This is a genomic window from Paraburkholderia sp. BL6669N2 (genome assembly GCF_003387275.1).
Taxonomy (GTDB): domain Bacteria; phylum Pseudomonadota; class Gammaproteobacteria; order Burkholderiales; family Burkholderiaceae; genus Paraburkholderia.
Map to the genome: position 1 here is coordinate 1,381,576 of NZ_QUNA01000002.1, position 57,671 is coordinate 1,439,246.

General features: G+C 56.4%; 42 protein-coding genes and 5 pseudogenes (1 of these 47 running past the window's edge). 19 read left to right on the plus strand and 28 right to left on the minus strand.

From position 1 onward, the window contains the following. The 3 genes from B0G80_RS28740 to B0G80_RS28755 form a co-directional block, all read right to left on the minus strand. A protein-coding gene (locus tag B0G80_RS28740; RefSeq protein WP_116121386.1) for a hypothetical protein crosses the window boundary here: on the minus strand, positions 1-1,499 show its 5' portion. Its footprint begins 145 nt before the window's first position; the window shows 1,499 of its 1,644 coding nt (coding positions 1-1,499); the start codon lies at positions 1,497-1,499; its stop codon lies off the left edge, out of view. After that, a complete protein-coding gene (locus B0G80_RS28745) occupies positions 1,496-2,053 on the minus strand; it encodes a helix-turn-helix domain-containing protein (RefSeq protein WP_116121387.1) in 558 nt (185 codons plus the stop codon). Before B0G80_RS28745 ends, B0G80_RS28740 begins: the two co-directional genes overlap by 4 nt. A 664-nt stretch (positions 2,054-2,717) precedes the next feature. Further along, positions 2,718-3,920 (minus strand): tyrosine-type recombinase/integrase, encoded by a 1,203-nt coding sequence (locus tag B0G80_RS28755; protein ID WP_181920088.1) that lies wholly within the window; start codon positions 3,918-3,920, stop codon positions 2,718-2,720. A 164-nt stretch (positions 3,921-4,084) separates the two neighbouring features. Here B0G80_RS28755 and B0G80_RS28760 point away from each other — a divergent pair, with 164 nt between their 5' ends. After that, positions 4,085-5,143 carry a DNA-binding protein gene (locus B0G80_RS28760; protein ID WP_116121389.1) on the plus strand — a complete coding sequence of 353 codons (1,059 nt, stop codon included), beginning with the start codon at positions 4,085-4,087 and terminating at the stop codon, positions 5,141-5,143. A gap of 10 nt (positions 5,144-5,153) precedes the next feature. On the opposite strand, the gene B0G80_RS28765 is transcribed toward B0G80_RS28760, so the two are convergent. The 4 genes from B0G80_RS28765 to B0G80_RS28780 form a co-directional block, all read right to left on the minus strand. After that, positions 5,154-5,801: a hypothetical protein gene (locus B0G80_RS28765; protein WP_116121390.1), complete on the minus strand. Its 648-nt coding sequence runs from the start codon at positions 5,799-5,801 to the stop codon at positions 5,154-5,156. A 421-nt stretch (positions 5,802-6,222) separates the two neighbouring features. Next, entirely contained in the window at positions 6,223-7,230 is a 1,008-nt protein-coding gene (locus tag B0G80_RS28770; RefSeq protein ID WP_116121391.1) for a hypothetical protein, read from the minus strand. After that, on the minus strand, positions 7,227-8,138 hold the full coding sequence (locus tag B0G80_RS28775; protein ID WP_220377500.1) for a hypothetical protein: 912 nt from the start codon (positions 8,136-8,138) through the stop codon (positions 7,227-7,229). Before B0G80_RS28775 ends, B0G80_RS28770 begins: the two co-directional genes overlap by 4 nt. A gap of 421 nt (positions 8,139-8,559) precedes the next feature. Then, entirely contained in the window at positions 8,560-9,807 is a 1,248-nt protein-coding gene (locus tag B0G80_RS28780) for a hypothetical protein (RefSeq protein WP_116121393.1), read from the minus strand. Between B0G80_RS28780 and B0G80_RS45435 the strand changes: the two genes are divergently transcribed. Next, positions 9,806-10,366, plus strand: a complete 561-nt coding sequence (locus tag B0G80_RS45435) for a hypothetical protein (RefSeq protein ID WP_147309929.1) — start codon at positions 9,806-9,808, stop codon at positions 10,364-10,366. The two genes, B0G80_RS28780 and B0G80_RS45435, sit on opposite strands and share 2 nt — an antisense overlap. Here the strand turns inward: B0G80_RS45435 and B0G80_RS45440 are convergent. From B0G80_RS45440 to B0G80_RS28800, 3 genes are all read right to left on the minus strand, one after another. Then, positions 10,293-10,790, minus strand: coding sequence for a hypothetical protein (locus B0G80_RS45440; RefSeq protein ID WP_147309930.1), 498 nt, complete (start codon positions 10,788-10,790; stop codon positions 10,293-10,295). The genes B0G80_RS45435 and B0G80_RS45440 overlap by 74 nt on opposite strands. Before the next feature lie 184 nt (positions 10,791-10,974). Then, positions 10,975-12,810: a hypothetical protein gene (locus B0G80_RS28795; RefSeq protein WP_220377501.1), complete on the minus strand. Its 1,836-nt coding sequence runs from the start codon at positions 12,808-12,810 to the stop codon at positions 10,975-10,977. A gap of 761 nt (positions 12,811-13,571) precedes the next feature. Next, positions 13,572-14,342: a hypothetical protein gene (locus tag B0G80_RS28800; RefSeq protein WP_116121397.1), complete on the minus strand. Its 771-nt coding sequence runs from the start codon at positions 14,340-14,342 to the stop codon at positions 13,572-13,574. Between the two features lie 162 nt (positions 14,343-14,504). Between B0G80_RS28800 and B0G80_RS28805 the strand changes: the two genes are divergently transcribed. Continuing rightward, entirely contained in the window at positions 14,505-14,822 is a 318-nt protein-coding gene (locus B0G80_RS28805) for a DUF6471 domain-containing protein (protein ID WP_147309931.1), read from the plus strand. Positions 14,823-16,210: 1,388 nt separating this feature from the next. Here the strand turns inward: B0G80_RS28805 and B0G80_RS28810 are convergent. Further along, positions 16,211-17,266, minus strand: a complete 1,056-nt coding sequence (locus B0G80_RS28810) for a helix-turn-helix domain-containing protein (RefSeq protein ID WP_116121399.1) — start codon at positions 17,264-17,266, stop codon at positions 16,211-16,213. A gap of 205 nt (positions 17,267-17,471) precedes the next feature. On the opposite strand from B0G80_RS28810, the gene B0G80_RS28815 reads away from it, so the two are divergent. Beyond that, positions 17,472-17,885, plus strand: coding sequence for a hypothetical protein (locus B0G80_RS28815; protein WP_116121400.1), 414 nt, complete (start codon positions 17,472-17,474; stop codon positions 17,883-17,885). Positions 17,886-18,110: 225 nt separating this feature from the next. On the opposite strand, the pseudogene B0G80_RS47310 reads toward B0G80_RS28815, so the two are convergent. From B0G80_RS47310 to B0G80_RS28830, 3 genes and pseudogenes are all read right to left on the minus strand, one after another. After that, positions 18,111-18,527, minus strand: a pseudogene (locus tag B0G80_RS47310) (tyrosine-type recombinase/integrase); the annotation flags it as partial. Positions 18,528-19,050: 523 nt separating this feature from the next. Then, a pseudogene (locus B0G80_RS28825) lies at positions 19,051-19,651 on the minus strand (transposase); the annotation flags it as partial. A gap of 152 nt (positions 19,652-19,803) precedes the next feature. Beyond that, positions 19,804-20,904 (minus strand): alkene reductase, encoded by a 1,101-nt coding sequence (locus B0G80_RS28830; protein WP_116121402.1) that lies wholly within the window; start codon positions 20,902-20,904, stop codon positions 19,804-19,806. A gap of 483 nt (positions 20,905-21,387) precedes the next feature. On the opposite strand from B0G80_RS28830, the gene B0G80_RS28835 reads away from it, so the two are divergent. Next, positions 21,388-21,717 carry a helix-turn-helix domain-containing protein gene (locus B0G80_RS28835; RefSeq protein WP_258879062.1) on the plus strand — a complete coding sequence of 110 codons (330 nt, stop codon included), beginning with the start codon at positions 21,388-21,390 and terminating at the stop codon, positions 21,715-21,717. A gap of 267 nt (positions 21,718-21,984) precedes the next feature. Beyond that, on the plus strand, positions 21,985-26,031 hold the full coding sequence (locus B0G80_RS28840) for a hypothetical protein (protein ID WP_116121404.1): 4,047 nt from the start codon (positions 21,985-21,987) through the stop codon (positions 26,029-26,031). Positions 26,032-26,083: 52 nt separating this feature from the next. Here B0G80_RS28840 and B0G80_RS28845 read toward each other — a convergent pair whose 3' ends face one another. Then, on the minus strand, positions 26,084-26,923 hold the full coding sequence (locus B0G80_RS28845) for a DNA adenine methylase (RefSeq protein WP_116121405.1): 840 nt from the start codon (positions 26,921-26,923) through the stop codon (positions 26,084-26,086). Between the two features lie 534 nt (positions 26,924-27,457). Between B0G80_RS28845 and B0G80_RS28850 the strand changes: the two genes are divergently transcribed. The 7 genes from B0G80_RS28850 (at position 27,458) to B0G80_RS28885 (ending at position 34,395) form a co-directional block, all read left to right on the plus strand. Next, positions 27,458-28,141: a hypothetical protein gene (locus B0G80_RS28850; protein ID WP_116121406.1), complete on the plus strand. Its 684-nt coding sequence runs from the start codon at positions 27,458-27,460 to the stop codon at positions 28,139-28,141. Positions 28,142-28,295: 154 nt separating this feature from the next. Further along, a complete protein-coding gene (locus B0G80_RS28855; RefSeq protein WP_116121407.1) occupies positions 28,296-28,889 on the plus strand; it encodes a hypothetical protein in 594 nt (197 codons plus the stop codon). A 268-nt stretch (positions 28,890-29,157) separates the two neighbouring features. Further along, positions 29,158-29,700 carry a hypothetical protein gene (locus B0G80_RS28860; protein WP_116121408.1) on the plus strand — a complete coding sequence of 181 codons (543 nt, stop codon included), beginning with the start codon at positions 29,158-29,160 and terminating at the stop codon, positions 29,698-29,700. A 331-nt stretch (positions 29,701-30,031) separates the two neighbouring features. Beyond that, positions 30,032-31,414, plus strand: a complete 1,383-nt coding sequence (dcm, locus tag B0G80_RS28865) for a DNA (cytosine-5-)-methyltransferase (protein ID WP_116121409.1) — start codon at positions 30,032-30,034, stop codon at positions 31,412-31,414. Positions 31,415-31,422: 8 nt separating this feature from the next. Next, entirely contained in the window at positions 31,423-32,520 is a 1,098-nt protein-coding gene (locus B0G80_RS28870) for a hypothetical protein (protein ID WP_116121410.1), read from the plus strand. Between the two features lie 42 nt (positions 32,521-32,562). Further along, entirely contained in the window at positions 32,563-33,591 is a 1,029-nt protein-coding gene (locus B0G80_RS28875) for a hypothetical protein (protein ID WP_116121411.1), read from the plus strand. A gap of 555 nt (positions 33,592-34,146) precedes the next feature. After that, the gene (locus tag B0G80_RS28885) at positions 34,147-34,395 is read left to right on the plus strand and encodes a type II toxin-antitoxin system Phd/YefM family antitoxin (RefSeq protein WP_116121413.1); all 249 of its coding nucleotides are present in this window, start codon (positions 34,147-34,149) and stop codon (positions 34,393-34,395) included. A 19-nt stretch (positions 34,396-34,414) separates the two neighbouring features. On the opposite strand, the pseudogene B0G80_RS47315 reads toward B0G80_RS28885, so the two are convergent. Together B0G80_RS47315 and B0G80_RS28895 are read right to left on the minus strand one after the other, a co-directional pair. Beyond that, a pseudogene (locus B0G80_RS47315) lies at positions 34,415-34,633 on the minus strand (IS630 family transposase); the annotation flags it as partial. Positions 34,634-35,108: 475 nt separating this feature from the next. Next, positions 35,109-35,585, minus strand: a complete 477-nt coding sequence (locus B0G80_RS28895) for a histidine phosphatase family protein (protein WP_116121414.1) — start codon at positions 35,583-35,585, stop codon at positions 35,109-35,111. A 273-nt stretch (positions 35,586-35,858) separates the two neighbouring features. On the opposite strand from B0G80_RS28895, the gene B0G80_RS28900 reads away from it, so the two are divergent. Next, on the plus strand, positions 35,859-36,662 hold the full coding sequence (locus tag B0G80_RS28900; RefSeq protein ID WP_116121415.1) for a DUF2278 family protein: 804 nt from the start codon (positions 35,859-35,861) through the stop codon (positions 36,660-36,662). A 658-nt stretch (positions 36,663-37,320) separates the two neighbouring features. On the opposite strand, the gene B0G80_RS28910 is transcribed toward B0G80_RS28900, so the two are convergent. From B0G80_RS28910 to B0G80_RS28925, 5 genes are all read right to left on the minus strand, one after another. Further along, positions 37,321-37,593, minus strand: coding sequence for a hypothetical protein (locus tag B0G80_RS28910; RefSeq protein WP_116121417.1), 273 nt, complete (start codon positions 37,591-37,593; stop codon positions 37,321-37,323). 396 nt (positions 37,594-37,989) lie between these two features. Next, on the minus strand, positions 37,990-38,397 hold the full coding sequence (locus B0G80_RS45445; protein WP_147309932.1) for a hypothetical protein: 408 nt from the start codon (positions 38,395-38,397) through the stop codon (positions 37,990-37,992). Between the two features lie 853 nt (positions 38,398-39,250). Continuing rightward, on the minus strand, positions 39,251-41,188 hold the full coding sequence (locus tag B0G80_RS28915; RefSeq protein ID WP_116121418.1) for a helix-hairpin-helix domain-containing protein: 1,938 nt from the start codon (positions 41,186-41,188) through the stop codon (positions 39,251-39,253). Next, positions 41,185-41,955 (minus strand): PP2C family serine/threonine-protein phosphatase, encoded by a 771-nt coding sequence (locus tag B0G80_RS28920; RefSeq protein WP_116121419.1) that lies wholly within the window; start codon positions 41,953-41,955, stop codon positions 41,185-41,187. The genes B0G80_RS28915 and B0G80_RS28920 overlap by 4 nt, the downstream gene beginning before the upstream one ends. Then, the gene (locus B0G80_RS28925; RefSeq protein ID WP_147309933.1) at positions 41,952-42,632 is read right to left on the minus strand and encodes a VWA domain-containing protein; all 681 of its coding nucleotides are present in this window, start codon (positions 42,630-42,632) and stop codon (positions 41,952-41,954) included. Before B0G80_RS28925 ends, B0G80_RS28920 begins: the two co-directional genes overlap by 4 nt. 80 nt (positions 42,633-42,712) lie before the next feature. Here B0G80_RS28925 and B0G80_RS28930 point away from each other — a divergent pair, with 80 nt between their 5' ends. Beyond that, entirely contained in the window at positions 42,713-43,663 is a 951-nt protein-coding gene (locus tag B0G80_RS28930; protein ID WP_147309934.1) for a hypothetical protein, read from the plus strand. Positions 43,664-43,992: 329 nt separating this feature from the next. Here B0G80_RS28930 and B0G80_RS28935 read toward each other — a convergent pair whose 3' ends face one another. Together B0G80_RS28935 and B0G80_RS28940 are read right to left on the minus strand one after the other, a co-directional pair. Next, positions 43,993-45,873, minus strand: coding sequence for an ATP-dependent endonuclease (locus tag B0G80_RS28935; RefSeq protein ID WP_116121421.1), 1,881 nt, complete (start codon positions 45,871-45,873; stop codon positions 43,993-43,995). A gap of 1,161 nt (positions 45,874-47,034) precedes the next feature. After that, a pseudogene (locus tag B0G80_RS28940) lies at positions 47,035-47,121 on the minus strand (transposase domain-containing protein); the annotation flags it as partial. Between the two features lie 959 nt (positions 47,122-48,080). Between B0G80_RS28940 and B0G80_RS28945 the strand changes: the two are divergent. Further along, positions 48,081-48,626 (plus strand): cytochrome P460 family protein, encoded by a 546-nt coding sequence (locus tag B0G80_RS28945; protein ID WP_258879063.1) that lies wholly within the window; start codon positions 48,081-48,083, stop codon positions 48,624-48,626. A 197-nt stretch (positions 48,627-48,823) separates the two neighbouring features. Here the strand turns inward: B0G80_RS28945 and B0G80_RS28950 are convergent, their stop codons facing one another. Both B0G80_RS28950 and rclC read right to left on the minus strand, forming a co-directional pair. Continuing rightward, positions 48,824-49,888, minus strand: a complete 1,065-nt coding sequence (locus tag B0G80_RS28950; protein ID WP_116121423.1) for a Glu/Leu/Phe/Val dehydrogenase dimerization domain-containing protein — start codon at positions 49,886-49,888, stop codon at positions 48,824-48,826. 1,118 nt (positions 49,889-51,006) lie between these two features. Beyond that, positions 51,007-51,576, minus strand: a complete 570-nt coding sequence (gene rclC, locus B0G80_RS28955; protein WP_116123747.1) for a reactive chlorine resistance membrane protein RclC — start codon at positions 51,574-51,576, stop codon at positions 51,007-51,009. Between the two features lie 80 nt (positions 51,577-51,656). Between rclC and B0G80_RS28960 the strand changes: the two genes are divergently transcribed. Then, the gene (locus tag B0G80_RS28960; protein ID WP_309568794.1) at positions 51,657-51,977 is read left to right on the plus strand and encodes a DUF305 domain-containing protein; all 321 of its coding nucleotides are present in this window, start codon (positions 51,657-51,659) and stop codon (positions 51,975-51,977) included. Positions 51,978-52,158: 181 nt separating this feature from the next. Then, positions 52,159-53,331 (plus strand): porin, encoded by a 1,173-nt coding sequence (locus B0G80_RS28965; protein WP_116121424.1) that lies wholly within the window; start codon positions 52,159-52,161, stop codon positions 53,329-53,331. A gap of 818 nt (positions 53,332-54,149) precedes the next feature. Here the strand turns inward: B0G80_RS28965 and B0G80_RS28970 are convergent. Then, complete coding sequence (locus B0G80_RS28970; RefSeq protein WP_258879064.1) at positions 54,150-54,794, minus strand: hypothetical protein; 645 nt, start codon at positions 54,792-54,794, stop codon at positions 54,150-54,152. A 435-nt stretch (positions 54,795-55,229) separates the two neighbouring features. On the opposite strand from B0G80_RS28970, the gene B0G80_RS28975 reads away from it, so the two are divergent. Continuing rightward, positions 55,230-56,621: an FAD-dependent oxidoreductase gene (locus B0G80_RS28975; protein WP_116121425.1), complete on the plus strand. Its 1,392-nt coding sequence runs from the start codon at positions 55,230-55,232 to the stop codon at positions 56,619-56,621. A gap of 113 nt (positions 56,622-56,734) precedes the next feature. Here B0G80_RS28975 and B0G80_RS28980 read toward each other — a convergent pair. Continuing rightward, positions 56,735-57,493, minus strand: a pseudogene (locus B0G80_RS28980) (VacJ family lipoprotein); the annotation flags it as partial. Positions 57,494-57,671: the final 178 nt, after the last annotated feature.

The window sequence follows — 57,671 nt, forward strand, 5'->3', positions numbered from 1 at the left end:
TTGAGCACCCCCGTTTGACCCCGGACGTGCGGTATCCCCTGTTTCATCGCCGCTGCTCGAGTCCGGTACGCTTCGGTGAACACGCCGAGCATGAAGGCTCTCGCTGCAGCGCGTTGGAGCCTGCTCCCTACCTGTCTCTGATCTATCCTCCTGAACTGTGGGCTGCCGGTCGACCATCGCGGTTTCTGTCCCGTTCCACCTTCAAAGACACGCCTGAAGTCATACAGTGCACCGATGACAACTTCCCATTCCTCGGAACTTACGCTGTCCTGTGGCGGCAAAAACCCATGTAGCGACTCTAGCGTTGAGCGATACACCAGTGAAATGCTCTCTGGTTCGATTGGGTGGCAGCCGTCGTGAATCTCAGTATCAGACGTTCCGGGCAGGACGAGTCGTTGTTCCCAACGAAGAATGGTGACATCGGTCGCAGAGCCAAGGGAGCAAGGCGTTGGTGGAGGGTGCAAGCGCTGCACGGTGTCGAGAAGGACAGCTCTCAGATACTCCGTAAGGCCGGCTCTTTGCGACAGAATTTGCTCTAGCGGCCAAAGCTTCTCCTGGGCGCTCTCGAGCCAACGGAGCATTGTAGTGAAGGAATTTTCAAGTGCCTGGCCTTCGTGTCTGAATTGTTTGTATCGGCTGAAAGAGGCCGAATTGCCGTCGACACAAGAGCCACACTTTCGGCAAACAAAGGGGCGACTTGAACCAGTGAGGGTTGCCATCGCCCCTATGGTAGATGTTGGCTCCCCACAGACCTTGCACTCCTGCAGAATTTTCACGTGATGTAACGGGCACTCCGTGACGAATGTTAACTGGTGAGCCACGCTGTGATAACGGGCTGCCATGCAATCCGGGCAAAACGCGAATCTCCTTCGTAAAATGACTTCAGCAAGCATTGGCAATTCGGCGTGGAGTCGCTGATCTGGCAGCAGACGCCAAGCGCTGTTGGCGGGAAGTCTCAGGAAATCAAAACCGACATATGTGGGCTTCGCCCGTCGAACACGCACGGTTAAAGGCGCAACGCCAAGGACACGGGCTGCTGCCCCCACGTTAATGGCGTTAAATTCGGCAAAGCGAAAGAGGATTCCTGTGGAAGATTCCATCTGGAGGGGGCGCTCGTGAAGACCGAGATAGCCTGAAATGCCAGCCGAGTCCGCAGTCGGCTTCACGGAGCTTGCACGCGCGAGGTCGGTGGCCTCCTCGATGCTCACGGGGATTACTCGCGAATTGCCCGTCGCGACCGCGTATCCCTTGGACCGCAGTTCCATTGCCGCTTTCAAAACCAAAAGCTCGTGTTCAGAGAGGGTCAATAACGCTTGCCGCGTGGCCGCGTCGAAGTCGTTTGATTTGACCTTGGTACCGGGTACACCGGGCAAGAGCGTGTCAATAAGATTATGGGGAATGCCACTGCACTGTTCGACCCGTTCTGGCGAGAGGCCAAGTGCGTGCAGTCGTTGTGCTCGTAGTGCATATTCAAACGTGGGGTAGAGGTCGGATTTCACGTCGGTTCATGTGCATCCGTCTCAAAACCGTGCGCCGCTTGGTCAGCCGACCATGACCGACGAGCGAGGCGCCCCACGTACTGCCGGTTCGGAACCGGTTCGAGCAGGTCAACAACCGACACCTCAAGCTGTGCAGCAATTCTTTCTAGGCTTGTAACGGATGGTTCCTTTTTCAGGGTTTCCAAGTCGGTGGCAAACGTCCGGAACAACCGTGCGCCCACAGATAATCGTTCCTGGCTGATGCCTTTTTCTGTCCTTATTCGGTAGACATTGCAGGCAATGCGCACAAGCGCTTGCTGCGTCGAGATGCGATGCCGCTGCGCGTTCGCGGCGCTGAACAAATCCCTGACGTCCAGCCTGAGCGCATGAGCGAGACTGTCGAGCGTGGAAAGCCGTGGGTTTTTCTTGGCATGCTCGCGCTCAAGTAATGCAATCCCACCTCGGGACAGGTCTGTCGCCTTCGCGAGCATTTCTTGGGTTAAGCCAAGCTGCGCGCGGCGGGCGCGCAGAAGCAGGTGCAGTTCGCGTGTCGTATCGGCATTCTTTCTCGGCATGAGCGGGAGGATCGCCGAGGGAACAACTTTTTTCTAGATAGAGTTAAGTTTCACTGTTTTTATTTTCACGTGTTTTAGTTTGCAATTTCGCAAATTCTAGAGTCCACCGTCCTGCCTCGACGTGAGATGTCAACGCGGCATCGTGAAGTGGGGCGAACGTTTTCAATTCAGTGAGATTGGGGCTGCCTGACTACTGGCTCCTGAAATCAGGTGCGGTACGTAAATAGCGCCGCGAAGGCTAACGATGAGTGGGGCAAGACTGCCGGTTGGGACGATTTTCTTGGTCGACGTTCGGTGGGAGCGCAACGATACGTCGGAGTCAGTCCGCTCCGCGCGCCTGGTTGCGACGACGGGCGGGCAGCTCCTTCAAATCCTGCAGACCATAGGCATTACTGGCGCGCAGATTCACGTGCTAAGCAGCCACGATACTGACTGGAGCGCTGGCCTGGTTTCGGTTGCGACGGAAATTTGCGTTCTTCGGGAGGGCGACAAACTTGTTTATTCGTTGGAGTAGGGGGACCGGTTCTTTATCGACCGCGACGGAGAGCCACTGGTCCTTTTCAAGTTATTCCGATTGGAGGAGCTCAACAGTCCTGACGCGTCGCCCGAGTGACGACGCGTAGCCGCAAGGTGAGGGCGCCCGGCCGAACCGGCGGCCGGCAACTCAGTCTTTCTGACCTTCCGTATCCCATCCCATCCTATGCTTGTTAACGGTCTCGCGGTGGCGCTCGTCATCTTCCGTGTGCAGGTACAGACTGGTCGTGTTCAGTGAGACGTGGCCCAGGTTGTCGCGCACGGTGCGCAGATCGACTCCGCCGTCGGCCTGATGTGAGCCGGCGGTATGTCGAAGCCAATGGGCTGAAGCCCGATCCAGTTCATCAGCCCGGTCGGCGAACTCAGTCCCTTTCGATCGCAGCCACGACGCGGTCCCACCAAAAATGCTCTTGATTGCGTCGTGAATGGCCGAGCGCGACAGGCACCGGCTCCTGCCTTTGAGCGGGATCACGAGTGGAGTTTCTTCGGCACGGGTGGGCAGGGCAGGCAGGCCATTTGCCAATCGGTACCGGCGTAACTCCTGGACGAGTTCGGGGGAAGCCGGCACGATTCGCTCCTTGTCGCCCTTTCCCAGCGTCTCGAGCCACCACTGGTCCTGGCCATCTCCGCCGAGCCTTCTGAAAAAGCTGCCCATCTGGCCGCCGGCGACTTCGGAAATCCGCATGCCCTGCAGATAGAACAGCGTGGTGAGCCAGCGGCAACGCGCGTAGTAAGCGCGTTGCGCGTCGGTTTCCTGCGGAAGTTGTTCGACGAACAGCTTCACTTCATCCCAGAGCGACGTCGACAGATAGCGCGTGACCCGGGGTGCAGAGCGCTTGGCCCGCTGTCGCAGCAGCGCCATGGGATTGCCGCGCAGATAGCCAGCGTTGACCAGCCACGTGAACATCGCATTGAGGATGATCAGCGCCTGGCGCTGGCTGGCCGGCGACAGCGGCCCGTTGAACGGCCGCCAGCGTTCGTCGCCGCGCGGGTATTTGCCACCAGTGGCCGACACCCAGCGGTTGGCCGGCTGCGGATCAACGAGAAACGCCTTGAACATCAGCAGATCTTCGTGCGTCAACGACGACAGCGGTTTGCCGAGCTGCACGACGGCCCATAACAGCAGCCGCTCGGCTTCCTTGCGGTAGTTGTCGAACGTCGTTTTCGTGTCCGCGTAGTTCGACAGCCACGCGCGCACGGCATCCAGATCGTTGCGGGCCGACAGTTGCGAGTTTTCGATTGCGCCACGGTTGGTGCCGTCGCGGCCGTCGAGACTTTCCGGCACGGCGAGCGATTCGACGGGCTGCACGGTGGCGAGCTGGGCATTGGACACGGTTCGGGCACTCCAGATTGCGGGAAAACGCTGACTAAGCCAAGTATCGACTATAAACGACATTATACGCCTAATGTCGTGTATTTGGCGAGAAAAATTGGATATACAATGTTATACGTTGTAATATCAACACATTTATTACACTTTAATCGAGGTCGACGGCCATGACGCTAGAAACAGACATTGAAGCGCTGCGGGAACGCGTCTCTGACACGCAGGAGCTTTACCGCGAAGTCTGCGTGCTGCTTTTCTTCCGTTATGGTGAAACGCCGACAGCGAACAAGCTGTATCAGCTGGTTCGCAAAGGCAGCATGAGCGCACCGGCCAAAGCGTTGCGTGAGTTCTGGGTCGGCGTTCGAGAGAAAACGCGCGTCGATGTCGGCCAGCCCGATTTGCCCCCTGAGGTGGCTACGGCCGCCGGCGAACTGGCGTCCAGACTGTGGCAACTCGCCAGTGAAACTGCGCAGCTCGGCCTGCAGTCTTTCCAGCAGGAAGCTCAAGAGGAAGTCGACAACGCTCGACGAACCATTGAAGAAGCAGATCGTGAACGGGAAATGGCGCTTGACGCCGCCCGTGAGGCGGCTGATGCTGCCGCAGCAGAAAAGCAACAAACGGCCGACACCGAAGCGCACCTCGTTCGGGAACACGCAGCAAACACGATGCTTCGAGAGGAACTGGAACGTGCCCGAAACGAAGCTGTTGCCGCCGGATGTGCGCTAGCCGATGCCCGGCGGGACTTCGCGGGAGAACTCGAAAAGCTTCGGATATCGCTTGCGCAGAATGAGCAACGATTGGTGGCCGCTGAAAAGCGGGCGCTGATGGAGATTGAGAACGAGCGGGCGGCGGCGAACCGGGCCAGAAAGGAGTTGCAGCGGGCCACTGACAGGATCAGCCAGCTCGAGTCTGCCCACCGCGTTGAACGCGATGCATTGCGCGACGGCCTGGCAGGTCTGAAGGCGCGGCGGGATGGGCTGGAGCAAGAGCGTGTAGGTCTCGATGCGCAGTTGTCTGCGAAGGACGCCGCTCTTGCCGAACTGAAAAGTGAAGCGGATTCACTGCGGCATCAAGTCGCGGTCGCGGCTGAAAGGGCGGCGTCAGCGCGAACAGGGCCTGTAGCCCGTCGCCCTGCTCCGCTTCCTTCCTTGTCCGGCGCCCACAAACGGCGGCGCGAGCTCAAGCTTTCGGGCGACACCTTTCGCAAGCGTGTACGCGTCCTGGATTGAGGACGTGACATCACCCGATCGCAGTGGTAACTGATAACGAGAGAAGTTCCAACGTCGCCGCTTTTCCTCTGCCAGCCCGGTAACGTTCAGAACGGATACCAGACCACGTCTTGCTCTTGATCAGTTCATCGGAAAACGTCTGAGACCAGTGTCTTGAGAGCGCACGCCCGAGAACGACTGCCGGCGACTTCAATGCCAGGTCGACGAGCCGCTCGAGCTCGTTGGGATGCACCCGAGTGATTCCTTCCCTCGGGATTCGCCGCTCCCACGACGCAATCGTTCGTTCCACCGTTTCCGGGGTTACTCGATGAGAGCCGGAAAACCGATGCACGGCATCTTTCCACGTCGCTCGAGCGCGCGCCCATTCGCCTGCCGGAGTCAGGGCAATCAGCAGGATATGCGGAGGCAGAATTCGCCGTCCAAGCCTCTTTGTCACCTTGATTGTGCTGTCGTGAAGGTTTGACTTGAGCTGCTCGCGCATTCGACTCTGGGCGACTTCAAGTGTACCTGGCAGCCCCTCCTTCAACGGATCAAGTGCGGAAAGAAGAGACGACGGGAAAAACAGCGTGAACACGTCAGGATCTTTCACACCCGCGCTCAGCATAGGGCGCTTCCAGTTGCTATAGCTCGTGCTGTCGCGCTTGTACTTCTCGCGCATCTCGATTACGGCAAAAAAAGCCCGAGGTTCAGGGTAGAACGACGTTCACGCGATAATGCAACCGCCTGACACCGAGCCTCAGACGATGCTGCTCGGTATTGTCCAGGAAAGCCCGGAGTACAGGTCGAACCTCGATGGAGCGACAGAGGATACCTGCAATCGCCAGTTCTTTCAGTGGCTGCCGCGCCCCAGTACGGAACGCGTACGCTCATAAGGAACCGTCATTCTTCACCTCCTCCGCTTGCTGTCATGACCCAGCGCCACGCGCTGCTCGGCTACTCACCAACCTGACTCCACCTCGCGGAGGGGACCCGCCAACGCTTGTAGGCGGATGGCCACTCTCCGGCTATGCGGAAACGTTTAGGAAGGTTCGTTGGAAGATGCGCGCTGCGTTCCAGATATTCCTGACAACGCGCCAGTGCTACCCCGGACCCAACGCCCACCGCCATGCATTCACGGTGCCCTTGAACGACGTGCCATCGAAACCGTGGGCATACACGAGGAAGCGTTTGATTGCAATGAACAGGCGTCGCACCGATACAGGCAACCGGTCAATTCTCGCTTGCTCCTCCATCGCTTCGAAAAGACCTGACGCCTCCCCCTCCAGGCGATAACCAGCGGCGAACAATCGGGGGACGAAGAATTGAGTCCAGGTGCGTCCAGTTTCATCTCTTTGCGAATCAATACACTGAAGTAATGACATGATCTCGTAAACTTCCCCGTATCCACCCAAACGGAGCATGGTGGACGGGAGTTCTGATGCCAACCGCTGGGCGAACAAATTCCTCATGTCTGATTCGTCTGTCGCGGCGCCGAAGAACATCAGGCCAAGCTGCAGGCCCTCCTCCAGGAGTCGGGCACCAAGCAGCGAGAGTTCGTCAACAATGATCGGGGTCAGGTACTGACTCTGGTCCACTAACAGATATATCGGCACATGGTTGCCGCCATATTTATCAAGAAAGGCGTTCGTCAGCCTGAACCGCTTGTCTACAACTGATCCATTCAGCTCCGTCAAGGAGAAACTCGCCAGCAATTCACCAAGGACATCACCCGACCTGCATTTCTGCGCGCCGGAGAAGATCACGCAATGGTGTACGGCAACTTCATGGATATCGGCTTTAAGCCGTTTCCCGATAATGTGGGCGGCGCTACTCAGCCCTCCTTCTGGCATGGTTTCCACATAAATCCACGGTGTGTGTGCAACGACAGCATCAAATATCTGCCGATACAATTCCTTGATCGGCGCACTCGTGAGACGTCGCAGAGGGCTTGCGTCGGCAAGGGGGTGAAGCCGCATGGCGGACACGAAGGCCTCGTCACTAAGCACGCATCTGCATATGTCCTCGAACACATCGAACGGCCCGTCCTGCTCTACCCATCTTCCAGTATTGCGTTGCTGCCCCCGATATTTTCCCGCCTCTTCTCTCATGCTGCGAGCACCTGGTCGATACGACGCGGCGACGGTTTAAACGGCGCCGCAGTGCGCCCTAAAATCATCGGGAAGAAAACGAGACCTACTTCTCTCGAACGATTGCGTTGCACGCGCGCGCCAGGGAGAAACGCAGGTACAGTCCCCTCAATGCCGTCTGCAAGAACACTGACGTCCATGTAACCGTGGATCACGTGTCGGAGAACGACGGCGTGCATCGCACCGTACACCGCCATCAGTCCGCTATAAATCGCAAGGCGCGACCTGTCATCGCTCTGCACGCGAAGAAAGTACCTCGTGTCGAGCGAACGTTCAGCAAGAGCGGCGGGTAGTACGTCGTCGTAGGCTCCCATCAATTCGTTTCTGTGGCGGAACCATGCATAGGCCGCGAATTGAGGGGTGATTCCGCGCAGAACCATCTTTCCCGTACGCCGGATGTCTACCACCAAGCTAGAGATGTCGGCATGCTTTTCTGCCCCCGCCAGCCCCATCTCAATGCGACGCAGAACAACGCGATACACGCTCTGTGCAGTTCTCATCGAATTTGGCTCGCGGAGTGCGCTGCCACGGTGCTCGACGCTCCTTGTTGCGCGCATCTGCAAATCCCAGGCAAGAATATCAATCTCTCTACCGGGGAGAGTGCAATTTCGAGGCAGCGGGTTCAGAACGTGCCCCGCCGCCCGCGCGAGTTGCTCAGCGTCATCCCAAAGCGCCCTGCACTGATGACTGGAGAGAAAATTCCGCAGCGGATTCAGTCTCACCGTAGCCTTGTCAGCCCACAAATTCAGTGAAGCAAACCGTTCGCGAAGCAGCATCTCGTTCGACGGCGAATCCAGATAGTCCCCAAATGAGAGCGGCGCACCGCTGAGCGGTTCATCACAATGAATGCAATAAAATGGCTTGGCCATGAGCGCTTTAGAAAAGCCGGCTGATCCGACTCGGCGCCCACAGTTTTGACACTCAATCCTGAGGACGCAGTCATGAACGGGGCAGACTTCAAGCGGCACGAAACAATGCCAGAACGAGTGATATGCCTCATGGAGGCATATCGGGCAAAAGCGAAAATCCCTCGTGAACCAGATTGGCACAAGGTCGCGCAGCGCACCGAAAGCGGCCTGCTCCTCCACGGGCGCCGACCAGCCAACGCCTCGCATAAGGCAATCAGCGTCGACTCGCGACACTGTCGCCAATGACTGACGGAGGCCAGGCGCCCGGAGCTTAAATTGCCTGCGCATTGCGTCTACCGGCATTGCGTTGAACCAGCTCAGACGCATGATCGCATTCAGCGAGGATTCGTTGGGAAGCGGACGTCTGTCCGCCCCTATCCAACTACTCTGTAACATCATCGGTTGTATTTCGACTCTGGCCGCCTGTTCCAGAGGTCTGGCCGTTGCGGTTGGCGCCTCCAGACTTCGGTCTGAGGTGCTTTCCGGTTTGTGCAAGAGGATGCCTAGCTTTATGACGCATCAGATCCAGCATCGCCTCGGTCTTAACGACTCGATCCCAGTCCTGGTCCGTAAAGCTTACTTTGGCGTTCGTTGTCATGTGATTCAGCACAAACGCTCGGATCGACGAAAACACTGGGCGCGCGGAAAAGCCCAGAACTGTCGCGGATTCGTGAACACGCGCGAGTGCTGCAAAGAACCTTTCCGCTTCATGCGCGAGTCTGAACTTTTGACGACCGTTGAACGCATTGTCAAAGAAAAACTCAGTCCAGTAGACTCCGTCTGAGTCTTGCTGCCTATCAATCTGGTCGAGAATGTTCCAGATGTCATCCTCCGAACTATAACTGCGAAATTTCACTTCCTTTGCTGCGAACCGCGAAGCCTCCCCTTGAGCGGGCTTCGCTTTCAGCTCCATAATCCTCTGTTGAAGCACCGGGTTTTCGCCAAACAGGATGGGGAGAAGAGTCACGCCCAGCCGTCCGACTGCATTCTCCAGGTCCTTTAAATGTTGAAATTCTCTAGGTGATACCACCTGCGCCTCGTCCAGAAAGAGAACGTATGAGCAATCGTTCGCCTTTTTGGCCGCTGAAACAATTGTGTGCACAAGCCGCCTGCTGACATGAAAAGTGCTCCCGGTGGAATTGGAATTTCCAAGTGACTCGAGAAAACCGGCATGGAACGCCACCGGAGCGGGAATATCATTATTGAGCAGATCGTGCACGCCGATTGCACGTGGACCAAAGTCATCCTCAATTTTTTGACAGATAAGTTGAATGGCCGCTGTCTTACCATCGCCCGACGATGCACCAATATATAAACCGGACTCGCGCATGCGCAGTTGATACGCGACAGACTTGTACAATTCATTTACAGGGTTGGTGAAGATCAATCCTTGTTTGGTGCCGATAGGATGCTCCACAATACGGCGGTTTCTCTGTCTACGCAGCTCCTTCTGGTCCTCAGCGGCTCTCCCTTTCCCACGCCCTTGCGTTTCGACGCCCGGACCTGTCGCGCCGGAAGTTGAATCCTTACTCGCGTGTTCCTGATTTGTTGTTCCTCTCTGAGAGGCGTTATTGGTATCGTGTTCTTGATACCGGTCGCTCGACGCTTCCATGTTGCGATCTGCTGTCATGTATTTCCTCAAGAAAAATGAGCTTCGTGCTCGCATTGTGTTTTCGTTACCAACTATCCCGGTCACGGGCTTCCTGCTATTTGCGCCGGCTTTTTCTCAAAGCAACTTTCGACAGACGAGCAATACCGTGCGTCGAGCGCAGCAGCGAACCTCTTCAGGCAAGAACGTCATATCCGGTAACGGTTCAATCGTCTTCTCGCTTGCGACGCCTCGTTGGCGGCGGAAGCTCGAAGTTTTCAACGTCCATGCCAGGCGGTTCGTCAATGACCACAACATCGTCAATGTCGTCGGTCATTCGACGTATTGGCTGCTCCTTGATGCGCGGCGCAACTACAGGAGCGAAAACCTCAATGACCTGATCAGTGTCGATGAGCCGGAACTTCTTGAACGGCAGTGCTGTTACGCCCGTCTCGATTTTCCAGCGCGCGAGAGCAAGCGCTGCCTCGCTAGTTTTGGGCGACGTTTTCTCTCCATCCCTCAGTGCTTCAGCCGCGACAGACTGCAAGTGACTCGAGAAAACCGGCATGGAACGCCACCGGAGCGGGAATATCATTATTGAGCAGATCGTGCACGCCGATTGCACGTGGACCAAAGTCATCCTCAATTTTTTGACAGATAAGTTGAATGGCCGCTGTCTTACCATCGCCCGACGATGCACCAATATATAAACCGGACTCGCGCATGCGCAGTTGATACGCGACAGACTTGTACAATTCATTTACAGGGTTGGTGAAGATCAATCCTTGTTTGGTGCCGATAGGATGCTCCACAATACGGCGGTTTCTCTGTCTACGCAGCTCCTTCTGGTCCTCAGCGGCTCTCCCTTTCCCACGCCCTTGCGTTTCGACGCCCGGACCTGTCGCGCCGGAAGTTGAATCCTTACTCGCGTGTTCCTGATTTGTTGTTCCTCTCTGAGAGGCGTTATTGGTATCGTGTTCTTGATACCGGTCGCTCGACGCTTCCATGTTGCGATCTGCTGTCATGTATTTCCTCAAGAAAAATGAGCTTCGTGCTCGCATTGTGTTTTCGTTACCAACTATCCCGGTCACGGGCTTCCTGCTATTTGCGCCGGCTTTTTCTCAAAGCAACTTTCGACAGACGAGCAATACCGTGCGTCGAGCGCAGCAGCGAACCTCTTCAGGCAAGAACGTCATATCCGGTAACGGTTCAATCGTCTTCTCGCTTGCGACGCCTCGTTGGCGGCGGAAGCTCGAAGTTTTCAACGTCCATGCCAGGCGGTTCGTCAATGACCACAACATCGTCAATGTCGTCGGTCATTCGACGTATTGGCTGCTCCTTGATGCGCGGCGCAACTACAGGGGCGAAAACCTCAATGACCTGATCAGTGTCGATGAGCCGGAACTTCTTGAACGGCAGTGCTGTTACGCCCGTCTCGATTTTCCAGCGCGCGAGAGCAAGCGCTGCCTCGCTAGTTTTGGGCGACGTTTTCTCTCCATCCCTCAGTGCTTCAGCCGCGACAGACTGCATCATGGCCTGTGCAGGATCGAAACTAAGTCGAGCATCCGCCTTTCGGTCTCGATAAAATGAGATTAGTGCCCGGCGAAAACGGATTGAATGTGGCCGTTCGGCCCAGTGGGCCTCAGGAAACAGAAGCCCCAGCACTTCCTGCGTACGCTCGACAACGGCATAAACGTCGTTCGCGTTCTCGCGGTTGATGTACAGCAAGAGCCGTTCCCCCACGTATTTATCGCTCGCCGTAAGCAAAGGGTGGTGATAAACGCAACCGTATTTTTCGACGTACGACGTCCGTTTCACTTTTTTGCCGTTACGCACACGTGCGGCTGTTCGCTCTGCGCAGACGAACCACTCCGGACGGTCGGATTCGGGTGCGCGCATGGGAAACACGCCAGAATTTGGATTAGTCAGCGCCTGCCCGATTGCCTCCACAGGGGTCAGTCCGTCCAGTGCATGAGTCGGGGAAGTATTTATCTTCGCCACTGAGCCGATGACGAGAGCGACGAGGTGCTCCGTATTGCAGCCCGCCTTAATGGCCGCCTTAATAGGATCAAACCGCTTCTCATCTCCTGGCCCGGTGCCGTAAGACATTGGCGTAGCTTTTGCCCCGATTTCTGACACTCGGCGGAAGAAGCCTTCAACCGGGTCACGCTCGTACCAGCAGTACACCGTGCCGAAATTCAGCGCACAGCCAAAGGCATCCATCAAGTTTGTTATGGTGTCCCGCGCCGTGTTTGCCCAGGCTCTGTCAAGTTTGATATAGGCCATGCCGTGACCAACGAGGTCTGGGAAATGGCTATTAACTAATACCTTCCCGTCCTCCGTATATGTGAGTTGCCAATCGTCGGCCTTAAGCCGTATGCTACGAACAACGGAACTAGCAACACCCATGGCGCTGCTCGCCGTCGGGGCCCTTTCAAGGGAGATGTGCAGGCCGACGGCCGCACCCGACGATGAGCAGATAAGCGCTCCCCAATGCCAACGCTTGACGGGAATCCTGACTTCGGTGTTATTCGGCAGAACGATAGTGAATACGTCCGCGCCATCCACAAGGTTGTAATCGAGCTGAAGCCCTTGTAGAAACCTGAACCTCGGCAACAGCCGCTCCTTCGATGGGTCGAACGGCCGGTGTTCGGCCGTGGCCTTTCCGTGTCGCGCCATGTCCGTTGCACGCGGATTGTTCTTGACATATCGGGCGCAATATCTGGCGATTGCGGTATACCCCCTCCCCGATACGCAGAACGGCCACTCGTTGTCACACAGTCTGGGCCGCAATAGTTTGAGTACGCCAGCATGAATCCTCTCGTACCGGATTTTGGCGGGCGACGTCGTTTTCGCTGGCCTCTCAAGCTGCTCATGGATATAGGCGCGCACGTCTGGAAACCGTCTGAGCACTTGCTCCAGGGCTCCGGCGAAACCGGGAACCTCGGTATCTTTTCGCCCATTCGTCCCGGTTCCATCGGTAGGCGCAGTCCGCGTGTATTCTTTCATGCGATAACGAGGAATTAGGCCAAAGAAGCCGGCCATGTTCCCCAACGGATCCCGACGCACGCACCGCTTCACTAATCGCCGCACCTCATCATCCGACAGTCCTCTTTTTTCCCGGATTGTGGTGAACGCAACGCCGTTCGCATAAGAAATGACAGCCTGCTTCCGACACATATATAGGTCTTCGTCGTCACCGAGAGCCTCCTGCAACGGCTCAGCCCAACTACCGTCCTCGGGGTGCCCGTCCTCGGGCTTAATCAGGTCTCGCTCTTTTGGCATCGTCTTAACTCTGCGCTAAAGCCCTGCGCCCACGTGGGTGCGAGCGAAGTACCCAGTTTGCATAAAAGACTATCGCGTAATACCCTCTCCCTGTTGCGCAAAACGGCCACTCGCTATCGCCCAGTCTGGGCCGCAATAGTTTGAGCACGCCAGCACGAATCGTCTCGTACCGGATCTGCTCGGGCAATGTCGTTCTAGCCGGCCTCTTGAGCTGCTGGTAGATGTAGGCGCGTACGACCGGAAACCGTCTGAGTACCTGCTCAAGCGCTCCAGCGCAACCGAGAGCAGCCTTACTCTCTTTTCGCAGATTATGTCCGGGTGAATCGATGGGCGCTGTCGGCGGCGCCGCACCGGTCTCGCTCGTTTCGCGTCGCTCTCCTGCTGCTCCCTCTCCCTTCTGCGCCAGACTCGAGGGGAAAACACCCGACTTTTTGGACGTTACTTCGTCAGTTGTTAAAGCGGAAAAATATGCTATCAATTCGGATGCCTAATTGATAATGTCAAAAAAGCTTGATATTCGTTCAGCCAACGAACGATCCCTGATTTACCTCGCCCTCCTGCTGCTCAATTGCCTCGGATTTGTCCTTCCATTTAAGAACAGAAGCAAGGCACAGCCGCTGTGTCTTGAGGTTGGTCTGTGTGCTCCCCCCTGCGATAGAGAAACCTATCGCCGCGAGCATCTTGCCTTCATCAACTCCAGGAGTGCCGAGCAGGTCGAAAACCGTGACGCGCCCAGCGTCATTGAGCGAATCGGCGATGATCCGCGTTTCAAAATCCAGCATGAACCGGTTGCGGCGCCCACGGTTCATGCAAGCTACGAGCACGGCCCAGTTCTCGATCTCAATATCTTTCCTTGCAATACTTTTCTCCGTGAAGACGCTATACTCCGCGCCTGCTCGCTTTGCAGCGTCTTCAAGCACCTGTCGAGCCAGAGTTGAGGACGCAAGATCGTCGCCATCTGCCGCCATACTGATCCATTCACTGCGCCCATCTGACCTTCCCACCGAAAAGCTTGCAGATGTCTTTCTTGAACGCCCTCGCTCATCCACGTACGCAACTACGAGTTCGCTCGGCCGGTACCAGCTAATTTCCGGATTGCCCTCAGCCAACATCGCCCAGATATACGTGAGGTTGTTCACGACCACGTATTGCGCATGGTTGTGCTTTGGCGAGTAATAGGTCCAGATGTTCCGCCCAGACAAGATCTTGGCCCGAAGCATGTCGTGAATCAACGCCCGCGTTGTTGTGACAATCGGAATCTCCAGCTCGTCATCATTGGCATCAGTTCGCACTTCAACCTCCTTGCATTGACGCTACTTCGCTTTCGCGACGGATCGGGCTAACATATCTACTACGTGGGCCACCACTAGCGGCTTGCGGCTGAATTGAAAACACCATATAGTTATCAATTCAACCACATTAGGTAGTTTTGTACCGTATTCGGAGTGAAGCGTATGGCAGATCGGCGAGAAATGCAAGCGGTTTCTGAACGGGCTAAGGACGAGGAACACTTCTCCTCAGAGTCGAGTCTCGTCTTGAAACGGCTGCTGCTCGAACGTCAGATGACCTATGCCGACCTCGCAGCGAAACTCCAGGCCTGCGGATATGACGAAACCGAGATCTCGGTTTCGCATAAAGTTCGACGCGGAAAGTACCAGCTTGGTTTTTTGTTCGAGGTGATGAACGCGCTTGGTGTCGACGTTCTGTCGCTGTCGGTCCCGGACTGGGCTCGCTCCCATCGGCCGGCGCCAGAGAGCGCGCACGCTAACTAGCATTCAAGGTCGTCCCACCCGTTGGTTTTTCCCGGCGCCGCAAATTAGTCCGTCAGCCGTCTCCACATGCAAGCCGTTTGCTGGGTGGCTCGGCACGGGCGGACCAACCGTATCGCCAACGGCTACTCGCGACCGTCCAAAGCCAACAATTGACCGAGCCGGTTGGCAAACTCCCGTATCTGACTCGCTACGGGCTTCCCACCCGGTTTGTCGCGGTAAATGCCTGTGGGCGTCGGGGCTGCTCGACGAAATCTCAGGCGCACAAAAATCGTTCATAAGGGCGAGCCCGTCGGCGACTGCTCGCTGGATCGCCACGCAGCGTCTTTTTCACGCCACCATTAACGGGCCGGCCAGTTTTCGGTCAATGCGCTCGCCTGAATTTGTCCCTCGCCAATTACCCCAAGGCGCTCTGGTGAACCGGGTTGTAGACGACTGTGTCGATCTGTTTGTATGCGCCGAGATCCCGTTACGACTCCGCAAGCAGGCGTTATGTAGTTCCTGCCAGCGTCGCCAGTTGGCAAAGTAAGGTGCATTCTGTTGCGACTGGCTTTATCAGCGCAGCCGCTTTGGGGATTAGTCCGCTCCGATACGCCACAACATAAAAAGAGAACTGGGGTTGGGCGCCACGGAGCATTGTGGGCTCTGAAGCCACTGAGTCTCTGGCTGGCGCGGCGACAAGTTGCGCCGGCTTCGCGTTCGGTGCGCCGGCAAGACCGCATACGGCATTCGATGCAGCTTTGCATTTGCTCCGGAGACGCCCTAACACAGTCATATTTCGTACGAGCGCAATCGCTAAGATCAGCCCGACTGCTACGAAACCACCACCTCTAGCCTTCGGCCCGGCTCCGCGTTTGTACTCGCAAAATTACGCTCGAACATTCATTTCAAAATCATTTCATTTAATTATGTAAAATTTAATCGCCGTATTTCCAAGGATTCGAACAGAGTCTTTGCGGGTTACCTAGAGTGAGTGTACGGAAACACTACCCGATTGGCGACGCGACCATTACCCGGTGTCATTAAAACATGCGAATAACGACATCGGGTAGCCATTCCGCCTGTCGGCCAAAAAGCTACCCGGAGGCTCCGCAAAATCAGCGAGACGCCCGAGCTTCTGTTCGTCGGGACGAACTTGAATAACTCCGGGTAGCAAATGGGCCGGTTTGCCGAAACTGTATGCGGCGTCTACAAGTCTCCACCCAGTACATGACCTGCAACGAGCGAACCTGGGACTAGCCGTTCGAGTTGCTGCAACGCTCGTCGGCCTGCCTGACGCCCGGCAAAAGGCTGCCACGCGCGCCGCACTGCGAAGTCAATGAACCCGCGTCGTTTGGGCTGGTTTCGTCTTTACTCGTGCAACGCGCTCGGAACTTACTGGACGCGCTGGATTAGCTATTGCTGCGCCGCCCGATTTGGCGGCCGACGTATTCCGCGAGCAGCTTTTTGTAATCAGGTGTCGGCACGGGATTTAGAAGTTCAGAACTGGAAACGCCGAGTCGCTTCGCTATTCGCTTTAGGCTGTCTATTGACGGGTCTGCTCGAACCAGTTCGAGAGCGTTGATATATCTTACGAAGTGACCGGATTGCAGTGAGAGGTCCACCTGACTTAGACCCTTGGCCTTTCGAAGCCGGAATACGTTGAGCGCCACGCGGAGGGCCGGATCTTGCGCATTCGCCTGACGTCGGCTGTCAGTATCAGAATCGATCAGGTCGAGAATCTCAAGCTGCAGGCCGTCAGCGAGGCGCACCAGCGTGGACAGACGTGGATTGTTGACCGTCTTCTGTTCAAGATGCACAAAATTGCTGCGTGACAGCCCGCAGGCTTTCGCGGCCGCTTCTTGGCTAAGACCTAGTTTTTCCCGGCGCCTGCGCAGAGCCGAAGAGAGGTGCTCGATCTCCGCTGATGTGTCGCGCGCTGGGCGCTCTTGGGCCGGGTGTCGCGCCGGCGTAGCCTGCTTGAGGTGATCAAGTTTCCGGGGCCGAAACAGGTCGACGACGGGCACGCCTAGCTGCTTGGCGATTCCCACGAGAGCCGTGACCGTGGGGTCAATCCGGAGTCCCTCCAGCCGACTGATATATGCACGGAAGTGGCCCGAGCCTATCGACAGGTCTTCCTGACTCATGCCCGCCTTTTGGCGGAGATGCACCACGTTGCCCAACACTCGAAGGGCGGGCTCTTGGGCCAATTTCCGATGCGGGCGGACACTGTCGGTATCTACAAGATTGCGAACGTCATATCGCAGACCTTCGGCCAGACGGGCAAGCGTCGAAAGGCGGATATTGTCGGCAAGATTTTGCTCGATTCTGTTAAGACGTGGTCGCGACAGGCAAGAGGCAGCGGCGAGCGCTTCCTGGGAAAGGTTCAACTCAGCTCGCCGACGGCGCAGGGTCGACGCTATGTGAGCAAGCGTCTCGGAGGCATTATCGGAAGCGGGTCTTTGCATTGTGGCCGAAGGATCGCCGACCCTCTGGCTTTTTCCTAGACCCGATAAAAAGATACGCTATTCATTAGATACGCCGGATACTTTACAATTACGGTTTCTGATCGCCCAACGTCATCGGTGGCGAACGGAGCATTGGCCCAGCTGCCCGCGTGAATTCCGACAGACGTTCGCCGGGCGGCCGCGACTATCTTTTCTGGGAATCAAAATGATGAACGAAGTCGACGAACCTGCGGACTTGCATCTGCCTTTGAAAACTTTGTACCTTGTGGACGTTTTCTTTGATTTGAAGGAACCCGGGAGGTGCGGAAATTCGAAACGTGTCTTGGCTTCCGGAGCACGTGCGGTTATCGACGTTCTCAATACCCCAGGCGTTGTCGGCGCTCAGATGCATGTTCTGCGCGGCCACGTTCCCAATACGAAACCGGACGACGAGCTTGTATCCGCTGTGTCGGAAGTCTACGTCGCCGCCTACGGAGTATTTGTCTATTCTCTTGAATCAGGCGAGAAGTATCTGGTCAATGGGCAGGGTGAGCCCACTCCCCTGCACCGGTTGCTTTATACCGGGCCAGCGCCGGGCGATCCTGACAAAATCGCCGTCCCTGCGCAGGCCGCCGAATGACAAACAACTAATAGGCGACGTAGAGTCTCGAGCGGTATCGAATAGACGTTTGATGCCGTCAAGGATAGCCGCTGGGGCCAGTTTGCCCGTGTATCTGCGCGATATCTGCTCATCGTTAGGCAAATACTGAGCAGGCGGAACCGGCTTCGACTAGATGGTCAGGCGCGAAATTGCACAGATAAGCAGCCAGGCTTGGGCGTTTTTCGGGGGGTGTTATTCGTTCGTCTACCCCAGGTTCGAGTGCTCGTCAGCGGTCTGCTCGCCTTCGGCCGGCCTTGGCCCCGCTTGCACTGCTTCCCACTCGACCCGATGGCGGCCGACCGTCTGCCGGTGACGCTCGTCGTCTTCCGCGTGGAGATAGATGCTTGTGGTGTTCAACGACACGTGCCCCAGATTATCCCGAATCGCCCGCAGGTCAACTCCGCCGTCCGCCATCCGGGACCCAGCCGTGTGCCGAAGCCAATGTGCCGACGCCCTTTCAAGCTCGACTGCGCGGTCTGCGTATTCGGTCCCGCGAGCGCGGAGCCATTCAGCAGTTCCCCTGAAAATCTGCTTGACGGCGTCATGCAGTGCCGATCGCGTCAATGCTTGCTTCTGTCCGTTAACCGGAATCAGAAGCGGCGTCCTTGCCGGAACAAAAGCACGGCTTGCCGCCTCGGGCAGCAGATGCGGCGAGCTTGAGCGGCGACTGGAGCAAAAAGACGAAGAACTGGGTCGCGCGGCCGAGACGACCGTCGATCTCCGTCGACGGATTGAGTCGCTCTCCGTCAAGCTCGAGGCAGGTCGGGAGGCGCTCCCTCCGGCAGTTAACCTGCCCAAGCGACGAACGAAGACGGCTCGACCAGTCGCGCGGCCTATCAGGTTTCACGTCATGCCATTGCAGAGGAAGGACTGATAGGTCGCGCGCCGCCGGTTGTGATATGTGCGCAGGCACCGAATCGACAGCCGGCCGGTTTGTCAACAGGTCGCCGGAAAGGCATGCATGGGCTGCGTGGGTGCAGGTGTACCGAATTCCTATCTAACGTTGATGAATGAAGATGCGCCACAGCGGCGGTATGAACTGCGCGAGATGTTCAATGCGTTGCGCTGGATGGAGGCTTCTTCTGCCGTCGTCATTTTCATCTGTTTTCCTTTGCTAGAAGCGAGATCATGAGTGTGCCAGCTAGCGGCCAATCTGCAGCCCCAGACGCGGCGCTTCGCGGTTGTAGTTCTGCCGCAGTTTTCAGGCCGTGCCGCGCGGCGGCCTTCACCAGATGTTCGCGACACCGCTCGAGCAATCGCGAATCGGTTGGATGGGCAATCGCCTTCTCCATGACCGTGGTGTCGACGATCACGCGCTTCACACTCGACGCCTTGATCACGCCGGCACGTTTGGCTGCGTCGATCGTTTCGCCCAGCAGCTCTTCAACGCCGGCTTCCCCGATCCGCTTGCGCCAGCGCGTCAGGCTCGACGGATCAATCGGTGGCTCAGTCTGCAAGTACGTCTCGCCCGTAAAAACCTGCCAGTACGGATTCTCCACCCATTGCCAGACCACCTCCTCGTCGGACAGGTCGAACGCGTGCTGCAGATACAGCAGCCCGGCAATCAGGCGCGGCGACGTTGCGGGTCGCCCTTTGTTCGAGGCGAAGCCCTCGCTCATTGACGCGCCCAACCGATCCCAACTGATCAGGTCGGCCAGTCGCACCAGGGGATGCTTCGGGTTGATCTGCTCGCGCAGCGGTTGCCGGAAGAAATCCCGCTCGGCTACAGGCGTCTTCGGACCCATCCGTACCTCGCGAAAAATGCAGGATTCTCGCGTTAATGTGCCAAGTTCCTGCAAATCTCACAACACCATTTCTTGCTCAAAGCCTCACCCTGCAAGGCTTCGAACATAGTTCAGGTCCGACTATTTAGAAGGCTTATCGACGCAGCTTCTCGTCAAATTGCTCTCGGATAATCCACATATCCATCAGCCCCCCCCTGATAGTACGTATCCGGTTCTCCCGACGATAGCGCGACGCCTCGCCGGAAACGTTCGACAAGGTCAGGGTTTGCGATGTAAGGGGCACCAAATGAAACAAGATCGGCCGCGCCAGAACTGATAACAGCTTGTGCAGATTCCTCCGTCATACCACCGTTCGCGATGACCAGGCCATCGTAGAAATTGCGGAAGTACTGCGCAGTTCCGCCTTTGAGTGCTTCAATCGGGGTGCCGGTCAAGTCACCGGGAGGATGGTAGAACTGCACGTATGCGATCTTGAGCTTAGAGACCTGTGAAACCAGGTATTCGTATGTGGGCAGTGTTTGCCCAGTCGGCTGAAACTTGCCTAAGCGAAACGCCGGGCTCAGCTTGACGCCGATCCGACCCGGTCGCCACTCTGAGATCATTGCTTCGAGAACGTCGAGCGCAAACCTAGCCCGGTTCTCTATACTGCCGCCGTAGCGATCTTCACGCAAGTTGAAGTCGTTGTGCAGAAATTCCGGAAGCAGATAGGAGGCAATTCCGTGCAACTCGACCCCGTCGAAGCCGGCTTCCCGCGCGAGCCGCGTCCCACGCGCGTAGTCGCTGATCGTGCGCGCGATATCCCCGAGAGTCATCGCCTTCGGCGTTGGTGATGTCTGGAAACCGGTGGGCGTGAACACTGGCTGTTCGAGGCCGACTGCCGACGGAGCAAGAGGCAGCGCGCCACCGAGAAGATCCGGATGCGAGGCCGCGCCAAGGTGGCCGAGTTGCACGAAGATTCGGCCGCCAGCATCATGAACGGCATCTGTCACGCGCTTCCAACCTTCGGCCTGCTTTTCGTTGAATAAGCCAGGTACGTGAATGGCACCGATTGCCTCAGCACTGGGCCAGGTGCCTTCGCTCATGATAAGTCCCGCTGATGCACGCTGGCGGTAATACTCAGCCTGCAAAGGAACCGGAACCAGTTCCGGATTTTCCGTCCGAGCTCGCGATAGCGACGCCATGACAATGCGGTTCGGCAACTCGATCTCGCCAAGCTTGATCGGCTGAAACAAAATACTGCTGGATGATTTCATTGCTGCTCCAAATTTAAACTCGGGAAGGACGTACGGAGATGCGTCGCCGCAGGGGAGGAGCCAAGACATGTCGGCGGCGATCCGGATGACCCGCAACCCCCGCAAATTTTGACGGCTGCTAGGAGTTCGATCTTGGCGATCTCGCCGCTGCAATCGACGCGGCATCTCTGCCCTGAAAGACTGGCAACGCAGTCTCGAAGGACCGTTTACCTCGAAGCCAGGGAAGAGCAAGCAGAACAGCTGAATCATCCTGGAATCCGCGCTTGCCAATGGTCCAACCCCGCCCGGAGCGATTCGAGACTGTCTAGGTCATGACCAACTGCGCAGCATCGATAACACCTATATGCAACTCAGGTCCGAAATGCAGTGGACCTCACCTTCCGAAGGATGGTAGCATTGCGATAGCTAATGTTCTAGTACGCACTATTTGGTAAGTGTGAAAAATGCGAGGGTCTGATGCGGGAAGTTTCGTTCAGTTGTGGAATGGAAGCGGTGCTGGACCTGTTTGGCGGCAAGTGGAAGCTTCTGATTCTTTACCACCTAATGCACAGCAAGCAGTTGCGTTTTGGTGAATTGAGGCGGCTGGTTGGCAACGTGAGCGAGAAGATGCTGAGCCAGCAACTCAAGGAAATGACCAGCGACGGCTTGGTTCGTCGTATTGACTTCCGCACGGTCCCGCCCCATGTTGAATACGAACTGACCGCGTTCGGTAGGGATTTCGGGATAAATCTCCAGCCCATGTGTGAATGGGGTAGCCGGAACATGGAAGAGATTAGCGCAATTTCGTCTGCTCGCAACGTTCGCCACGCGTAGTGCATCTACGTGAGCAGCCTTAAAACGGTCCCCGACCGAGAACTTACTTTAAGTATGTACCGTCATTTTGGTTACTGCCGCACTAGATGTCTTCTGGTGTTGTCCTATCCCAATATCTCGAAGATATGCGAGCTGAGCTATCTCAAGCGCTGGGAGAGGCTATGTGGGCGTCTGCGATGGTCGAACGGCTAACCTGCCCTTTTCGAGGCGCAGGTTCTCGAGCACCATCTTTTCGCCAGAAATCCGTCACCTCGTGAACTGCTCGCCATGAATGACCGTCAAGTGTTGCAACTGTATCCGCCTAGGGACCGAGCCTCTGCAGCATCGCTGTTCGGCTTCGCGTCCTTTGGTTTGGCGCGCAACATTGTGCTGCTTGGCGACCCTGGTGCTGGGAAAACCCATCTTTTCAAATCGGCGGCGGCCGCTGCTGGTGGCCGTTACCAGACTGTACGTGCATTCCTGAACGCACCTCCGGACTATAGCGGCGACACAATCTTCATTGACGCGCTCGATGAAAAACGCTCGAGTCGGGGCGACGATGACGTGGTCGACGCGATTGTGCAGAAGCTGTTCTCGAACCCACCAGCGAAGGTGCGCATCTCGTGCCGCGCACAGGACTGGCTTGGCGATTCAGACCTCGAGGCCTTCCGGCAATACTTCGACAGCCATGGCGGAGTGAGTGTGGTCAGCCTGTCGGCCCTGTCACCGCATGAGCAATACGAGGTGCTGGTCGAGCACGGAATGAGCCCGTGGGAGATCGAAGGATTTCTCGCGGATGTCGATGAACACGGTCTCGGCGATTTCAGGAACAATCCGCAGGATCTCAAGATGCTCGCCACATCTGTGACAAGCGGTAAGTGGCCTGCAACGCGTGCGGATTTGTTCGAGGAGTCCACCACCCTGTGGCTAGCCGAACAGAATCGGGAGCACTCCCGCCGCGACGAGCATTCCGCCGAAGTGATTCGCGAGGTAGCGGGCGCGCTCTGTGCTCTGCGCCTGATTAGCGATATTGAGGGGTTTGCACTCGACCGAAGCAGTCGAGACGCTGTGCACCCTGACGCAACGGACATCCCTTTTCTTGACACGCCGGTTGTCCGCGCGACTCTTCAGAGACGCGTCTTTACTTCGATTCCGGGTATCGCAGCGGTTGACTACACGCATCGTACAACGGCCGAATATCTCGCCGCAGGGTGGCTTGCATCCCAGCTCGAAAAAGGCTTGTCCTTCCGGCGGCTGAGCACCCTGCTTGGCCACGATGGCCATCCGGCGTCCGAACTGCGTGGCCTCCATGCCTGGCTGGCGGTCTTTGCTCCGAAGTTTGCCGGGCAACTCATCAATGCGGACGCGTATGGCGTGTTGTCCTACGGCGACCCGGCTTCGCTCCCGCCTACCCTGCGCCTTTGTCTGCTGCGCGCACTTTCGAACCTGGCGACAAAAGACCCGTGGTTCCGGTTTGGGGATCGCGGGCAACGGACCGAACGGCTTGCCGGCATGTCCGGCCCCGAAATGACGGATGAATATCGTTCGATCATGCGCTCACAACCGGCCAACGCACTACGCCCGCTTGTGCTTGAGGCGCTGGCTGTTGGTGCCCCGGACTTCGCGCTGAGGGATGATATTGCGGCTGTCATGACAGACGGCAACGCGCTTCAGGTAGAGCGGGAGAATGCGCTGGCGGCCCTCCTGAAGTCAGGTCGCGATGGCGAGGCCGCCGTTCTGCATGCCTACAGACATGACCTGGGATTGACTGCGCCTGACCTCCAGCTTCGGGCGGAAGCGATTGCACAAGGTTACGGAAACCTGTTCGGCCCCGACGACGTGACTGAGCTGTTTGCAGCAGTTGAGCGTTGCGATGAGAAGTTGAGCAGACGCCTCTATCTGTGGCATCTGTCCGACGCGATTCCGGTATCCGACATACCAGCGGTACTCGACAGCATGTGCGTGGCGGCCGATACGCCCTCCCCTGATTCGCCGGCGCGCAACGAATCAGTTGTGTCACACGCTTTGAGCCTGATGCTCGGCAAGCTTTTCAATAGCGACCAGCAGATTGCGCCTCGGAGCCTCTGGAACTGGCTGGACAGGCTCTGCGGCGACGAGGCTTCGATGACGGCCTACACGGGTCTGAAAAAATCGTTGTCTGGAAGGAAAGCTGACGTCCTGGCTGCAGTTGGAGTGGGCCTGCTTCAGTTGCCCGCCGACACGAACCCGTATCTGTTCTTCCAGCGCCTCCAGGCGATGACGGCGGGCGCGATTGATGTCACAGAGTTTCTAGACACGTTCGCGAGTCTCGTTGAGTCGACTTCGCCAGAGGAACCAGGTCTGCCAGTCGTATATGAGCTAGCCATCTGGCTGTTATATGGGCGGACGGCCGAGCGCCCCGCTCTTTTCGAACGACTCTATAAGTTGGGTGCGCAGGAGAGTCTCAGGACGCGCAGGGATGCGATGCTGGTCTCCGAAATCTCTGAATGGAGGGCGGCAGATGTCAGGCGCAAGCGCGACGAGTGCGCCCAGGCCGAAGCAGCGAAAGTGAATGGTATGTCGTCGTTTTCGCGACACGAGGCCGAAATTCGCGCAGGTACGGCGTCTGGCTGGATTGGCTGGGCCGCCGAGGTGTATCTGGGCAAAAGGGCCGACGTCAACCATGGTCTGACACCTCGTGGTCGCCTTTCGGAATTCCTTGGCGACAATTTTGCTGAATCAGCTCTTGTCGGCTTGATCGCGACAATTGGCCGGCCAGACATTCCCGAGGTCGAGAACATTGCGGCCAGATCCTTGAGCGGATCAATACCACATTGGTGGCTCGCAGTTGTTGCCGGACTCGATGCGCGTTACGAGCAACACCCCGGCATCGAAGGGATTCCAGACACACTGGTTGGGGCGGCGTTGGCGATTGACCTTGTCTGCCCAACCAGCGAGCGCGACGGGAACACGTCGCGACGCAAGACCTTTGACTGGAAAGCGACGGCGTTGTTAGCGAGGCCCGCACTTGCGCTCAATGTCTATCTAAAGGTAGTACGAACGGACCTCCGTGCGCGACCACAAAGCGTTACAGGCATTAGCGAGCTGCTTTCAATGGATGAGTTTGCGTGGTGTCGTGCTTCTGTTGCGATGGAAGTGTTGAACGGTTATCCAAATCTGGCCGAGCACTATCTACGCCGCTTGATGGAAGTCGTGGTAGCCGACGTTTCAATCCGTGACGACTTTCTGGCGCTCGCGCAAAATCGTCTGGCGACAGGCGCACTCGAACCGCACGCTTACCCATATTGGCAGGTATCGGCGTTCCTTTTGCAGCCTGACGAGTTTGAGTCAGGATTCGTCGAGGGCGCCAGGATTCATGTTGCCCTGCTCTGGACTCTGAAAGACTTTGGCATAGCCGGCAGAGGCTCGCGTCGCGTCATTCCGACCTCTACACTTGAGCGCATTGTTGTCGTCGCGGCGAGCCATTTCCCCGATGCTCCGCACCCTGAAGGCGGATGGTCGGGCGACCGCAACCCGTGGGATGGCGCAGAATTCGTGAAGAGGCTTATCAACATGATTGCTCTCGACACCAGCGCAGCCGCGACATCCGCCCTTGACCGTCTGGCGAGCACTAATGCGCTGTCACCCTACAGAGACAATCTACTTCATGCCGCTGCGGAACAACGTGCACGCCGGCGTGATGCAGAATATCAGCAACCTGACTGGACGCAGACTATCGCGACCCTGTCAAGCGGCGCACCTGCGAATATCGCTGACTTCCATGCGTTGGTTGTGGACACTTTTCTTGATGTAAGCGGATGGATTGCAAACTCGAACAGCAACGTCTATAAGCGTTTCTGGAATGAGGATAGTTTTGGCCGAATTAAAGACCCGAAATCCGAGGAGAGCGGTCGAGATGTTCTGATTGACTTCCTTCGCGACCGTCTTCGCATGAAAGGCGTCTCGATTGAACCTGAGGGCCGGATGGTTCACGGCAAGCGCGCAGACATTGTCGTGACAGGGCGTCATTTCAAGATACCGGTTGAGATTAAGCGGAACTACCACGCTGATGTCTGGGCCGCTCCGATGTCGCAACTGGATCGCCTCTACACACGCGACCCCGATGCATCGCGGTACGGTGTGTATATCGTTTTCTGGTTTGGCACCCTGGCGGACAAACAGACGCCTCGGCATCCGGAAGGCGTTGCTTTGCCTGCTTCAGCTTCCGGGATGTCAGCCCAACTTGTAGACCTGCTGCCGGACGAGCGCCGGGCAAACATCGCGGTCGTCGTGATCGACGTGAGTGGACAGCCCAAAGCGCTCGAAGGTGTGACATCGCGCGGGCGGGACGCCTAAACGCATTGGCGGGGCGGCGCCGACCCCGTCAGCAGGCATAGGGATCTCCCAACTAACGAAAGATTGCCAGCAGCTCACCAACATTTCCACGCTTATCCACATCCGCGCTAACCGAACGGCGTGCGCTATATGAATGAATTTCAGCACCGGCGTATAGCTCTCGGGCAAACTCGCAATCGTGATTTGATATGGCCACTGCCACGCCGCGCGATGCGAGCTCCCTTGCGAGCTGGGCAAGTTCCTGTTGACGATCCATACCAAAGCCCACAGCGCCGTAGCCAGTGAAACTGGCCGCACCGTCCCGGTCACAATAGGGAGGATCGGCGTAAACGACGTCGCCTCGCACCGCAGAACGCATCACCGTTACGAAGTCTCCGTCCACGAACGTTGCACGACGCGCCTTGTTCGCAAAGCCGAGGATTTGGCCATGAGGAAAAGTCGGGACGCGCGGTGGGTGCCCATAAGGTACGTTAAACGTTCCCTTCTTGTTATACCTGCATAAGCCGTTAAACCCGTGTTTGTTCAGGTAGAGAAACTGCGCCGCTCGTAGCAGTCCACTGCTGCCGTTGTTAAACGATGCTCGTATCTCCAGATATCGTTCCTGTGACCGATAAGACTCGTCGAAAAGCGGCAGCGCGACTTCGATGAATTCATGAGGTCGTGCAGCGACCTCCCGGTACAGTTCGACGAGGTGCGAATTGCTGTCGCCAAGCAGGTACTCCTCGTAGTCTGTTCCCAAGAAAATAGCACCGCCACCGACGAATGGTTCAATCAGCCGGCGGCCGTGCGGAAGTCGCGGAAGGACGTGTTGAAGAACGCGGGACTTGCCCCCGACCCATTTAAGAAACGGCCGACTGGATGGCGCCGCCTGTGATGTTGGATGTTTTTGCATCCAACGTATGGCGACGCCGTTTTATCCCGACCTCCGAACGGCTTTGACTCCGTGCGTATAAAGGTGTAGACATCGCGAGTCTCGCAGGCCGCGCCTTCTTGCACATCTGCCGATCAGCTATGCGGCTACGAACGCTCCTGAAACGGGAAGCGCATGACGGCTTAGCCCTGCAAACTAGCGGGCTGAAGGCAACCCGTGCATCACAGCCCGATACCCCGGCCATGCTTCCTGCCGGACATATGACATTGCGCCAATCAGCGTCCCGATTCGGCTCGCGTAGTCGCGTGAATGTGCAAATCATAATCCACCCAATTCGAGCAATATAGAATTATATAATCATGTGATTTTACTCACATTATCTTAATTTCGCATCTCGTAAATCATTGTCGAATCATTTTCCATCTGGCACGTATAAATATTTAATTATTTTTCAAACCCCCTTGTTTTATACGAAGACTGCAAATACCATTCGCTCACTCTATTAACCGCAATCGAGAGCTCTTCTCGAGCGATTCCACCAAAGTTATTCAGTTTATGACCGCGACATCATTTATCGGCGCCCGAATCAACACGTACCAACCGGAAGACTCCGCGCCCCAAGCGCTCAAGGCGCTTGCAGGCGAGCCCTACCTTTTTGTGAAGCCGGATTGCCCGCGCTGGGCACGACATGCACGCAAAAAAATTGCGGCTTCGTTGCTGGTCTTTCAGACGCCCGATGGGCCTGTGCTCGTCCTCCACTATCGCATGCGAGAACTCTTCTTCTTCGTCGTCGCCGATTTTGGCGACCCCGAGGTATGTCAGCTGCTCGATTCATGGAAGGCCAAAGGCGTCCTGCAAACCAGGATGGCCCTTGGTGGCAAGATGGTTACTGCTCTGGAGCCAGCAAAAGACCTGCACCTCTTTGACAAATTCAGGCAAGAGGCGAGACATCGCGACCCGGTCGCATTTGTACGAAGCTCTGCATTTCTGCGCGAAGCCGAAATCTTTGAGCGATATGCGGTTGAGGTGGCGAGCCATGGGCCGGACCGCATCGTCAACGGGTCCTTGGACATCGACGTGAAAATGCTTGCAACCGAACAATTCGCTGACGCTACGGTCAGGCATTTCATGCAGGAGCGCCCCGATGTGGTCACCGACATCCTTCAATCGGTAGCGAAGGATTTCGGCATGGTCCCGAATTCCACCGATTCCACAGTAGATACGGACAAAAACGAATGAAAGTTGCGCGCGTCTGTGCGTGTCTGGTTGCGCGCAAGCCTGCGTCTAACAATTCAATCCATTGCAAAACGAAGTCGATCGCTATACAAAATCCAGCTGCACGAAAGCCCATTGGACGGCAGTCGATACAGGAAGCACGAAAACAGGAAAAAATATGCAAGCAGTTCAGAAATCCGTCAACCAAAAGGAACTCTCAGCAGCCGACCTCGATGTCGAATTGATGGGTTTCATCACCGACTATCTCGCGACGGTCGAACACCCATGTTCGTTCTTTGTCCGAGCTCGCGAGCTGTTGACAAACGAGGACGTGTCGCCCGACGAGTGTTGCGTCCTCGTCGCGCTTCTCAATAAAACGGCGTCAGAATTTCCAGCGACGGCTGCGAAGTACGAAGCCAAGGTCATCACCACGCGCGAGGACGAACACTTCGCGGCTCTGTTCCTTCGCGATGAGACCGTCGCCCTGCCAGACCACGCGATTAAATCCCACTGGAACGCCCCGTTTCCCCGGCGTCTGCTCATTGTTTACCAGTTCGCCGACGCGACAATTCTGGAGAACGTCCCGATGACTGAGTCGCTCATTCACGACCTATGCATTTGTGGGGTGACCGCCCAGTCTGGAAGTCGGCCAACATACGCCGAATTGGGCGGCGATGTGGTTGACACCCCCTGGGATAGGCCAATCTATGTTCTGGATAACCGACATATCTACAGAAACGATATGGAGCAGGACAAGTGCTTGTCCACATAGGCAAATCGACGCTTTCCACCCTCTCGTCCCAATCTTAATTGCCGAGCAGCGAGACCCCCTCTCGCTGCCATTTTTATCGCCGGCGTAGCGGGCCCATCCCACTGTGCATCAAATTTTCGCAACCATGCCGACGTTGTCTGAGACAATTCATAGCCACGATAGGTGCGCCTCCGGTGACGAAGTTCAATCGTCCGAGCAGTCAAACACTACAGTCATCGCGACCGGTCCTGCGACAGTCCGAAGGTTCTTCAGCGAACGATCAACGCCGGTGCTTGACCAGATATGGCACCTGTCGCGACGACATCGCGATACATGTTTCCTGATACCGCGCACGGAATTGCCAGATGAACTTGCGCAGCAGTTCACGGAGAGAAAATGCGTCGTCGTCCCGGCGAAAACACAATGGGACATCGCGGCGGCTGTGCACTCTAAAGACGCGTCGATTGGCTACGCTGAGCTTGCGCTGCAGTCTGGCGACACAAATGACCTCAAAGTCGTTTTAGCCCTCAACAACAAGACTCTCCTCATCGATTTCGACGGCCTTCGCGAGCGTGTGTTTCAGGCATTTGAAGCCGAACTGCCTATCGTACACAAGGCACAAGACTCATGTGCATTGGCAGTTCATCCTTATCGTCCACATCAGCTGGACATGCTGCTCAAGGAAGCGAACGCATCGCTCACCACAGATTGGCACGACGCAGGACTTTCGTTCGAGGACGAAATCCGACGTCGACTACGCTGCAACCTGCCGCGCAACATCATTGTCATTACCGACTGCGTCGATATCGCTGGCGCGGCGGAACACGATTAATCCGGATATCGCTTCTTGATGTAGCTTTCCCCGTGTCCAAGATGCCATCCGATATTCTCGGTCCAGTCGACACTGCGAAGTTGCCGCGTCGGTTGCGAACTCAGACGGCGAGTGACTCTCGGGGCGTGGAATGCCCTCTTTTTCGCATTTTCCGTGCGCCCTCATAGGTTTCCGGATAACACCCCCGCCCGGCATCCGGGTCCAGCCTTAACCGCACTCCACTTCCGCCATCTCATGTCGTCGGCATGATTCGAAAAGTTTTCGAGAATTTTCGACGAAAGGCTAAAACCGATCGCTTCACCTGTTTCCACCATCGCAATAAGGAAACAGGATGTCGTACACGAAGGACAACGCCACACTTAAGGTCGCAGAACTGTTCGCGGGTGTCGGCGGATTCAGGCTTGGCCTGGAAGCCGTTCACGGAACACCGTTTCAGGTCACATTCAGCAACCAGTTTGAACCGTCAAAAAAAATCCAGCACGCCAGCACTATTTACAAGACGCATTGGCCAGAAAAAACGCATATCAACGAAGACATTTTCGCTGTCCTCGCTTCCGAATCAGGCCAACAGGCGATACGAGAAGCTGCGCCCGACGTGGTGTGCGGCGGCTTCCCGTGCCAAGACTACTCGGTAGCTAAACCGTTGTCTCAATCGAACGGTCTTGCAGGGAAAAAGGGTGTCCTCTGGTGGTCCATCGCAACGTTACTGAAGCAGCGAATTGCTAACAGCGAACCAGTCAAATACCTCGTACTCGAGAACGTTGACCGGTTGATTTCCAGTCCTGCATCGTGCAAAGGGCGTGATTTTTCCGTCATTCTCGCTACGCTAAATTCACTCGGATATGCGGCTGAATGGCGAGTCATCAACGCAGCTGATTACGGTTACGCGCAACGTCGTCGACGCGTTTTTATTGTCGCGTACCACAAGTCGACGGACGTATACCGGACCTTACGCTTGAAGGGTCCCGAGTCTCCTGATTCAACGTGGCTGTCTCAGACCATTCTGGACGAGGCATTTCCGAGCATTCCGCGCAATCCTCTGGACGGCGCAGCCTCCGCGCTAAAAATTTGCGCCGAACCATTCGACGAACAGCTTAGATATCGCCCTCTCTCGAACGGCAAATCGCGATTTGCAAACTGTGGAGTCATGTTCGACGGTGAAGTTCGAACCCTCGCCGTCGACCCGGCAACTGTCACTGACTTTACCGAGTTCACCGGCCGCGCCAAACCACTCACGCTCGGAGACATCGTCAAACAGACAGGTCCAGTTCCGACCGCTTTCTACGTAAAGCCAGAGGACGAAGAGAAGTGGCGTGTAGCGAAAGCGGCGAAGAGCACCCCACGCGTGAAAGACGGCTTCGCCTACAACTATACCGAAGGTGCGATGTCGTTCCCCGACCCTTTGGACCGCCCGTCGCGAACGGTCATCACGTCAGAAGGCGGGACGACAGCAACGCGCACGAAACACGTCATCCGTGAGTCTAGTGGCCTGCTTCGCCGCCTGACTCCCGACGAGCTCGAAGCGCTCAACGGATTTCCGCGCGATTTCACCGCTCATCCGGGAGTGTCCGACGCCACGCGTGCACTACTCATGGGAAACGCGCTAGTTGTGCCTCTCGTGACCCGTGTTGGCGAAGCATTACACAAAGCCCACTCCCGGCATACGTGCGCGAGCCAAAACGCGCAGCCATACCAAACACGCGGAACTAACTGAAAGACAAAATGATTATCGACCCGCAACCTCTCCGTGAATACATCCACGGCGAAGACCACCAGCAATCGCAACGCTACTACACCGACGACGCTATGGGCGACATTAGTGATGCGTGCTCAGACTATCCGTCTCGAGATTTGCAACGCCTTCTCAGCGAGGCTGCGCGCCTGATTGACATCCACGACGACGGGACTTCCGCCTACTATGAATCCCTTGACCCAGACGTTGTAGGCACATGGGTTCTAGGTACCTCGTGGAATAACCATGCCTCGTACGACGCCGAAAATGTAGGTCTGATGCGCGATGTGCTCGAACACTATCGCGACGTGATGCGTTGTGCTTCCGTGTACGCTGACAACACATACGACGAAACCTGGCGCTTGCTGAACGATGAGAATTGGCTAGATACCCTCAGTTTCTCGGAACGCCAGTTTGCAATCAACAGCCTCCGACACCCAGGATTGCGTAGGGCTGCTGAAGCGCTTATCGAGCGCAGGCGATTTCGTTCGCGTCTGTGCAAACACGACAGCGCTCGTCAGGCGCAACATTCGCGTCTGAGTCCTGTCGACTGGCCGGAGCTGTTTGAATCGGTCGAGCCGACAGATGATACCGTCACGTACGCTCGCGTCCTCTACGAAGAGCTACCCGAGCGAATCCAGGATTTGATTGACGAGCAATCTGTCCTCCTCATCCGATGTGACTCGCTGAACGAGTCCGAGCACTCGGCACTCACCCACGCGGCGTCAAAGCTCATTTTCGGCATTGACGTTTGTGGAACGCCAGCCACTTTCGAAGTATTTGCAGGCGGTCTGTTGCGGATACCAGTTATCGCGAACCGCAATCTGCTAAAAGAGATTCGAAGCCACCTGACGGTTGTATACGTGTTCGCAGACTACGCACTTCTCGTCGAGTATCCGTGGCGTGGCATGACAGGGAAAGCGCGAATCGCCTCCGCAGAGTCTTTAGAAATACAGGCCTTCAAGAATCCGGTTCTCGTGTCCTCTACCGTAACGGATGACCTTCTTCCATGCAGGTTCATGGTCAACCGCGTAGAAGGACTGCCGACGAGCCGTCTGGACCTCTGGGCGGACGACGTCCCTTTCTGAGTCATCTGCACGGGTATTTCACATATCACACCACTCAACATCATGTTCAACCACACCAACTCTGCCGCGCCGCACGACGAAGTCCTGCGACTTTTCGAGTACGCCAAATCATTGCTCGACCTGCATCAGGACACGGGCGTCGAATTCTGGAGAAATATCGATGAGACCGCCCTCGAAGTTTGGGTCCGCGAGGACCACGCTGACAAATCGAAACTTCTAGGCTCGCGCGACACGCTTACAGACCTGAGAGAACTGTTGTCCAGGCATCTCGCGAAGATGCGATGCGCCGCTGAATGGGTTCATCGCCTCATTGAGGTAAGTGGCAACTCTCACCTCAAACCTGACGGCAACTATTGTCCTCCGTTCTGGTCCCTTTGCCATGACTATCCTGCCCTCGTTCGGGACTGTTATCGGCACGAAGACTTGCCGCACGCAATCTTGACGCTGATGAAAAGGTGGTATCTCCCGTCGCCGTCAGGCGACGCGGCGGGTGTCACGCAATTTCTGCAACATACGCTCATCAAGACTTCCGAAAGCGAGCCGCTTGCCCGTTTCCTTGCGGAGCCTTGGCTAGCGGGCCACCGATTTTATGTCGACCGCGACTTGCTCCAACCCATCATCGGGAACGCGACCAACGAACGGAAGGTTTTGATAATACCCCGGTTGAAAGAGTGGCAAGAGAGTTTACACGCACTGACGTCCGCGAACGCTACGCCTGTGATTGAGAAAGGCACGTCAACGGAGCGACTAATCGAAACATTCTCCGATGGCTTGCTCCGCCTTTCGATACTGGGCGGTAGCGAATACCTTGAGTTGGTTCGGAGTCGCATCGCCGTGCTGTATCTGCTCGATACCGGCGCATTGTTCGTGGAATACCCGTGGCATCGTTTCGGTTCCGGTCAACGTAGGTTAGACCAGCCACACGCGATCGCATCTGGACGACTTCCAGTTGAGGGCGCGCAATACCCAGTCGAGCGACGTGACGATATGACAGTAGTCGTAAACTGGATTGGAGAACGCATCACCGAGCTACCGAAATGGCACGTCAATACGGGAAGGTCATCAACCTGACTCAATAACACGCCGCTCAGCATGCGCAGTGCATGAGATGTGCCGTTTAAATCTCTAAACGATAGAGCTGCCGAGTGCGCTTCTATGGCTGGATCGCTGCTAGCGCAAAGCAATATCAACTCGAAGGACACATTTGGCGTCCTCAAACTATTTGCAGGTGTGGGCGGATTGCGGACCAGTACTGTCCGCAATCCGCTTTCGCATGGCACTGAGCGTTTCGATCAGTCGCAGGCAGCAAATGCATTCGGAAAGTTTGATGCCGGTTCTGTTTAAAATGGGCAAATGGCCACGCCCTCGCGCGAGGCTAGCATTCCCGTCTTAACTCATGACCTAAAATGGAGACGCCATGCAAGTAGAAGGGATCTGTCATTGCGGGGCAATCAGGTACGAGGCGATTGTTGATCCCCAGACAGCAGGCATGTGTCATTGCAGCGATTGCCAGACGCTTCCTGGCGCCCCCTTTCGGGCGAGCGTTCCGGCCAGGATGGAAGACTTTCGTCTTCTTAGTCGGCGCCGGCTAGTCTAGACTGAACAAATCCAAAGAGGAGTGATGCCATGGAAGCCATCAGCATTTTGCGAGCGAAGTCTATACTGTCGCGCCTTGTGGATGCCATCGAGGGAGGACTAGAGCGCGAAATCATCATTAGCCGAAACGGGCGGCCAGTGGCCCGACTAGTTCCGATGGAAAGAGCGCAGCCCGAGAAACGCATTGGCGTGGCGAAAGGCAAATTTGAGGTTCCCGATTCCATTGATGCGTCCAACCGAGAAATATCAGAGCTGTTCCTTGGAAAGGGTTCGTCCTGAACGTTCTCTGCTTCGGCATCTAGTGTTCCGTCCCAGAAATAACTTTGCATAGGCGGGCCACTTTTTGAAGGATTGAATCGGCGGTTGCTGTCCAGATGAACGCGCGTATGTGCTGGTTGTACTGCTGAACACAACGCTCGATGCTGGCAATCAGGTCGCGCACATTCCTGAAGGAGCCACGCCGGATTGCCTGCTGCGTGATCAACCCGAACCAGCGCTCCACCTGATTGAGCCAGCTCTCCGCAATCTTCTCCGTGGCAGACCGAATGGCGGCAAGGATGACCGCATCGCGAATAGGCCACGGGTAATTGATTGGCCCTAGACCCCGGCTTATGGATGGGAATCAGTAGTTCGACGATCTGGACCTCGTGACAGTGCCGTATCTCGCCGATAGTATGCAGATTTCCACGATAACCTCTTGTCTTCAGTGACAAATTCGTAGCGCCGAAGATGCGTTTCAGCGCTGCGCAAACCAAAGACGGTCGAATAGCAACCCGTTTGCAATCAGACAATGCGTATCGCCTCCGTTCGAAATCCATTGAGTAATGCTCGATCACTTCAGCGTCAACCGAAGCTTCTCCGACGACTGTTGGTCAGCGAGCATGCCGAAGCCGTCCTGTCGGTATCCAGGCCAATATTGACTTGCTTTCTCTTCTGCCACACTCCCACCTCGGACCGATATGTTGCGAAGCAACATTGCGGCGCACGCTTGCCTAGAACGGCTCTTCAACCTGTTCGACCGTGGACGAAGCATCAGCGAATCGAACTTGCAAAAGGAGGTTGAACACAGTGTGATCCCAAGGATCCGGATAGTCCCCGGCCTTGCAGCCGAGCATCCGCAACAGCGACGGAATATTCCCGTGGTGCCAGCAGACGAGCACCTTCTTGTTCGCATATTGCGGCGCAGATAAAAGGGTTTGTGCCAGAGCGCCGTAATCCTGATCCGCGACGGTAGCATCAATCGGCTTTCCAATCTTTCTGGCCAACGGCTCAACCGTTTCATACGGCCGCGCACTGTTCTTCGAAATCGCCGCTGCGAATATAAAATCCGGTGGGCCGAATTTTTCCGGTATGTAGGACGCCAACTCCTCTGCCCGCGCGCATCCAGCCTCCGAAAGGTTGGGATCAATCGGATCGACTGGTTTCTCCGCGTGGCGCATGACAAGAATAAGCGTGGGCTTCGATGACATACTGCCTCCTGTATGCTCGCCTGAAAGCGCAGCATAGGTGCGGCGTATTTCAGATAACCTACGCTCTGCCGAGATGTGCGCGGTAGAGCACATAGCATCCGACGACGCCTCGAGGTTTTCGGTGGTAACCCGCACAATCTAGCGTGGCATGCTCCTTATCCGGATGGTGCGAAGCGAGGCGCCGTCACGCAGATCCTCCCGAAAACACTGAGCCGATTTGCGACAGACCGGACGACCGGTTTAACTAATTTTCTGTGTACCGAGGAGCGCAATATGGGACAGATCAACTACAGTTGTCTAAAAGGAAAAATCGACCGCTTCAAGCCTGCACCAGCTGGCAACCCTCATCTGTGGATGCTGATTGACGCGGGCTCTGACTCATTCTTCGCGACGGTCAATGTGCAGTCGTCGAAAGGCATGCCGGGATTGCCAGTAGCTGAGAGCTACCTGAACTTTTTGGTCGATGAGGATTTCCGGCATCCGATTGTCGCTCATCTACGTCAGCTCAAATCTGGTCTTGCGGACCAGGAGCGTAGCTATGCGGCGGGCGCTGTTGACTACATCAAGGGAAACTTGTTCGATCCTCGCAAGATGCGCGTGCTGCCGAGCCAGAGTAGTGGCGGGGACGACCTCGTACACCGTCTGAGTGCATTGCTCGGTCTCGCCCGCGAGCAGAACGACGACATCGTCATCGTCGGTAGCCAGTTTCGAACGTCTCGTGGCCAAACGGACGCCGTCTTCGGCGAGACCCCTCAGTTTGGCATCGACAACACACATATGGCTCAGGGAGACCCGCCCGCCATAGATAAAAAGCTTCACGAGAATGGCACGTGGCATGACGGGGCGATCTTCCTGCTGAGCACCAACACGGACCGTGTCACGGCCATCTTTCTCGCCTTCCAGACACAGGCCTGGCAGACGGACGCAGAAGGACAGCCCCTGGATGGCACCACGGGCTTTGAGGCACCGCGCTACGATTTCAGCGGTGGCGGTCTTGGCAACCTTTTGCCTTCAACACCACCCCCCGCCGAGTTCACCTCCCTCAACCGGCTTGCAACGGCACTGGAAGACTTGTGATTGCGAATATGTCCACCGGATCTCTGGACGTGTCTGGCTGGTCAGTGACGAAACCTGAAACGTCCCAGGAACTGCAGCCGACAACCATTGCCCCGGGCCAGCCACTCACAATCGATCTCCCTGACAATTTCCTTGATGACGCCGGAGGCATCCTCTCCTTGCTTGATAACCGTGGTCTTAAGGTCGACGGAGTCGCCTATCTTGGCGGCCCTGCGGCAGGGTGGAGTACGAGTTTCGCGACGTGAATGCATTCCTCAACGTACGTTGCTACGGCGAACTTAAAACGCAGCTGGAAATGGTTGCGCCGTATCCACCCAATAAGAAGCTTTCCGGACGACGTCGCTATTGGCCGTGGCGTGGGAGGTGCCTTGTATGAGTCTTATCCTGAACGAACTCGACGCTGACGACAACATTACGTTGTCTCGCAGCAATCCGCGTGCTAAAGATCTAATTTTTTGTCAGTCGGTCCAGACGAAACTCCAGGCACCTCCAACACCAGGATTTTAGGAAGTTTCGGACTTGATTACTCCGTGATTCCCACAAGCAAGGAGTTGGCGACCGCTAGGATATATCTGGCCGCATCGAGCGCGGCCCGATACTGGTGGCCATTTTCACGACCTGCGCGCAGCCTGCGGCTCGAAGACCCCGGACCAAGTCGCTATTGAGCCGCCGTCAGTTTCAGTCCCGGTCTCAGCGTCGGCGATGGATCCTGTTGACCCTTTCGCTCGTCTGATACCTGCTCGATACCTTTCCTTGTCACTTCCTCCAGAAAGGCCAGGCGGGCCCGGTAGTAATCTGCGCGTAGCTGCGCATCCAGCACATGCTGCTCAGCCTGAAACAGCTCCATGCGCAGGTCATTCAAGGCACGTTCAGCCTGTTTCTCGGGAGTAGGTGCGTGACGTAAAGCCCAGTTTGCAAGCCATCGCAGCATGGTGAAGCCCTCCTGTCGTCGGATGCTCTGCCACTGCCAAGGCTATCAAAGTCTGGTACGGATGTCTGTCAAAAAGAGTCAGGACGTCGCATGTTGCATAAACCGCACACGGCTTCCTGCGCGCGAGAAAGTTGTGATACCCATCGGTTGACGTAGACACGAAGTCCCCTTCGCTTACGAATGCGCGGCTACGCTGTCGAACGCAATTCTGTGTACCAAGGTCCGGATGGGGCCCACCGCCTCCATTCCCGTCGCCGGCTTTTTCTACCGGCGGCATTGGATTCTCACCGTCGCATCTTCCATACGTCGATGAGGCGCAACCCATTCCGTTGCTCAAGCGCTGGAAGCAACTATCCAGACGCTCGTGCGATCGCGTCCGGCTGCGGCCCCCTCGAATCAATGATGCTCGCGTTGCAGCATAGCCGGTTGCGCGTCTGCTGCACTTGGGACGGCTGACGCACCGTCAGCAGACGAGGGGTTATTTCTTGAGTTCAATGCACCATCGTCTCGACCGATTTCCCCTGCTGCCACCTCACTCGGCGATGAAGCGCCGGTGGTTTGCGGCGGCTGGACGGCCACCATCGGCTGAGCTTGTGACAACGCCGAGGCGCCTCCAGTGGTGACAGCCGCATCTGACGCTAACACGTGCGCGTTTGATACCGTCGATATTTCCGGCGCTGACGATTCCACCACGGCCGACGCATCGGTGGCTTGAGGAGGCGCTGTGGTCCCAGAGTCATTTTTCTTTCCCGAACCGAAAATAGCCAATCCGGCGACCACCAGGATTGCAGCGCCGATGCCCATGCCAGCTCGCTTGGTGTTCGACCCGTGACAGGACGGGCACTTCAACGATACAGACCTGCCTTTCGGGTACCAGGTGTGTCCGCAGTCAGCGCATTTGTTCAGTGGTCGCTTTGTAGTTCGTGTGGTGGCCATAATGTTCGAGTTGTATCTCTCTTAGTGGTCGGGCCAGCGGCTCAGGGAACGCAGCTCATACCGATATCGCGGTATCCGTAGTTGCATTCATATCGGCCGCCGTCAACGCTGAGATGAGCGTTTGAAGGAATGAACACTTGTGCGCACCTGTCTGCGATCAGATGGAATCCCCGATCACATTCCCAACCGACAGAGGTATTAGCCAGATGGGCATTCGGCGGAGTAACCGGTGCCGCACAGACGTCCCCCGTACGTGCGAACCCGAAGTCGCAAACCCAACCGCCTGCATCTCCCTGCCTGTGTGCGTGTGGCGGCATTGCAGCCATTACGCATCCCGTGGGATCACGCTGATATCCAGGCGGACAAGTCTGGCTATAGGCGCCGCGTGCATAGGGGTTTCCAGAAGCCTGCGGACACCCGAGCCGATCAACGCCGGGCGGACACGAAGAAGACGGGAGAACTGGAGGAACATTCGCGGCTTGGCGCGCCGGTTCTGCGATAGCTCCGCCTACCGCTCCGACCGATCCATTAGAAGGCGATGCCAATGAAGGCGCAGGGACCGTCGCCACCGGCTTTCCCCGGAAAGCCGCGAAAAATGCAGATAGTGAATCATCAGGAGAAGCCTGCTCAGGGGTTTGGGCGCGATTTGAAGTCGCTTCCAGCACGCAAAAAACCGTAACCGCCATGAACACGACACGGGAGAGCCTACGTCGCATCTTTGTCATTTCCGACTAACCGCAACATCTGCATCCGCCTGGTCGAGAGCAAGGGCCGCCGCATCAAGGTGTGCGCGCGCGGCCTGCCGTACGGCCAGCGCCGAAGAGTGCAACTGCTGGATCTGTGCAACGCCGTCACGCATATCTCGCTCGAGCTGCATTTTCTCTCCGGCAATCTTCGCATTCAGCGCAGTGATGTCCTGCTGGGGCACACCTCGGGTCGGATCAAATCGAAACTTCGCGGCGATTTTCCCCTTCCAGGCGAGAAGCCGCTTCGCGAGGGCGTCGCCGATTCCCTGCACTCTGACCACCCGGTTGTATTCGATGTCGTTTGCAGTCTCAACGCCGAAAGAGGCCAGAGCGCTGATTCGCGTAGGACCGATGCCATCAATTTCACCTTCGGCAATCAGAACGCCATCGAGAAATGCGGCAAGTTGCTTGTCGCGAATAGATGCATGAAGTTCCTGCATCAATCGCTGATATTTCGACGGCAAGCCATCGAAGTCCGTCTTGATGCGCTGCAGTTTCGCGAGCTCGCTGGACATACGTGGGTCATGCGTCAATTTTTCGTACGCTTCCAGCGCTATTCCAAAAGTTGACCGCGCTGCCACCGCAAGTTTCTCAAGCAAGGCGATTCTGTGTCCCTTGGGGTGTTTGACGGCCGCCAGCACGATTGCCCCACCGATGAGCGTCAGTATCCAGATTTCAGGCAAGGCAAGGGTCGCGAAGAAAGCGACAAGTGCGATTGCAGAGACCGCCGCGCGATACTTGAGGACTTCCGCTCGACCGTACGAGACGGCCTTCCCAATCACAGCGGATTGTGGCCGTTGATATGGAGCGAGAGACGGCAGTACAGCCAGCGATTGCGCCAGAGCCCAAAGTGAAGCGACGTCGCCACCAGCGGCAGCGGATGTTGGCTTATGGCCAGCGCCTCGAGACAGGAATGCGGGGCGGCCTCGAGTGTCCATGTCACACCACGGGCAACTCGCTTGCGACGGCGGATACCTATGGTCTGCGACCTGCCCGCAAGCTCGCAGCGAAGATTTGAAACTATCAAGCAAGCTAACCCACTCTCGGGCTAGCGGCCGACCGCCCGTCGCGCCATGCTCAGTAAAAGCACGTTCGAAAGCCCTCCCGACTTCCGGAGGAAAAAACGAAAGCGCAAGCGTATCCGGTGGCGAATCAACCTGACGTTGGCGTCGGTCATTCGCATACGCGAAACGGAAACCAGCGATCGCCTCCTCGATTGATCCATCACCCTTGCCTAATGGCACGCCAGAAAACGGATGGCGACCTAGAAACAACAACTGGAAAATCAATACCGCTAACCCGAAGTTGTCGTGATTGGCGGCACGCTCCCTTCCCCTGAAAGTGCCAACCTTTTGCAATTCCGGTGGCGTAAAAAGTAGAACTCCAACGTCGCAGGTATACTTGGTGCCGCCATCCGATATCTGGAATGAATCGCAATCGATTAGCTTTACTGTGCCGTTTCTTCCAACGAGAAAGTTGTTTTCGTTGACGTCGCCCACCACGTGGCCATGGGCATGCACTGCATCGAAGGAGGCGGCAACATTCCTTGCTACATGCACAAGAAATGCGTAGTTAGCATCGGGAAACAACTGCTTGCGGCTGGCAGGGCTGGAGAGGTTATGAATCGGCTGGTAGCCTTCAATCCGAGCCATAAGAAAGCCCGCTATCGCACCGCCCTTCTGGCGAAGCAACAGCTGAGTGGGCCATGCGGCTATCTGGCGGAGATGGCCATTGCCGAGGCGAACCATTGCCCGCAGTTTCGACTGCTTGTCGGTCGGCAGTGGGCTATGGTAAACCTTGGCCACTGAATCGCGACTAAACTCGGTTGACTCGAAGACGCTACCCTCGCCTCCTCGACCGATTTCCTTTTGCAAGGTAACGAGGCTACCTGCCTCGTCGTACAGTTGCTTCACGGCGCGCCCTCGTGAGCCTCTACTGCCAGAATGAGCGTCTTGTCATCGTCCGTGCGGGCGTTGACTCCGTCACTTGCAAGGAACACAGAGAGTGATTCAGAAAGACGGTCACAGTCTTCGGACCTGGCATCAAGCAAAGTTCGAAACATGGGCGTAAAGAACGGTGCATGGACCGATTGATCCGCGAAGACAAGTGCAAGGCGCTGCAGACCGTCCGTCATTAGGGCGACTTCAGCTGGGGAATCCTCCACCCGAATATGCAAATGCTGCGCAGCGAGTTCATCAGTCACGAAGTACGTCATGTTGGCGTACTCCCCTGACTCTGGCCAGAACACGCATTGGAGTTCCCCATCGCGGCGAACCACAATCGCACCGTCACCGACCTGGAAAAACATGGCCCGCTCCGGCCCAACGACTGCACCTACCAGCGTGCACGCGAAATCACGCATGCCACCCTCTACGCGCGCTGCTTCCGCGTCGATTGCCGCCCTGATTGCACCGAGAACGTCATGCGCCAATGCGGCAGTCATTTCAACGTCTGGCGCGGCGATAGCCTCGACAAGAAAGTGCCCACCAACCTCGCAGGCGATTTCAGCACCGGCCTCTGCACGGCTAGCGCTCCCCGCCCCGTCCGACGCGATTACAATCAACCAGTTTCTGCCGTCCGCGCCTGCGGCGGTGGTGACGAAACAGTTGTCCTGGCAAGGCAACGACTGTCGCGAGTGAGAGGTGCCTGCCACGCAAGAACTGACGAAGCGCCAGGTCACACCGATGCCCAACCTTCCGGCGATTTGAGAGCGACATCGGTACCAGGCGTGGACTGGGAGACCGAACTCAACGACCCGGACAGCCACATAAACAGCTCGTTGAATTTAAGACCACTAAGGGCAATCGGTGTACGAACAGAAATCTGACGAAGGACGTTCATGTCGGCGTTATTTACGCCAACTGTGAAGAACGCGAACTTCTTGCCGTTCTCACCTTCGCGAATCCGTTGTGCCGCCGCTTGCCAGGCATCCGTCGGCGCGCCGTCCGTAATCAGAAATATCCATGGCCGATAGTGACCGATGCCGGCCGCCCGATACTCGCTCTTTCTGGACTCGAGGGCATCCAGCGCCAGGTTAATCGCAGCGCCCATTGGGGTATTGCCACCGGCGCTCAGCACAGGCGGCACAAAATTGTGCGCTGTATGGAAGGAGGTATCCATCGTGACGGGTCCGAATGAGATCACCATAGTCTCAACCCGCTTGGCAGCAAGAGGATCTGATAGCAGCTCGCTTCTGAACTGTGCGAGCCCTGCGTTGAGCGCGTCTATGGGTTCGCCCGCCATTGACCCTGAGCGGTCAAGCAACAGGACACAGGGGCACCTCGGCTCCGGATTGTCGGCAAAACTATCCGTGCCAAACGCCGTTTGCATTGCAAACGGATTCTCGTTCTCGATCATGGTCTTCTCTCTGCGCTACGGTGTACACTCGTCCCGCTTGACATTCTAATTAATAATACTTTGGCTTCGATCATAGCAGCGTGAAAACCATGCAGGCAAGTAAAACACCGGCCTATATTGCGCTTGCCGTGGCTGTGGCAGCCGGGGCAATACTGTCGCCCAACAAAAACCAAGTGCCGACGCCCCATCTTCCAGTTGCCCCCACGTCGGCGCCAGACACCCCAAGTCCCGCGTCCGAACCTGCACCAGAGAAGACTTTGGCGTGGCACGACACGACATTAACCTGGGAAAATGTCCGGGTAAGAATCAACGCGCCACTGGCCACTGGGAGCTCGCCGGACTGCCACACTCCTACCGGCGATGAAAATGAAGTGGGCACGTGCGTGGGAATCGTATCCGGAGAAAAGCCAGTGGTGTGGAAGATCAGTACGGTGACGCAAAGAGACCGCTTTGTACCCGCCCGCTGGTTCATTGAGGCAAAAAAAGACATCCGGCAAAGCATGTCCGCTGACCAACTGGCAGCGCGCGTCAAAGCAGACGGTACGCTCACGTCCTCGATTTCGCTCGAGAATCCCGGCCTCATCGATCTGCCACCCTTGAAAGGCGAAGTTGCCATAGCCGGACAAGCAGGATATCGCCCCACCCAAGGCGCACCAATCGCCCCCATGACATGCGTTTTGGCGTACATTCTGGCAGCCAATCGCCCGACCCAGCTTTTTTACTGTTCGGCTGAGCGAGACACTGCTGTAAATGACGCTAGCCGTATGGTCGCGTCGATCCAGAAAATGAACCCGTCGATAGAGTTGCCGCGCGGCTCAATCCAAGGCATGGAAAGGACGGCGTACCAGAGACGCCTGAAGAAGAGCGGCGGCGCTGCGTCGAATCCGGCGCTCGTCAGCGCCGAGATTGATTATTCTGCTGCGACCAGGGACGACTGCCGAAGGTACGACCCAATTTCACAAGAACGCTTTGTCTGCTACGAGCAACGCGCCAAGGCCAGGATCGACCAGATCTCAGCACTTCCCGACTAACGATAAAGAAATCAGGTGTCCTGATACTACCCGAGCCGACCATTTAACACCTCTGCTCCACACCAGGTACCTAGCGACGCATAGAAGTTGAACTATCTAGAGAAGTTAATTTGCAGATCGCAGGGCTTAGGGCTCGGTAAGCACGAGACGGTCGATCTAGAATGGCGGCAAACCTCAGTGGTCAAGCGGGAATCTTTCGAAAGCTGTTTGCCGGTATCGCCTGGTTAGCTGGGTGTCTTACTAGCAACGGGCAGCAAGCCATATCGCCAAACCGTCTTCGTCGGCCTTAAACGTCTTCCTCCAACTCGCGCAGGCGATTCCATGTACGTCTATTTACCCGCCGCCTTGACCAGGACCTGCTGAAGCATATCTGGCACCACACCCTTGGATTTAAGTGTTGCCGTCCGATAGGCAAGTTGGTTTTTCGCGAGACTGATGCCTGCAGATTTTTCCACGTCTTTGCAGGCCACTTCCCATTCAGTCCAATTCTCCAGCAGGAAAGATTCCAGATGATCGCCAAAAATGGCGACGTCATCAGCAACGGTTGCAAGCGGAAAGTCCTCTTCGGCGCGCCCGAAATACCTGAGCACAGCACGATTCCCTGCGGCATGACCAGTTCGTTCTCCGGAGATTTGTGTCTGATCACGTCCTTTGGCCTTCGCACGAGCTTCGAAGCCACTGTCTGCGTCAAAGAGCGCATACACTGGGACACCAATAGTGGTCAGAATTGCATGCACGAGAGGGATGTTCCCCTTGCCCCCAGCCGGGACGACGGACACGCCGGCGGCCTCCAGCGAGCCGATAGACGTTCTGTCAGCGATGCCATAGAAAACTGATGACTCTGTGGTGCCTTCCACGATGAAGGCGCGATGCGCGAAGAGTGCCACGGTGAGCTGATTCTCTACGATGCCGTCCAGCTGACGGTCTATCTTGTCAGCACTAAGTACATCGTTCAGCCTGGCCTTCACCGCTGTAACCGTCGCAAGATGGACACTGACCACAGGAGTATCGCCAGATGATCTCGTCAGGCGCCTTACCTGGTCAAAATGCCGTGCCTCAAGAAAGTAAGGGCTGTGTGTCGCGTACGTCACCTGTATGCGCTTACCCGCGTCCTCGGCGAGTGATCGAAGCACCTTTGCGAAAGTCTGGGCTTGAATCGGATGCTGAAAAAGCTCTGGTTCCTCAATTGCCAGGCAGATGACACCTTCTGTCGACGCTGCCCCGGATTGTGCCAGAAGTTGCAGTGCTGAGATAAGCAGCGTACGCTGAAATCCGTGTCCCTGACGTTCTACAGCCGTTTCAGTTGCGCCATCGCGGACGGCCACCTCGAATGTGGTTCGGGGCGCTTTGAGCTCGACCTCGGCCGGTGAGACCGTGACAGCCCGACCAGGGGAGTAAGACATGACGACCTCATTAAGCTGTGTCGTTATTGCATCGAGCCTTGCTTTGAACTTCTCCTCGTAGACACTTTGCTGCCTTGCCCTCGACTCTTCGACGATTTTAGCAATTTCTTCATCTGCAGCAGCACGATCGATTGAGCGCTCAAGGATTCGACCTAGAATGCTTGACTTTCCGTCGACGGACTCCTCGCTCGCCCGGAGGTCAGCAGTGACTAAGACGAAATCGAAAAGTCCGCTCATCTTGCCGCCACTATTGAAGCCAAAGAAGTTTGTTTGCAGCGCTTCCGGAGCATCAACGAGCATTTCAGTATTGGAAGACTCCCAAGTAGTCATCGCTTGCTCTATCGCCGCACCTGAGCTGGCTGCCGGGAGGTTGAGGTCCGCGCGGCTGCTTCGTAGACTCGCGTACAACTCCTTCTTCGCCGTCGCACCGCTGGCTGCCTTTATTTCATTGAATTCAGGAAAGCTCTTTGCATTCGCCGACATGACCTCAGAGCCGTCAGTCGTCCAGCGCTTCCATGCGGTAAAGCTCTCGACTCCTGCGGGAGCATACTTGCCAAGTGCTTCGCGATCTTTCTCGGTCAGATCCATAAACGTCACTTGCACTTCAATTGGTTCTCCGGTTGCACCAAAGGAACAATCCTTGCCAGTCAACGTGCCCGATTTACCGTTAAAGTACCAATCGAGCGCCCTAAGCACAGTTGACTTGCCGGCACCGTTTGGCCCGATGAATGTCGTAACCGTGTCGAAAGGGATTGTCACGTCTTTCAGCGTGCGGAAGTTTTGTATGCGGACGGATTGGATTTTCATTGGGTTCTATGGGCTACTTTACGATTCTGGTTAAAAACAGCGTTACTGGTCACGACCCGTCACCACGAAACGAAGGCTTCCTGCCATACAAGTGGTAAGCGCCGCTGCCGGGCCACCAGCAGCAACTCGGTAGGCGGCACGATCTTGACCTTTGAGTGGTGTCGGTGGGCTTAGCCAGTGACGGCTAAATGTAGATCCCAAGCACTGTGTTCTCCGGAAAAAAGAGGCGCCGCCCGGAATGAGTTCAAGTAGGACATTGAGTCCGCAGATCAGGGAAACCTTGAACAGTCAGGCAAACGGCCATTGCTGCTTTTCCCGGAGCTTGATAGCTAGCGCTTTGCCTAACTCCATTCGTGACTCCATGCACGCGAACCTCAGCGATTCGTGGTAGTTGTTGTGCTAAAACCCGAGCACCTGGTCATCCCCATAGCGTTGTTGTTTGCTCCGTTCGGGCCAACGTTCGTTACCGTAAGTTGCGTGACGTCTGGAAAGGAAACTTGTGCCGCAAGATTTCCCGAAAGGAAAGATTTGAAGAATGTATACGGGAAACGTTGCCAATGCTAGGCAATTGGAATAAATTTCGCGCGATGTAGTGTGCAGACCTAGGTGCTTTGCGCCTCTAAAACTGCTTATCGCGGTTCACGCGTGCGGTCTACGAGGTTCGTCTGCTCTACGATTCGCGCAATCGAGGCTCTTCAGTAAACATCAACCGATCGATGTAATGTTAGATGTGTTACAGCAACGATCGGCCGAGTCGAATGCTAGGCCGGTCTATTGACTGCGATGGGCCGACGGCGGCCTTTGCTGAGGTAAAGCGTTCGCTCAAGCGTCGCTGTTCAATTCGGCGGTGCAAGTCAAGCAGGTTCCGCGCGCAACAGGTGGCCGATAGTGCAGCCCCCGGCCATCAATGAATAGTCCAGATAGGCCCCCCGGGTCACCGAGGCCGGGCACATCCTCAAAGTCAGACGTCATCTTGCTTGTGCACTATCCAGCACTGCTTCGCAGGTTATGACCCGTCGGTCGGAAGCGACGAACCAAGCCTGACATCTGACACGCCGGCTTGTTAAATTTGAAACCATCCGAGCACGCCCGTTCTTGACAGCCTGTTGAGCTCACGCGACGTTGCGGTAAAGGCTGATCGGCAACGATCCATGGCAAAAGTTAGTCGATGCGAGCAATGACGTGCCGCAGGTAGGCCTCAGGTTCAAGCGCATTCAGTTTGGCTGCACCGACCAGGGTGTAGATTGCGTTCGGTTTCTTTGTTTCGCGCTCCTATCTTCTGGCTGTAAGGCCAAGCGCATCTAGTGCCAGCACGATGGACGAAAATTCGGAAGCAATCATTGGAAAGGCGTTGCGCGCCGCAGCACTCGCCATCGGCGGATATGCGTGTTGTCCGAATTCGCATCGGGAAGTCAGCGCGCCCGTTATCGACAGCTAGATGACCGAAAGCTTCTCAGAAATTATCCTGTCAAGGAGGACCCGACGGACCAAGGCGTGCTCTAGGGGATGAGGTCACACGCCCGCTACCGGGAACATCAGGCCGGGTCAAGAGGAAGTGCTGCTTACTGCGTTCATGCCCGGCGCCTCTACGCCGATCCCTGACGCCCGGTGCTTGGGCGGCGAGAGCGCGAGTGCCGTAGACTTCGTAATCGCACGCAGTTCTCGTCGCCCGGACGATCGCTTTGCCGGGATCGCACGGATCGAGCCGATATTAAACCGAAGCCAACCGGATAGACCAGTATATAAATCCCGCATTTGATCGCTATGGGCGTCCGCCATCGTGTTTTTTGGGGGGAGATAGTGCAGTTTTGAAAGACCAGTTTCCAATGCAAGGTCACTGTCGTGACTCGCGCGTCAGCGAAAAAAAATTCACTTCACTCAAACAAAGATGACCCGGTACCGCTTGTGTGACAAAGCCCATTCGCTTGGCGGAGACCACGCCGACGCAGTCGCGAGGTGAAGGACCCCATCGGATTTGAGCGTTCGGCTTGCGGCGCAATGTCCGCAGAAAACTACGGCTATATGCCGGCGATAATCAAAAAATGGATTTGTTGCCACTGGTGAATCGGGCCGCCAGCGAGTCGATCATGTGACTTCCATCGGGAGAGTTGACGTGGCGTACCGGGAGCCCGAGTTGAGAAGGGGAAGTGGTCGAACCCGCTTGAAAAAAGCAAATGAGTTCAGTTGCGTTCAATTTGGAGGATCTTGTGAAAAACCGAAAGCTTTTTTCCCTTGTCTTTGTGTCTTTTTTCGTCGGTGCCACGAGCGCTTTATCAGTTGCGGCTGGAGCTAGCACCTCTGAGGGATCAAACGCGGAGGCTTCGCCGGTCTTCGGCGTGACGCTTCCGCCAGGTTACCGTGACTGGGGATTCGTTAGCGTTGCCCATGAGGCGGGCAACAATAACGACATTCGTGCAATCCTCGGGAACGACGTTGCAATGAAGGCGTTGCGGGAAGGGACTTTGCCTTTCCCGGAAGGCTCGATTATCGTGCGGCTTGCTTACGCATATGTGCCGTCTGAGCGTAACAACGCAATCTTTGGCCGGGAGCAATCATTTGTCGCAGGAACTCCGACTAACGTTCAGGTTGAGGTCAAAGACTCCAAACGCTACGCTAGTACGGGCGGATGGGGCTACGGGCAGTTTGAAAACGGCAAGGCTAATCCGAGTGTAAAAATCATAAATAGCTGCTTTGCTTGTCACACCAAATTGCCCGCCGCATCGGATCTGATCTTTACAACATATTCCAAGTAGCGGCGTTGAAAACGAGGGTTCCGCGAACTGCGGCAGTCCCGGACGCATTGAGCGCCCAGAACCTGCGCACGGCGCTGTGGCGGGCCGGTAGCGATAATAGCCGAGCCAGGGGCGTTACTGACCGGGCTATGGACCACCGAAGACTCAGCGCCGTCGCTTCCCGCAGCGCCGGGCGCCGGTATGGTGTCGTTATCCGCCTACGCGAGACGCGCCTGTGCTGCATCCAGCCTGCGCTGCCCTATCGTCAGAGCAACCTCGACTGTTGGGATATCGAGCTTCCTCGATTCCTGCAGGACCGTGTGCACGTTTTGCGCGATGCCGTCACGCACGTGCTTTTCAGCCGCATCCGCTGTACGGTTATGGACTTCAACGCCCGATGCGTACATCAGGCCGCCCGCGCTAGCGATAAAATCCGGTACATAGACGATTTCGCGCTCGAGCAGTGTCGTCGCTACGCTATCGACGGCAAGCTGATTGTTGGCTGCACCACAGATTACCTTGCATCGCAAACTTCCAATGTTTTCGGTCGTGAACACGCCACCCAACGCACAAGGCACGAGCACATCACAATTCGCGAGCAGCGCTTCCCCAGGCTGCAACCATTGGGCACCCAGTTCTTTGGCAAGTAACTCTTTTGCCGGGTCGATGTCCGACACAATCAGTTCCGCCCCCTGCTCTTTGAGGGTTTTCGCAAGCGAAGCACCGATCCCGCCCAGGCCCACAATGCTAAAGCGCAAGCCGGACAGCGAGTTTCTGTCAAGCGAGACCTCGACGGCGGTGTTAATCGCACTCAACAGACCCACGAACGTCCCATACGTCGTGCCGCCTGCGCCGCCCGCAGCTTTAGAGCGACCCCCGGTCCAGCGGGTGCGCCGATACATGAAATCCATGTCTTCCGGGCCGGTGCCGACGTCCGGGCCGGCAAGGTATGCTCCGTCGAGCGAGTGGATATGCTCGGCGATGTCCAGCAGCAAAGCAGAGCGTTGTGGCGCGCTCAAGGTCATGCCAGTAGGTAATGGCACGACCGCCTTGCCGCCACCCGTTCCATTGTCAATTGCAGCCGCCTTATACGTCATGGCATGCGAAAGCCGCAGACAGTCCGTTAGACCATCCGATGCGTGTTCATAGTGTTTGATGCGCAAGCCGCCAATTGCCGGCCCAAGCACGGTTGAATGTACAGCGATCATGACGGGCAAACCGGTACGGCGACCGGGCTTGACCTGAACGTGTTCATGATCGGTCGGAATGTGAATCTGGCTCATAGAAGGCTCTCAAGTGACGATTGACCGATCGCAAAGCTACGCATCGAACGAAGTTCGTAGACGCGCGTCGACAATGGAGCTGAACTGGCCGCTCATCGGAGCCCACCGTTCGCCCCCTTGAAAACAGGTAACTGCGATCAGTCACTAGCCTATTGGGAGTCGCCAACCCGGTCTAGAACGTTCTTGTACGGATGGCCTCCCCGCCACCATGCCACTGTAAACGCAAGCGCTGATTCGGAGCGAACCTGCCTCGTGCATCGGTTCTTCTGGAGCGAATCGGGCGGCGAGAAAGACCGATTGAGAAAGAATGTTGAGTGAGCCCGGAAGCGGCACACCGCGCCCTTCACACCTCGTATGTACATATAGCATGACGCATGCGCCGGTGCTGCAAACTGTCGTTCCGGCGACCCGCGAGCGTAGGGCAGCGCGTAGATGTGCCCCGCCTAGCTTTAGAGCTGTAACGTCAGTCAAAGGCCGACGCGTCGCCTAAGCGACTGCCGACCCGGCAGTGGAGCGGTTTCCTTGGCTAGGTCTCGCCAACATCGTTGAGATCTGCGCCCAGCATTCGCAAAGTGTCACGAAGCAGGTCGATTTCAGCGAGAGCACGCTCTCGCGAGTCAATCGGAAATGCTCTTGGATCGGACTTGCCTTGCGCCTTTCTTATGGCATCGACAGTCATGCAAAACGATATAGTCTCGATACGCTTTGAATAAATCTTCACAGTGTCGTTAATTCGCTTTCTTTTTCAGCGGCGCCATCGATGGACGTGTCTATAACTAAAGCCACCAACTTCCATGCGGCTCCTGAATATTTCATTGCGGGCGGAGCCATTCGATTGATCGACGCGGCGAAACGAAGTCGTCCATAAGCCGGAGCTGCCGCACGACCGGGGATGGGACCAGTTGGTCCAAGACTCGTATCTGATCAGGCAGACATCAAGTTATGCGGTCAGAGACGACCGCGCCTTCCTGATAACCTCTGGTTCTGTCAATGCGTAGCTGCCCGCTAGGTCAGGTGTCCTCCTGAGAATCAAGGGGCTACTCCGGTCACCATCTGCCGTTCTCGGCCTCGTTCGAAGGCTCGCGGCTGATTTCTGGACATCGCAAAGGCTGCACCGTTCAGCGTCGCTCTTGCAGCAGGACACGCGCGGAGTCGGCCATCACGACAACAGCGCCGGCCATCATCATGGTGTCCTTCCAAATCAGCCGCCCCATTCCCGACAAATAGGGAAACCCGTGCTGCGCATCACCAAGGGCCGGAACCCAAGCTTCAGGTGTCGTCACGAGAAACGACAGAGTGACGACAGGCGTCAGGAACGACAACATTCCACCGGCCAAACCGGCGCGGCGAGACAGGGGATTCAGAAGAACAAGCAGAGCGATGGTCAGTTCAACTGCCCCGAGTCCATCCGCGAACCGGTAGGTGTTGTTCTCGGTCTGCCACGCACGTTGTTCAGGGCGCAGCTGGCCCTCCTGCGTCATGTGCTCCTTGTATTGATCGGGATGCTTGTAAAAAAAGGACATCACCGGGCTATGCGCGACCATCGGCGTGATGCTGTCGGCCTCGAATGGCACAAACTTGAGCAGACCAATCCAGATAAACACGGCAGCGATCGAAATTCGGACGAGATTTACGCCGAGACGATCAGCATGGCTAAGAGCTACCAGGAAGTTTTTGATTGAAAGCATGGCAAGAATGAGAGCATGTAACGGAACGCAGAGTCTAGACATGCGCTTTCATTTACCCCATGCCTGACTGCCTCAATTCCATGCTCGAACGGCTCAAAGGGCTAAGGAATTCACTGAGTCGCAAAAAATTCTTGGGAATGGGAATGTTTCATTGCACAGTGTCCATAACCGCGAGCGTCGAGACAGACCCAGAGTTCGTTGCAATGATGGTGCCTTATCACCAGTGCGTAATTGAAATGGCGCAGGCTGAATTGCGTTACGGCCGCAACGTTCAACTGGGTCGTATCGCCCAAGAGATCGTTGTGGAAAAACCGCTAGAGACCAATGCGGCGCCTTGCCTTGAGCCAACCGTTGCCGCCTTCTGCACCGGTCCCCGACCAGCAGCTTTCTTCGCGGGCTAGCACCAGACTTGAGCACGAAGCCTGATCTCGTACCATAGCCCTCAGAGAATTTGACCAGATGTGGCTGAACTTCAATGTGTCAAACGCGCCACGCTTTGTAGTACGCCAATTTTTCTTGTGAGCGACAATCCAATGACCGCGAAAAACCACTTGTTCCGCCGCTCAATATCTGGAGGCTCTCATGAGGAAGATTTCAGCCGTATGCGCTATATCCGGGCTAGTCGCTGCCTCAACCGCTCAGGCCCAAACTTCGGTGACGTTATATGGCTTGATCGACGCTGGTCTGATGTACACCAACAATGTGTCGAAAGGTGGTTCACAGGGTGCCCTGATACAGGCGACGAGCGGCAACATCAACGGAAGTCGCTTCGGTCTTCGCGGCGCGGAAGATCTTGGTGGTGGTCTGAAAGCCATATTTGTGCTCGAAAACGGCTTCAACGTTCAGAACGGAAGATTAGGGCAAGACGGCCGGATGTTCGGACGTCAGGCATACGTCGGCCTCGGTTCGACCCAATTTGGTACGGTCACGCTGGGGCGGCAATATGATTCGCTAGTCGATTTTGTTGCGCCTTTGTCCGGCACTGCGGGAACTTTCGGTGACACCGGCTTCGCGCATCCATTCGATAACGACAACTTGAATCATTCGGTTCGAATGAATAATGCAGTCAAATACACTAGTACAAACTATGCAGGATTTACTTTCGGCGGCCTCTACGCCTTCTCGAACAGTACGAATTTTGCAGTCAATCGTGCCTACAGTGCAGGCGCAAGTTATGCCACCGGTCCTTTCACGTTTGCGGCCGGCTATTTGCAGATCAACGGCTCGACGAATACGACGTCGGGGAGCGCTGGCGCGGTTGACCTCGCTGAGTCGACGGCCAATGGCACTGGTGGATTCAATCTCGGTGCTGATGTCCAGCGGACGGCGGGCGCTGCTCTCAGTTATAAATTCGGGCCGGCGACCGTAGGTTTTGTCTACACGCACAGCCAGTTTCAAGGGACCACGTCTTTTGGACAGACCAACGCAGGGAACAGCGGCACGATGCGCTTTGACAACTTCGAGTTGAACGGCAAATATGCGTTGACGCCGGCGGTCAACCTGGGTATTGCCGATACCTACACCGACGGCCACGTCGGCAATGGCAAGAACACTGCGTACGGGAATGATCCAAAATGGAATCAAATAAATCTGCAAGCCGTCTATCTGTTCTCGAAGCGCACTGATGTCTATATCGAGGGAATGTATCAACACGCGATTGGTCATAACTACGTCGCGTTCATCAACACAGCCGGTGGTGCTTCATCGACGTCAAATCAGGTTGTTGCTACGGTCGGACTGCGCACCCGTTTTTAGGGGTGCTTGACGGCTGGGGGTATGTACGACCGCAGGATCCAGACACCAGCCGCCATCCCAGCGGCGGACCGTAGGTCTTGAGACTGCCTTTGACCTATTCTCAGCGCGCATCCCGTCTTGAACGCGCATACGTGCGTCACGAAGGTTGCCGTCATCATAACGACGGAGCAATGCGATGGACGATGCACCAGGAGATCCCGAACCGAGGGGCGCACGACGCCCCCGCGCCAAGGAAGCGTTCTCGGGCGAGACGGTCGCGGCATGGACCACAAGCGGACTGGATGTTAGACGTTTCTGTCCTAAGCAGGGCTCGCCGGTAGTACCTTCCGACTGCGGACGCCAGAAACTATCGACCGAGGAAAGCGCAGAAGCGCATACCGCTTGCTGTCAAGCTAAACGCGGCATTTATCGTTTCTTTTCACGGGCCGTATTCTCGAAGTACGTCAACACTTTGCATCTTCGAATGCTGATCGTTCTTGCCACTACGAGCGACCGACTCGCTCGCCCCGCGTCACCGCCACCACGCACACTATGAGAGGAATTCTTCATCTGCGATACCGTTCCCGTCACCGCTAAACATCTGAGCGAGAGAGTCGGAATCATCGTCCGGCTGAACGCGAAAAGCACGCCTATCGCCGTCACGATTCGGAAGGCCATTGGCGAGCCTTGCACACTCTGCTGTGAAAGGCTGTAGACATCTCATTCCCCGATTCCCTCACGACCGGTTCCACTGACTGATCCCTGTCGACGAAGACGAAGGTGTGACGGAACTGCGCCGATGAGCATGTTTCAGATGCACCGGTCCCTAGGCGTGCGGTTCAATGCGGGCGCGCGATCAGTTGGTGGTGGGCATCGACACCGATAATCCCACGTGCCCCTCCGTGAGCTTGACCATCCGAATGGAACACCAAGAGGATCGCGTTGTCATGCGTAAGTGTGCTCGGCGATACCATGTCAACCACCGCGTCCCCTTTCGCGTTCGCCCGAAATGAGTTATTGCGCGCGCTTCCGTCGAGAGGGGTAAACGCGATCGGATTCTGGTCAAAGTGATTTTCAAAGAGGCTGTATTCACCGTTGGGTTCTAGGCCCGCCAGCGATGCCACAATCCGCTCACTGCCGTCGCTGCGCGGGGTAAGTGTCACAGTGCCGCGCGCGCCGAGCCATTGGCCCAGCGTCATTGGAAGCGACCGACCCTTCGCGTTAAGAATTGGTGTCGCATCAAGATCGTCGCTCCGCGCATTTCGGAGATTAGCTTCGTGGGCGATGCCCTGCGGTCCGATCGCTGCAGTAGCGTCGGCGGCTCGAACGAAAACCTGTGGATCCAATGCGTGCTGCAAACCCATTTCTGCGGAAAAGAAAGCTGCATGGGTTTCGAAATTCAGGACAAGGGCGTCGTCCGCATGGGCTAGCTCTGAGGCAGAGATCAGTCCGGCCAAGGCCAAAATTGTGGCGAAGAATCTCATGGTCTGCTCCTAATCAAAGATGAGACGCCCGAAAGAAAGTCAGCGCGGCGCAAGCCGTTGAGGCCGCTGGCGACGGCCGCAGACCTCCATTCGCGAATACACTTCGCACCGAGTGTAGTAACTTCACGATTTCGGGGTAACGCCCGCTCGGCTCAATTTCATGCTCATTCGACTCATCTGGTTGCTCGGTCTTGTTCCTGAGCCGTGTACGCTCTATCGCACCGCACGCTTTACCTTGAAACGACTGTCGACAGCATCGCTGCGTTACAGATATTCCATGACCAGTATGAAGTAGGCGACCAAAAGATTGATCCGAACGAGCATGATTTTGCGCTTGGCTAACGTCGCCGTTTAGTTCGCCGTCGCATACGATTGAGCAATCACGGAGCCGCCCGCGTGGCGACCGGAACCTTGAACCTGGATTGGAGAGCCGACATGGCAACTACCGAACATTTCGAGTATGTGTTTCTTGGTGGAGGAAAGGGCGGCAAATCACTTGCGATGGATCTTGCAAGGGCCGGCAAGCACGTTGCGGTTATCGAGCGGGGAATGATTGGGGGGTCTTGCATAAACGTCGCCTGCATCCCGACGAAAGCGCTGATCCAAGTCGCGCGCATCACGCATGCTGCAAACGAGTTGGCGCGCCTCAGCGGCAACGCGGCACAAGCGGCCCCAGACATGAAAATTGTGCGTGAACGAGTTCGATCTGTTGTCGACGGGATGGTGCAGGTCAATCTCAGCGCTTTTCATGCATCTGGTCTTGAACTCATAATCGGCGATGGGCGGTTCGTTGCGCCACGTGTGCTCGAGGTGCACCTGCCCGACGGGCAGCGCCGGGTCATTGAGGCGGACCACGCGTTTGTGAACACCGGCACGACTGCCGCAGTGCCCGATATCGAAGGCCTGCGGGAAGCAGCTCCGCTGACACATACCGAAGCGCTCCAGCTAGAAGTGCTACCCGAAAAACTGGTTGTTCTTGGAGGTGGTTACATCGGGCTAGAACTGGCTCAGGCGTTTCATCGCCTCGGAAGTCGGGTGACTGTGTTGCAGGACGGCCCGCGCATCGCAACGCGTGAAGATCCGGACGTCACGGATGCAATCGAAAAATCGCTGACTCACGAGGGAATCGATATTCGTACCAACGTCAAGGCTGTTCGTATCGAAGGTCACTCAGGGCAGGAGGTAAAGATTATCCTTGCAGACGGCAGCGCCGTGAATGGCACGCACATTCTCGTCGCGGCCGGGCGCACTCCTAACACCCGTAACATTGGTCTTGCTGCTGCCGGAGTTGAAGTAGATTCGCGCGGCTTCATCGTCACAGACGAGCGACTAGCAACGACTGCAGAGAGGACGTGGGCAATCGGCGAAGTCGCCGGCACACCCATGTTCACCCATGCCTCCTTTGATGACTACCGAGTGTTGAAATCGGTGCTGGACGGCGGCTCGCGAACCAAGACAGACCGGGTTATCCCATACGCGCTATTTATCGAACCGGAGCTAGGAAGAATCGGCATCAACGAGACAGAAGCAAATGCGCGCGGTATCCCGTTCAGGGTCGCAAGCTTGTCAATGGCTGCTGTGCCTCGCGCCCGTACCAACGGCGAAACGGACGGTTTCATGAAGATTTTGGTTAGCAGCAGCTCCGACGAGATTCTCGGCTTTACGATGCTTGGGACTAACGCTGGCGAAGTAGTTTCAACGGTTCAGATGGCCATGCTCGGCAAACTTCCATACACGGTTGTGCGCGATGCGGTCATCGCCCATCCCACCATAACGGAAGGACTGAATCTACTGCTGGCCAAAGTAGAAGCTCGACACTCGAGGTAGTGCAACCACGCTTCGAGCAAATCCGACGCCTTTGCCGCCCCCAAATAACACGGCATCTTTTCGCGAGATCGTGTTTAGTGGGCGTCTTTCGGGAACAATACGGGCTGCTATGGCCCATTGGGAGCGTCGTTGACAGGTGTCGTCGACGACCCGGAGTCGCCCAGATCGTCATAGTTCGGCAACGGTGCGGCCTTATCGCTTGTGCTGAGCAAATGCGCGCGGCGCTGCTGCATGTACGCATCACGTACAAACGAATACTTGTCAAGCGCGGCTTGCTGCAGCAGGTCAGTGGCGCCCAGCAGATCTGAGCGCACACTCACGAAATGCAAGACATACAACGGATTGCGTACCGCAGGTTCGATGTAGTTCAGCGGATTGACCCTCACGTCGACTATTAGATCCACGCTATCACGTACTGAACTCGGACCGAATAGCGGCAAGACCAGGTATGGGCCCGACGGGATGCCCCAGTGGCCAAGCGTCAGACCGAAGTCCTGCTGGTGCTTCGGTAGGCCGGCAGGCGTTGCCCAATCGATCAGGCCGCCTAGGCCAAAGGTCGAGTTCAACGCGAAACGCACAATATCCTCTGTTGCGTCGGTTATCTTCAATTGCAACAGGTTGTTGGCGGCGTTACCGAGGTCACCGAGGTTTGAAAAGAAGTTGCTCACCGCCGTGCGCAACGGCTGCGGCGCCACCTTTTGATAGCCCTTCGCAACCGGAGCGGCGATATAGATGTCGACCCTGTCGTTGAACGTGAAGATCGCCCGGTTCACAGGTTCGAATGGGTCACCCGGCTTTCTGGTGGGCCCCGTTGCGCAGCCACTGATCAAACCGCCGGCGACTAGCGCCAGCACGGTAGTTCGCAGCTGCATACGCATATTCCATTTCCGCGTCGTTCGCCATAGGAACGTCTCCAATCAGAACTGGTTTGAAGACCACCGCGTGACACTCCGCACGCCGATAAACACAGGGATAGCGGAGCGATTAATAGCAATCATAGTTTCTCAGATCGTTGCATCAAACCTTTACACTTCTGCACGATTCAGCATG

Excerpts from the sequence above, each read along its gene's own strand:
- B0G80_RS28745 (WP_116121387.1), bottom strand. The coding sequence starts at position 2,053 with ATGCCGAGAAAGAATGCCGATACGACACGCGAACTGCACCTGCTTCTG.
- B0G80_RS28760 (WP_116121389.1), top strand. The coding sequence starts at position 4,085 with ATGACGCTAGAAACAGACATTGAAGCGCTGCGGGAACGCGTCTCTGAC.
- B0G80_RS28765 (WP_116121390.1), bottom strand. The coding sequence starts at position 5,801 with ATGCGCGAGAAGTACAAGCGCGACAGCACGAGCTATAGCAACTGGAAG.
- B0G80_RS28770 (WP_116121391.1), bottom strand. The coding sequence starts at position 7,230 with ATGAGAGAAGAGGCGGGAAAATATCGGGGGCAGCAACGCAATACTGGA.
- B0G80_RS28775 (WP_220377500.1), bottom strand. The coding sequence starts at position 8,138 with ATGGCCAAGCCATTTTATTGCATTCATTGTGATGAACCGCTCAGCGGT.
- B0G80_RS45435 (WP_147309929.1), top strand. The coding sequence starts at position 9,806 with ATGTATTTCCTCAAGAAAAATGAGCTTCGTGCTCGCATTGTGTTTTCG.
- B0G80_RS28780 (WP_116121393.1), bottom strand. The coding sequence starts at position 9,807 with ATGACAGCAGATCGCAACATGGAAGCGTCGAGCGACCGGTATCAAGAA.
- B0G80_RS45440 (WP_147309930.1), bottom strand. The coding sequence starts at position 10,790 with ATGACAGCAGATCGCAACATGGAAGCGTCGAGCGACCGGTATCAAGAA.
- B0G80_RS28795 (WP_220377501.1), bottom strand. The coding sequence starts at position 12,810 with ATGGCCGGCTTCTTTGGCCTAATTCCTCGTTATCGCATGAAAGAATAC.
- B0G80_RS28805 (WP_147309931.1), top strand. The coding sequence starts at position 14,505 with ATGGCAGATCGGCGAGAAATGCAAGCGGTTTCTGAACGGGCTAAGGAC.
- B0G80_RS28810 (WP_116121399.1), bottom strand. The coding sequence starts at position 17,266 with ATGCAAAGACCCGCTTCCGATAATGCCTCCGAGACGCTTGCTCACATA.
- B0G80_RS28815 (WP_116121400.1), top strand. The coding sequence starts at position 17,472 with ATGATGAACGAAGTCGACGAACCTGCGGACTTGCATCTGCCTTTGAAA.
- B0G80_RS28830 (WP_116121402.1), bottom strand. The coding sequence starts at position 20,904 with ATGAAATCATCCAGCAGTATTTTGTTTCAGCCGATCAAGCTTGGCGAG.
- B0G80_RS28835 (WP_258879062.1), top strand. The coding sequence starts at position 21,388 with ATGGAAGCGGTGCTGGACCTGTTTGGCGGCAAGTGGAAGCTTCTGATT.
- B0G80_RS28840 (WP_116121404.1), top strand. The coding sequence starts at position 21,985 with ATGAATGACCGTCAAGTGTTGCAACTGTATCCGCCTAGGGACCGAGCC.
- B0G80_RS28845 (WP_116121405.1), bottom strand. The coding sequence starts at position 26,923 with ATGCAAAAACATCCAACATCACAGGCGGCGCCATCCAGTCGGCCGTTT.
- B0G80_RS28850 (WP_116121406.1), top strand. The coding sequence starts at position 27,458 with ATGACCGCGACATCATTTATCGGCGCCCGAATCAACACGTACCAACCG.
- B0G80_RS28855 (WP_116121407.1), top strand. The coding sequence starts at position 28,296 with ATGCAAGCAGTTCAGAAATCCGTCAACCAAAAGGAACTCTCAGCAGCC.
- dcm (WP_116121409.1), top strand. The coding sequence starts at position 30,032 with ATGTCGTACACGAAGGACAACGCCACACTTAAGGTCGCAGAACTGTTC.
- B0G80_RS28870 (WP_116121410.1), top strand. The coding sequence starts at position 31,423 with ATGATTATCGACCCGCAACCTCTCCGTGAATACATCCACGGCGAAGAC.
- B0G80_RS28875 (WP_116121411.1), top strand. The coding sequence starts at position 32,563 with ATGTTCAACCACACCAACTCTGCCGCGCCGCACGACGAAGTCCTGCGA.
- B0G80_RS28885 (WP_116121413.1), top strand. The coding sequence starts at position 34,147 with ATGGAAGCCATCAGCATTTTGCGAGCGAAGTCTATACTGTCGCGCCTT.
- B0G80_RS28895 (WP_116121414.1), bottom strand. The coding sequence starts at position 35,585 with ATGTCATCGAAGCCCACGCTTATTCTTGTCATGCGCCACGCGGAGAAA.
- B0G80_RS28900 (WP_116121415.1), top strand. The coding sequence starts at position 35,859 with ATGGGACAGATCAACTACAGTTGTCTAAAAGGAAAAATCGACCGCTTC.
- B0G80_RS28910 (WP_116121417.1), bottom strand. The coding sequence starts at position 37,593 with ATGCTGCGATGGCTTGCAAACTGGGCTTTACGTCACGCACCTACTCCC.
- B0G80_RS45445 (WP_147309932.1), bottom strand. The coding sequence starts at position 38,397 with ATGGGCATCGGCGCTGCAATCCTGGTGGTCGCCGGATTGGCTATTTTC.
- B0G80_RS28925 (WP_147309933.1), bottom strand. The coding sequence starts at position 42,632 with ATGATCGAGAACGAGAATCCGTTTGCAATGCAAACGGCGTTTGGCACG.
- B0G80_RS28935 (WP_116121421.1), bottom strand. The coding sequence starts at position 45,873 with ATGAAAATCCAATCCGTCCGCATACAAAACTTCCGCACGCTGAAAGAC.
- B0G80_RS28950 (WP_116121423.1), bottom strand. The coding sequence starts at position 49,888 with ATGAGCCAGATTCACATTCCGACCGATCATGAACACGTTCAGGTCAAG.
- rclC (WP_116123747.1), bottom strand. The coding sequence starts at position 51,576 with ATGCTTTCAATCAAAAACTTCCTGGTAGCTCTTAGCCATGCTGATCGT.
- B0G80_RS28960 (WP_309568794.1), top strand. The coding sequence starts at position 51,657 with ATGCTCGAACGGCTCAAAGGGCTAAGGAATTCACTGAGTCGCAAAAAA.
- B0G80_RS28965 (WP_116121424.1), top strand. The coding sequence starts at position 52,159 with ATGAGGAAGATTTCAGCCGTATGCGCTATATCCGGGCTAGTCGCTGCC.
- B0G80_RS28970 (WP_258879064.1), bottom strand. The coding sequence starts at position 54,794 with ATGAGATTCTTCGCCACAATTTTGGCCTTGGCCGGACTGATCTCTGCC.
- B0G80_RS28975 (WP_116121425.1), top strand. The coding sequence starts at position 55,230 with ATGGCAACTACCGAACATTTCGAGTATGTGTTTCTTGGTGGAGGAAAG.